This is a genomic window from Candidatus Binataceae bacterium, from assembly GCA_035294265.1.
Lineage (GTDB): Bacteria > Desulfobacterota > Binatia > Binatales > Binataceae > DATGLK01.
This window is the reverse complement of sequence record DATGLK010000104.1, coordinates 57,672-107,491: the sequence shown is the minus strand read 5'-3', so window position 1 is coordinate 107,491 and position 49,820 is coordinate 57,672. Positions and strand designations below refer to the sequence as shown.

Below are 49,820 nucleotides of genomic sequence, written 5' to 3'. Positions count from 1 at the left end.
GTTGCAGCGCAGCGGGGTGCCGGGATGCGTGCAGCGGGTGGGCTCGTTGCTGACTTTGTTCCTGGGCGTTCATCAGGTCGAAAACGCCGAGCAGGCACGCGCTGCCGCCACCCCCTTGTTCGCGCGCTTTTTCGCCGGCATGCTGGAGCGAGGGATCTTTTTGCCTCCATCCCAGTACGAGGCGTGGTTTATTTCGCTGGCTCATAGCGATGCCGATTTGGCCGAGACCATTGACGCCGCGCGGCAGGCGCTGGCCCAAGTTGCCGCCTAAGCCGCTAGCGTGAGTCTGGATGCGATCAAGCTCGCGCGCTACGCCTCGATCGGGGTGGAATTTACTTCGCCGATCATCGCCGGGGCGATCCTGGGCCATTATCTGGACGCCTACCTGCATACCGATCCGCTGTTTACGCTGATTCTTTTCCTGGCCGGGGTCTTTACCGGTTTTTACCGTTTGATCGTCGCCACTCGTGACTTGCATCGCAATTCCTAACCGCGCCGGCCACCGGCTACCCAGTCTTGGGGCAATCCAGCGCACCAACGCGATCATCGGACTGCTGGCGAGCGCGGCCTTGTTCTACCTGCGCAACCCGCTGGCGGCGCTGTCGTGCGCCCTGGCGGTCGCGGTCGTAATCGGCAATCTCTACTTCTTGGCCTGGCTGGTTCGGTCCATCCTGGAGGGTGCCGCCACGGGGGCGGCTGGCGGCTGGGGTGCGATTGCCTTACCCTTGAAATTGTTATTAATTGCCGGGCTGGTCTACCTGCTGTTGCATGGCGCCCACCTCGACGCCTTGGGCTTTGCTGCCGGCCTCCTGACCCAAATGGTGGCGGTGGGATTGGAAACCGCGCGGTGGCGGCGGCTTTGGCCGCGCCGGCTTCATCTGGAGTGATTGAGCTTGGGTAAGAGCGTGTCATTTTTGGATATTATCGGCGGCGGTCATCTGCCCCCGGTAATCGTGGGTACCTGGATCGTGATGGGCCTGCTGCTGGTATTCGGCTTGCTGGCGCGCGCGGCGTTAGCCGAAACCAGCGATCCGATCGTTCCCGACCAGGCCATCACCTTGCGCGGAGTGGCCGAAGTTATCGTGGAGTGGATCGACAACTTCGCCGCCGGGGTGCTTGAATTTCATGGCTATCGCAAGCTGGTGCCCTATCTGGGCAGCCTGTTCCTGTTCATCCTGGCCGCCAACTTCTTCGGCCTGATTCCGGGGATGGAGCCGCCTACCAGCTTTTCGGACCTGACTTTTGCCCTGGGCGCGATCAGCTTCGGGGTCTATCTCAGCCTGGGATTCAGAGAGCGCGGGGTGGGTTATCTGCGCAGCTTCCTGGGGCCGCTGCTGGCCCTGGCCCCACTGATGCTGCCGATCGAGCTGGCGGACAATCTCTTCCGCCCCTTCTCACTGGGGGTCCGGCTCTCGGCCAACATGATGGCCGACCACCAGGTGCTGAGCCTATTTACAGGCCTGACCAGGCTTATTGTTCCGGTGGCCTTTTACGCCCTGGGTTCGATCTTTTGCGTCATTCAGGCCCTTATCTTCATGGTCCTGACCATGAGCTACATCAAACTTGCGCTCAGTCACGAGCACTAGCGCACAGTAACCGGCGCCGCCTGCTACGAGCACCGGATGCAATCGCGGTGGCGAGGATAAGAGAAGGTGGGCATTTACGGCGTGGTTCGGCGGCCGGTCAATAAGGAGGAACGTGGAATGGTACGACGATTGGGAGTGATGCTGGGCACCGTGGCGGCTATGGTGCTGACCTCGCCGCTGCTGGCGATGGCGCAGCAGAGCGCGGCCGGCGGCAGCGCGGGCGGCGTGGCCTTGCGCGCCGGGCTGATTGCGATCGGCGCCAACATCGGCGTAGGCATCGCGGCCCTGGGCTGCGGCCTGGGTCAGGGCAAGTTGATGGGCTCGGCAATGGAATCCATCGGCCGCAATCCCAACAGCGCCGGGCAAATCTTTACCCCGATGATCATCGGCTTGGCTTTCATCGAATCGCTTACCCTGTATGCGCTGGTGGTGGCCTTTCTGCTGCAAGCCAAGATGTAGTTCCTGCCCGAGATATTGGCTCAAACGGAGCCGCGGTCGCGGCTCCGTTTTTTTTGGGGGCGCAGTTTAGTTCTAGTGGGGCGGCGGCTGGACCTGAACCCGCCTTTTAAGAGCAGCGCATTCGATGTGCTCGGGATTACGGCGGCGCGCCCTGAAAATGCCACAAGCCATCGGTGGCTGCTGCCCTCGCACCCGCCGCTGGTCGTCTCTCAGGGCCGACGCTTGGTGCCATTAAGCACGTCGAAGGGCGCGCGCTTGCGTGTGCGCTGCAACAGCACATAAAGCGCCCCGGTCCCGCCGTCAATGGGGCGGGCGGTAACAAAACCCAGCACATGCGCGGAGAGCGAGCCATGCGACAGCCATTCAACGCTGGCGTGCTTGAGCACGCCCTTGCCGCCGGGCGATCCTAGTCCCTTGCCATGCACCACCAGCACCGTGCGCCGTCCCTGCCGGATAGACTCGCGCAGGAACCGAGCCAACTCCTCGTGAGCATCGGACTGCGTCATGCCATGCATGTCGAGATAGGCTTCGAAGGCGAATTCACCTCGGCGCAGGCGCACGATCAGACGTGGGTCGAGGTCCATCCGGGCCCCTTCCACATACTCCTCGGTCTCGGTGATATCGAAAGCGCCCTGTCCGCTGACCAGATCGGACAGTTCGGCGAGAACCTCGGCTTCCTCACTGACGATCACCCGTTGGACCGCTGCCTTGTCTCCGGGAGGTACCGGCCGTGGACCACCTAGTGGTACTACTCCCGCCAGCGCATTGCTGAACAGTTCCTGGTCGCTTTCCAGCGGCACGACGGCCGGTGGTGGGGTAGGCATGGCTTGGGGTGGGGCGGGTGCGACACGCTGGGCCGCCAGCATCCCCTTAAGCCCCTTGAAGGGCGAGTCGAAGGCCGGCTTTGGCGTGGGGTCTGCGGCGCGATGATGAACTGAGCGCTTGCGCTTGCGCACGACTTCACTCCATCGCGATCATAACTGGGCCAGGGGCGAGCTACTTGACGCTTGCCGGCAAGTCCGGATTGCCTGCCAGCGCAGTGCCGTTGGCGCCCGCCGCCGCTGGTGAGTCCGCCGCGACATTAAGCAAGCCGCCAATATGGCGGCGAAGCTGAGTTTGGATTAGTTCGGGCCGCCGGCGCGCGTCCACGGTTACAAAACCGAATTCTTGAGCCATCGCGTTGAATTCACGAATCATGCGACGCTGATAGTTGCGGAAGGACTCGAACAAGTCCTTACCATAGCCCAGATGCATTCCCGACTCCCAGTAATTTATCCCCTTGCCCTCCAGGGCGCGGGGGATGAGGGTTTCGACATCGATCTTAAGATACAGGACCAGGTCCGGAATGAGCGCAAAGCCGAATAACGCGCGGCTCCACGCCGGGTCGGCTCCCATCGCTTTACTGCGGGCAAAGGCGGTGTACATGTAGCGGTCAGCCAGCACCACCCGTCCGGCCTCCAAGGCGGGAATGATTTCGTTCTCCAAGCGGTCGGCGAAGTCGGTGGCATACAGCAGGGCAAAGGTACTCATGTTGAGGCGATGGCCAGCCTTGGCCTGATTGATGGTGTCGAAAAGCAGTGCGGAGCGGGTCCAGCGCGTGCTCGTTACCCCATGTCCCTGCAGTTCAAGCCACGGAATCAGCCGTTCGATCTGGGTGGAACGGCCCACATTGTCGGTGCCCTCGATCGCAATCAGATGACCCTTAAGGTTCCCTAACTTTCGATAGGGCAGCCCTTGGCCGTAAAAGCGCACGTCTTTCATAAAGCTTGCGCGGGCGTACGTCGCGCAATACCTCCTCGACCAGGCTGCGCACCAGGATCTGCTGCGAAGAAATTTCCTGCTGCGCTTCGATCACGCGCAAACCGTACTCTTCCACCAACCCATCGTACTGAGCTAGCACCCGGCTCTGAAAGAGGCGAAAGCTTTGGGTCGCCTCACGGGCCAAGCCCAGATCCATCCCAGCCTCGTAATATTTGAGCTTTTGCCGGCTGCGCAAAATACGTGTCAAGGCCAATTCGATCGGTACGCGAAAGTACAACGCCAGATCGGGGCGCGGCGCCAGGGTATAGATCCGTCGCACCCAGTCCGGATCGACTCCGCGGGCCACGTCGCGAGCGAAGGCAGTGTAAATGTAGCGGTCGCAAAGCACCACCATCCCGCCTTGCAGCGGCGGCATGATCTGATAGCTCAGTCGATCGGCGAAGTCCGAGGCATGCAGCAGGCTGAAAGTGGTTGGGGTGAGCAGGTTCTTGCGCTTGGCCCGCCGAATCGCCTGGCGCACCAGGTCGGAGGAGTTCCATTGAGTGAAACAAACCCGGTAACCCTGGGCTGCAAGCCAGCGATGGAGCAAGGCGAGCTGCGTCGACTTACCCGAGCCGTCGATTCCCTCGACTACGATCAATTTGCCTGGATAGGGGTGAGGTGGCTTGTGTGGTTCCATCAATGCTCCCCAGTCCGTGGGCTCGCGGCGCGAAAGCGCAAAGGTTGAGCGAAAGTGCGGTCCCAGATTTCGGCCTTGCGTTGCGCCGCCCACAGCTCCAGTTCGGCATCGCGCCGCGCGGTGTCCAGGCTCACTTCCAGGGCCCCATTGCTGCGCGCCAGGTGCAGGTCCCGCACCACGCTATGGTGGCTCCGGTCTAGGCCGTCGGCGATCCGCAGCAGCGCGGCCAAGCCGATCGCCAGTTTTTGCGCTTCGCTGCTCAGCCCCGCCAGTTCCACGGCCGAACCTTTGGGTGGCGCCCCCTTGTGAAAGCGCGCCACCGCGGCGATGAGCTGAATTTCCGCCGGCTCGAACCCTCGCAGCTCCCCTTGAGTGATCAAGTAATGGGAATGGCGATGGTGCTTGGCATGGCTAACATAAAGCCCCACGTCGTGGAGTAGGGCGGCGTATTCTAGCAGTTCGCGCGCCGCTGCGCCCAAGCCGTGAACACCCCGCGTGAGGTCAAAGAGGATCAGAGCCAGGCGGGCGACCTGGCGGCTGTGGGCTTCTTCGACCTGGAAGCGGCGCGCCATCTCCAGCACGCTGCGTCGGCGCAAATCGGGCACCAACGCGGCGGCTTCCAAGTCGCGCTGATGGTGAGCCATGAAATCGAGCAGGATGCCTTCCCGCAGGGCCCATTCGCAGACCCGTAGCGCTTTCATCTTGAAGCCGTCCATCAGCACCCCCGCGACGATGGCACCGGCCACGATGGTATCCACCCGCCGCCGCTCCAGCCCGGGCATGCGGCTGCGCTCGCGCGCACTCTGCTTGGCCAGCAGTGCGCTTAAATCAGCCAGCGCCTGCCGCTTGAGCGTGTGATTGTGCAGTTGGGGTGGGACCTTGCCGCGGCGCAGCGCAGAAGCCATCGCGGTCAGGGTCAGCCAGGTGCCCGAGGTCCCAACCATCAGGGTTGGGCGCGGACGGCGGACGCGGGCGAAGGTGGGGGCGAGCAGCTCCCGCGCGTGCTCACGCAATGCAGCTATTTCGCTGGACTTGGGCGGGTCGCTCTTGATGAAGCGCTCGCTCAGGCGCACCACCCCCAGTTTGAGACTTTGCTGCCATTTGATCCGAGTCTCGTCGCCCTGGACGATTTCGATACTGCCGCCACCGATGTCCACTACCAGCGGCCGCTGACCGCGAAAATCGATTGCATGGCGGGCCGCACCAAAAATTAGCCGGGCCTCCTGGGAGCCGGTGATAACATCGATGTGCAGGCCCAGCTCCTCCCAGGCACGCAGCACGAAATCGCCGCCGTTGGCGGCTTCGCGCACCGCGCTGGTCGCAACCGCTAACACCGGATCCGCGCCCTGGCGGCGGGCCAGGCGCTGGAAGGTATTAAGCGTGCGAATGCCGAAATCAATAGTTTCAAGGGAAAGCCGGCCCTGGAGCAAGGTGCCACGCGCCAGGCCGACCATCTCTTTGGCGCGATCCAAAATCTTGAAGCTGCCGTCTTCGGCCAACTCGGCGACCACCACATGGATGGAATTGGAGCCGATATCGATGGCTGCGATGCGCATCTCCCACCATCCCCTGGATCTTCCGCCCCATCCCTTTCGCGCCGCTCGCAGAGCAAGGTCTGGCAGCCGTAAGTCTGAGCGTGCCGACGGCCGCGATCAAGTTGGCGCTGCCGCCTGTGCGGCCGGCTATTCACAGGGGTACTGTTACAACGTAATCATAGCGCGCGGAGTGTAACGAGGCACTTAGCGGGTGCGTCTTACCTCGGCAGAGCGATGCGCAAGGGTTGGTATATCGCGAGTGCAGCCGTAGCCGCAGCCATAGCCCTGGTGGGCGGGCTGATGCTCTACGCGCTGATCAATCTCAACGAAATCGTGCGCGATCATCAAGCTGCGCTGCTGGCGCGCGCCTCGCAACTCCTGGGGCGCCAGGTAACGGTCGTCTCCCTCAAAGCCAGCGTAGGTCTGGGAGCGAGCATTACCGTGGACGGTTTGCAGGTGGCCGGCGATCCCGCCTTCTCGCCCTTGCCCTTGGTTACCGTCCGCGAAGTGCAATGCGGGGTGCAACTGCTGCCGCTGTTGTCTGGTCGCCTGCATCTGTCACATCTTGCCTTGCTCGCTCCTCGGCTCAATCTGCAGCAAAAGAATGGCCGATTCAATTTCAGCACGCTGGGCCGCCCCAGTGACCCTCCCTGGGCCACCGCGTCAGCGAAACCAGCTTCACCGCCGGCCGCCCCAGCCGCTCAGTTGATGATAACTGGCAAACCGCGGCAGCTGCCTAACCCGATCAATCGCCTTCTGGCCGATCTGCGGGTGGCCAGCCTAACCATTGAAGATGGCACGCTCTCATACCAAGATGCCGGCGCACCCGCGATTAACATCACTCGGATTGCCCTCACCGCCGACCATTTGCGCCTGGATGCTCCGGTACCGGTTTCCGTGGTCATGGCGGTGTGGTCGGTCGAGCCCAACCTCAATGCGCACGGATGGGTCGGGCCGGTGGCGCGCGGCCACGTTCTGAATGCCAATGCCATTCCACTCAACTTGGCTCTACGCGTGGGTCCGCTGGCACTGGACCAATTGCGCCAAGTGCCAGCTATCGCGGACCGTGTCCCTGCGCAACTGACGCTGTCCGCCCCCCTGGGCGCCCAGCTTACCCTGCGCGGCACCCCGGCACGCCTGGCCTTTGAAATCACCACCGACTTGAGCGCGGCACGGTTGGGGTACACGAGTTTGTTTGCCAAGCCAGCAGGCTTGGCTTTACACCTAAGTGGCCGTGGCGTAGCTTCCCCGGCGGCGATCGAAGTGCAAAGCGCGACCGCGCGGATCGATAACCAGGAGGCCAGCTTAAGCAACTTGGTAATCGCCCCCGGGTCCTGGCATGGCGAGCTCGAACTGCAGCATTTCGCGCTCGCGCCGTTGGCAATGCTCATTGGTCCACTGCACGGCGATGTCATTGCGGGCACGGCGGATGCTCATCTTCGGGTTAGCTCCGGCGCGCCGGTCCCTGCTCTGGAGGGGAGCGTCGTCTTGAGCGGCGCGGGGGTTAGGCTTAGGGGTGGTACGTTCCCCGCCTTGAGCGCGGTGGATGCGCGCCTGGAGCTGCAAGGCCAGCGTGCCGTCTTGGAGCCGACGCGATTTAAAATCGGTTCCTCCCCCGCGCAATTGGCCGGGCAGGCCCAGAGCCTGTACCCGTTGCAGGCGCACTGGACGGCGAGCGCCAGCGATATCAAACTGGCGCAGTTCATCCCTTCCCGCGCTCCCGACGATCACATCGATCAGTTGAACCTGGAAGGCAGTCTGGAGGGCGCGGGCGCCACCATGCGAGCTATGGTTGATGCGCGCTCGGCGTCTGGGCTAGTTGCGCGGGTTCCCTATCGCCAGTTCACGGCCAGCGTCATGTACGCGGGCCAGACTCTAACCATTCAATCGCTCTCGCTGCAGGCCTATGGCGGCAGCGCGCAGGTGCAAGGTCAGCTTGTGGTCAAGCAGGTTCCCGCTTTGAGTGCCACCGCGCAAGTGCGCCAGATCGACCTTGCCCAACTGCTTGCCGCTCAGCACGATAAGGACGCTGGCGCCGTGCAGGGCACGCTTAGCGGCGAGGTCAAGCTTGCTGGTCAAGGGAGCAATTGGACCGCGCTTCAACCCACTCTGCGCGGTACCGGCCAAGGCAGCTTGGTGCACGGCAAGCTGCTGGGCATCAACCTAGTGGCCGGCGCGATGGAACAAATCAATCGCGTGCCGGGTATTGGCGGTCTGGTGACTGCCAGCTTGATCGCGCGCCATGCCGAGCTGTTCCACAGTCCCGACACCGACCTGGGTAACGCCCGGATGTCTTTCACGGTGGCCGGCATGCGGCTGGTGTCGCGCGACATTACGGCGCAAGCCCGTGACTACCGGCTGTCGGGTGCGGGTTGGTTCGGTTTCGACCGCCGGCTCGATCTGGAGATAGCGGTGCTGTTATCGACGGGATTATCGCGTGACTTGCAGGCGCAGAAGAAAAACGTGGTTTACCTGATGAATCCCCAGGGCGAGATCGAGGTGCCGATGACGGTCAGCGGACGGCTACCAAAGCCGGTGGTGCGGCCCGACCTGCAAGTGATGGTGGCGCGGGCGGCGCAGCAGGCCCTCAAGCGACACGGTCGAGCCCTGCTGGGAGGATTAGGTAAGCGGCTAAACAACTTGTTGGGGGGACTGCCCTGAAAGGACCCGTGCCACGGGTTAAGCCAGATGAGCGGCGCAGCATAACGCGCGGCTTGGTTTCGCTACGGCACCATCGGCATGAAACCTGGCATCGGCGCCATCGGCATCATCGGCGCCATTGGATAGCTCGGATACCCTGGGTAGCCATAGCCTGGATACATCCCCATCCCCATCCCGCCGGGTGAGATCATAACTCCGCTACCCATTCCCATACCGCCGAAGCTGCCCATGCCGCCGCCGATCGATAGCCCGCCCAGCAAGGGCGCCAGCATGCTGGTCCAGCCTCCCGGGCTCTGGCCTTGAGCCTGGTACTGCTGGACCGCGCCATTTGACGGAATCCCGCCGGGAATACCCGGTATCCCCAGATTGTTGCCCTCGGAGCCGCTAGCAGCCGGCGCTTGGGGTGGGGTCATTTCGGCTAGTTGCGGTCGCACCATGATGGAATTGTGGATGTCGTTGAAGTTCTGGCCGAGCAATTGGCGGGCCTTGTTTTGCGCGTCATCCTTGCCGAAGTCACTGGCCACGAAACCGTAGAGCAACACCTGTTGCGAACCGCCGCTGGTGCGTGAGACCTGCGCGCTGACCAAGGGCAGGCAATGATCATGGAAGTATTGGGTGAGTTTGGTACTCAGCTCCTGGTCGCTCAAATTCGCCGTGTTCAACGGCGCGGGCTTGACCTGCGCGCCGCAAGCTGAGGTGGGGGCAGCCGAGGTTTGGGTGCCGGTTAGGCTACCCAGCATCGGCGAGCCGTTCCAAGCATTCATGGGCGTTGAACACGCGGCCAGCGGTAGAGCCAGTAGGCTCAAAAGCAAGCAGGTCGGCACTTGCCAGGCGTGCGGTTTGTTTAAGCCGGATAAAACTTGCATGTGTGTGATCATCGAGCCGGCCTGGGAGCGGGCGCGAGCCATCAGGCGAGCCAATCGGTGCATCTATCATACTCTGCCTCGAGGGCAAGCTGAAGAGTTCGGTCCGCCTGCGAGCGTGGTTCTCGAAAGTTCCTCGCTGCCAGTCGCTATGCCGGGCCCCGCCGCGAAATCACAAGTTTATCGAAACAATCGTGGCGCCGGCGCCTCCTCCGTGCGGCGGTGCTTCATGAAATTCGGCACAATAGGGGGAAGCGCGCAAATATTCGTGGACCGCGCGGCGCAACGCCCCAGATCCCACGCCGTGAACCACGCGAACCTCTGTTTGATTGGTTAGATAGGCCTGATCCAAAAAGCTCTCCAGCCGTTGCAAGGCCTCGGGCGCGCGCAGTCCAATCAGATTGACCTCGGCGCTGGCCGGCGGCGCCGTGTTTACCAGCGTAAAAGTGGGAGTGTCGGGACGGGTGGCGCGTGCTGGGCGCAGACGCGAGGGCGCGACCTCGATGCGCATTCCACCGCGCGCAATCACGGCGCGCTCGGGCTCCAGGGTCAGCAGCTCGCCTCGGATGTCCGCGTCAACCAGTTCGACCTGATCGCCCACCTTAAGTGGCGCGCCGGAGAAGGTTTCGGAGACCAGCGTCTCGGGCCGCAGCAGAGCGGCGGCGGCCACGGCTTTGCGAATCGCCTGGCCCAACTCGCGACGGGGCTGATGGCTGCCCTTCAAACCATCCAGCACTCTTGCCCCCTCACGGCGAAAGTCTGCCACGATGCGCTCGAACTGGGCGCTGAGCTGGGTCCGTAGCTCACGCGCCCGCTGCTCTTCCTGCCGAGCACGATCGATCGCCAGCGCCGAGGCTTGTTGGCGTTGCTGTTCCCGTTGACGCATTTCCTGCAGCTCTGACTGGAGCGCTTGGCGTTGCCGATCCAGCCCCCGTATCGCCTCTTCCAGTTCGGCGCTGCCGATCGGTTGGGCTGCCCGCGCCCGTTCGATTAGCTCGGCCGGCAATCCTAAACGCTGGGCCACGGCCAAACCAAAGCTCTGGCCGATGGTGTGCTCTTTGAGGGTGAAGCGTGGGGTCAAGCTGCGCTCATCGAAATCCACCGCGCTGCTCTCCAGTTGATTGCTAGCGTAGGCGTAGAGCTTGACCGCGGTTGAATGGGTCGCGATCACGCACAGGCTGTGGCGAGCCAGCAGGTATTCGATCAAGCCGATGGTCAACGCACCACCCTCGGCTGGGTCGGTGCCGGCTCCGGGTTCATCCAGGATCACCAGCGCAGGGCTTACGAGCAAGCGCAGAATTTCAGCCAGATTGGCGATGTGGGCGGAGAAGGTGGAAAGGTCAGCCTCGATCGATTGCTCGTCACCGATATCGGCAAAGATGGCCGAAAAGACCATCAAGCGGGTTCCCGCGGAGGCTGGCACCAACAATCCACTCTGCGCCATCAGGCAAAGCAGGCCAGCGGTCTTCAAGGCTACCGTTTTGCCCCCGGTATTGGGACCCGAAATTACCATGCCACTGCGCTCGGGCGAGATTTTGAAGTTAATCGGCACCACCGTCCGCCCACTGGCCACCAGTAAAGGATGGCGGGCGTTGATCAGTTGCAGGCCGCGCTCGACGATCTCGGGTTCCACGCAACGCCAGCGCTCGGCAAAAATCGCCTGCGCATTGAGCACATCGAGCTCGACCAAGGCGCGGAAAGTCAGAGCCAATTCCGTACCGTAATTGCGCACCATCGCGGTAAGGTGGCCCAGAATCCGCCGTTCCTCGGCCTCCACGTCGCGCTCCAGCATGATCAGACGGTTGTTGAGTTCGACCGCCCACAGCGGCTCGACGAACAAGGTTTCGCCGGAGACCGAGCGGTCCTGCACGATTCCCTCCAGGCGCTCAGCGTAATTAGGGCGCAAGGGTAGAACAAAGCGCCGATTGCGCAGCGTCACCAAGTGGTCGGTCAGGAAGGGCGCCATCCCCGAGGAATCAAGCATTCGCCCCATGCGCGCTTCCAATTCCAGCCGTTCATCGCGCAAGCGCGTGCGCAGCCGCTTGAGTTCGCGGCTGGCGTCATCGAGCAGGCCGCCATCGTCGGCGAGCGCCCGCAGCAACGCATCGGCCAGTTCCTTGGGTGCCAGCAACGAACGCGCCAGCGCCGCCAGTGCGGGAAAACGTTCGCAGCGCGAGCGCATAAAAGTCTCCAGATGGCGGGCAGCGAGCACGAATTGGCGAATCTGGACCAGACTGACGCCATCCAGAGTCGCGCCCTGGCGCGCGGCGATCATCAAGAGTTCGTTCTGATCGACAAACTCGCCGATAGGGAGGGAGCCGGCATGAGCACGCAAGTCTACCAACTCGCGCGTGACGCCGAGCCGGCGCCGAACCTCGGCGACCTCGAAAGAGGGTCGCAGTTGATGCAGTCGCGCGCGCGCCGGCTCGGAGACCGCAAACTGCGCCAACAAGGCTCGCAGTTTGTCGAACTCCAGTGAGATCAGGTCGCGTTCACGCATCCTTAGGAGCCTGGCTTGTGCGAACCGCGATGCGGCGGGTCATGAGCAGCAATCTAGCGCAAGTTGCGAAGACGAGGCAGCTCCTGAATACCAGGGGTGCTTCAGCGCCCTGCTAAACCTCGGTGATGCCCAGGTGCTTGAGCAGCAAGCGTACGTTTACCTGCGTGCTCTGGGCCGCTGCGATCACTTGACGGCACATCTCGGCGTCGGCGGCTGGGGTGGGAAGATCGTGGCTGGGGTCGAAGAACAAAGGTTCACTGGGGTCGGGGTCACGTCCGAAGCGGCGGCGAAACAGGTTCATTCGCCAGCGCGCGACCTGAAGCAGTGCATAGGCGAAGCCGCCTTGGCGATGACAGCGGATAGCGCGAGGGTTCGCCGCCAGCCGCGTGCTCTGGTCGGTTACTGCCGATGGCGAGCGTCTAACTACTTTTCTCATCACGCCACCTTGTGCCAATTCCGTCTGCACCATTACGCAAAGCCCGGGCCAAGAGCAAGCGTGGGGCATTGTCAAGAGATGGCGATTTGGCGGTCCTTGATAGCTATTAAGTTGTAGCTGCAGCGCGCCGTTTCGGCCCGTTGGGGCGGCTGCGAAGCTGGCTGTCCGCCGTGGTTCGTTTCCGGCCAAATCCTGCTGGAGCCTACCGCTCCGATGCGGGGTTGGCATGGCTTTTCCCGCGCTGCGCAAGAAGCTATATATTTCAGGCTTAACCGGCAACGCGGTTATCCCTAAGGCAAGCGAGGTAGGCTCTTATGGCCTGGATCATTACCAGATTGTGCAGGGACTGTGTGGACACTAGCTGCGTCAGCGTTTGTCCTGTGGACTGCATTTACGAATATGTCGGCTCGGATCGCGAAAGCTTTCCGAATCAGCTTTATATCAACCCTGACGAATGTATCGAATGCGGCGCGTGCGAACCGGAATGTCCCTGGCAGGCAATCTATGGTGAGCTCGCGGTGCCTGAGGTTTTCCACGACGATATCCCACTCAATTACAAGGTTTCCGCCCAACCCGGCGACTTCAAGGTCAAAACCCGCGATTCCGACATCAAAGCGCCTACGCCCGAACAGGTCGAGGCGAACAAGCGCAAATGGGGTCTGGATCCCAACGCCTGAGCTTATCTTAAGCGCGCTCAATGGCGGCAGGCGGCGGCCATTGAGCCCCAGCCGGTGAAACCGGCATTGAAGATTCTCAAATCGCGCGCCGTATCGTTATCGACCTCGATAAAGGGGACCGGATCGCCATTACCTACCGCTACCGGATGGATGGGTAATGGCGGCCAGGTTCGCATCGTCGCGAAGTAGTGGTATTTCAACACGATCTGCCCGGGCTGGGCGTCCTTGACCACGATGCAATCGGTCTGCGCATGCACCGCGCGCGCCTGGCCCGCCAATAGGTAGCTGTGGACCCCGGCCACGCCGAAAAGCGCGTAAGGGGGTTCGGCCAACAGCGGTTGTACATTGGGCACCTGGCTCAGGAAATCTCTGGCGGCCTGCGACCACACGATTATGCGGCCGATATTGTAGAGCTCCAATTGATGGGCAAACTTGGCTGGATTCCAGTTCAACAGAGCCTTGCCAAAGGCAAACCCGGCGCCGAAATCGACATAGCTGAAGGTGGAAAACCCCTCGCTAGGCGAACCGCCAATCAGCTCCCGATCCTGGCGCAACGCCCATAACAAGCCCAAGTCGGCGCCGAAGTAAGGCAGCAACACCTCACCGTACTTTCCCTCCGCCCAGCCTGATTCGATCGCGATGCGGGCGTCGTCGTTGACGCTGGGGATCCAGCTTTCGATCTCCCGGGCGTGCACAGGCAGGGTGGTCGCGATCGGGCCGTGCACTCCGAGATCCAAGTTGCTCAGCTCCAGCGAGGCCAGGGCGAAAATCACGCCAGCGGCCGCCATCGCGCCGCGCAAAACGCGCCGACTCCCCGGCCGCCAACCGCTCAGCGCGCGCCAAGCTTGGCAAACTCCCAGCGCGGCCATCGGCGCGGCATAGAAGTAGAAGGAGATTTCCAGGCGCGCAGGTTCGATTTCATCAAGCGGTCCGACCACCGAGCCAAAGTAGGCAGCCCATGCCAGCAGAACGGTCGCGGCCAGCCAAACCAATACGAAAGGCCGAATCATGGGTGCTTTCAGGCAGCCATAGACCGCTGCCGCCAGTACCAGCAGGGGTGGGAAGGGTAGCCGAAAATTAACCATCAAGCGCAGGCTGGAAAGCAGCGTGCTGGGCGTCTGCCACCAGTTGGCGAAGGGCAAACCGATCGACCAGGTAAACAGCATCGGCAGCACCCAACCCAGGGCTACGATCAGGGCGAGTGCGAAGCAGCCGATAAGCTCGAGCCTTCGCCGGCCCGTCTGGGCGCCGGCCAGCGCGCCCAAGGCTGGCGGCACCAACAGGAGGCTGGCCAAAGGATGGAGATAGGTGAGCGCGCCGCAGCCCAGGCTCAAACCAAACAGGGGTTTCCTTTCTGCCTGGCCCAGCCAGCGATACATGTAGGCGCCCGCCAACACGCACAGACTGGAGGTGGATAAGAAGGCGAACATCCCCGAGCGCATCATCTGTATGCCAGGGATGCTGAACAGGCCCAGCACTCCCAGGCCGGCACTCAGAGCAACCGCGCTCCCGCCCAGACCAAATATTGAGGCGGCAAGCGCCATTGCAGGGGCGGCGGTGGCGAGCAGGGCCACAACCATCAGCTTGTAGAGATTCGCCGCCTGGCCAAAAGAAAGGGCACCGAGATGGAACCATCCCGCGACCCAGAACAGCAAGGCCGGGGCAAAGCCCATCGGCTCGCTACGGGTACCGGCCGGATAACCTGCCATCAGCGCTGGGCTGTAGCACCACAGGCGCAGATGGCGGCGGAGGGCCTGCGCGCCGATCAAGCCGCGGGCAAAATGCAGTGGATAGCTGTCGGTGTAAAATGGATGGGCGTTAAACCAGCCCGAGGGGGGGAAGAAGTTGCACAATCCCCACAGCTCCAACCCGCAGACCAACCCCACCAGCGCCCAGGTGGTCGCCCATGGCAGTTGGTCGCCAAGGACCGCGACGGGCAGCGCCTTAGGTTTCTCGCCCGCGGGTCCGACGCGTACAGCTTTGCGGCGACGGCTCAAGCGCGGCCCAACAATGTGGCGGCCGGATCCGAGGCTTGTGCTACCACGTCCGGCGCGAAGCTTCTTGCAGAGGCGCCACTTCCGCGTAGCCTGTACTGACCATGGCGCGGATCAGATGATGCGTTTCTGGCCACCCTTGAAGCCGCCTTGCTCGCCAAGCGGTTCCGCTGGGGAGGGGCGTGAGCGCCGCGGGGTGCGCTCGCTGGAGGCGTGCTCCAGATCGGTTGGAACAACCTCCACCATGCGCGCATAGCCGCTGCCCACCGAACGAGTGGTAATTAATGGATCGTCCTTGAGCGTCAAATGGATGATCCTACGGTCGCGCGGCGGCATCGGTTCCAGCGCCACGGTCTGATGCTCGCGTTTGGCACGCTCGCCCATGGTCAGTGCCATCCGCTCCAATTGCTGTCGGCGGCGCGCGCGATAGGCCGCGATATCCAGGATGATCGGCACTACAGGTTCGGCTACCCGGCGCGCCATCAGCCGGTTCATCAGGTATTCCAACGCGTCGAGGGTCTGCCCGTGACGGCCGATGAGGATGCCGGAGCCTTCGCTTTGGATCTCCAAGGCGATCCCTTCCGCGTCCTTGTCGGTGAGCACGATTTCCGCCTGCTCGCCCATCAGATCGAGCACGCTGCGCAACAAATGCTGGGCCTCGCGGGCCTGCTCCTCGAGGTTGGCCGGCGGGATGGCCGGCTGCTGCGCCGGCTCGGGCCCTGAGCCACGGGTCTGCGGCGCTGCTTTTACCTCTGCCGCTGCCTTCGGTGCGGGTGGCGAGGCGCTGCTGGCTGGTGGCAATGGGGCAGCGGTTCGCGAGGGGGTAGGGCGAGACTCCGGAGCCGGACGTGACGGCGGCGTCGCGCGCGGTGGTGGTGCGGGGCGAGGCGAGGCCACCGCGCTGCGCGCCGGATTGGCCGCGCGCCGGGTCAGCCGCACCCGGGCCCGCCGGGCACCTAGGCCCAGCAATCCCGCACGCGGGGTGCTCAATACTTCAATTACGACGTCGTCCTCACCCGCGCCGAGCTGATCCAGAGCCTGACGGATAGCCTCCTCGACGGTGGCGCCTTCGACTTCCACAAATTGGTTGGCAGTCATGCGTTTGCCGGTCCGAGTTGTTTGAACTCGCGGTTCAAAAAGTATTGCTGAATGATGCCCAGCACGTTGGAGGAAAAATAATACAGCGATAGTCCGGCGGGCAGATTTAAGAACATAACGGTAAACATCAGCGGCATCAGCATCATCATCTTCTGCTGATTGGGGTCCGCCGCCTTGGGTGCCAAGGCCTGCTGCAGCCAGGTGCTGGCACCCATCAGCAACACCAGGATGGGCAAGCCACCACAGGGCATGAAAGGCAGCTGCGGCATGCCCGGAATCACCAGGCATTCAGGCGCCGAGAGATCGCGGACCCAAGCGATGAAGGGCGCGTGACGCAATTCAATAGAATTGGCCAAAGCCTCATACAGCCCTAAAAAGATCGGCAGCTGGAGCAGCATCGGCGCGCATCCACCCAGGGGGTTGACGTGGTTGCGCTTGTACAAATCCATCATCTCGCGATTGAGCCGCTCTTTATCATCTTTCAATTTTTCGCGCAGCCGCTCGACCTGGGGCTGCAAGCGCTGCAAGCGCATCATCGAGCGCTGGCTTTTGATCGACAGCGGCAGGAATAACAGCCGGATCGCCACCGTCAACAATATGATGTCCACCCCGTAGTTGGGTGTGATGTGATGAAATAACTTAAGCGCGCGCAGGAAGGCAAGCGCCAACAGTCCGGCCCACCCGAAGTTGATTGCCCGGCGCAACTCGGGGTTGACCGCCTCCAGGGTGGTCAACTCCTTGGGCCCCATGTATACACGGGTCGCCAAGTCGACGCGGCCCGCCTGGGCCGGATAAAGGATAATCGCAGTGGCTTGATCGTGCCGCACCGCCATCGTGAGCGTGCCCGGTGCCTGCATCTGGGGCAAAAATACCGACAAAAAATAGAGCTGGCCGATCCCAGCGTAGGTTATCTGCCCCGACAGCGGCGCCACGCCCTTTGCCAGCGCCTTTTGCGGCTCGACCTTGGCCGAACCATTGACCAGGGCCTGAATCTCGGGGATGTCGAAATAATTCGTTCCCTTGCCCAGCGGCAGACTCATCGCCACACCCGCGGCGCTAATCGTGTTGGAGCCGCCCGCGGCACTCGCATTGAGGTCGAAGACGTAGCCGGCGGCGGTAAAAGTCAGCCGCTTCTCCAACTTTAGCCCGTCCGCCGTGCTGGCGGTCAGATCCAGGGTTGCGCTTTGTCCGGAATGCAACTTCAGCGAAGCCGGCGAATTGGTTTGATAAACCACGTCGCGGTCGTCCAATTGTCGCGCGCCTTCTTCCACCACCAGGCCCAGGGGCAATTCGCCGTCGGGCGCGGGAGTGACCAACTGCAGCAACGGGCTATGAGGAGCCGCGGTCTGATGAAAATGTTTGAGCTGCAAACTTTCCAGTCTTCCTCCGGCGGTGGTAAAGCGCGCGATGTAGTCCTCGGTTTCCACGCGGATGGTGTGCGCCGCAGCGGTCGCCTGCGAGCCCAGGGGCAACGGTTGTCCACTGCCAAGCTGGGGCGCCGCGACCAACGGTAGCGCTGGGCGCTGAGCAGGGGTTGGAACACTGCTGGCGGGCGCGTGGGGTGGTTGAGGTGGATAGAGACGGTCTAAAACCAATTCCTGATAGGCGAAAACCACCGCCAAAGAAAGAATGATCGCTATTAAGATTCGTGTGTCCAAAATGCTCCTGAAAGCCGGAAGGCCGATGGAGGGGGCACTGGGTCATAACCGCGGCCGCCTAGAGGATTACAACGCATCAGGCGCCAGCCGCTGAGAATAAGTCCGCGGGCAAAGCCGTGGGTGCGTAACGCCTGGGTCGCGTAGTGTGAGCAGGAGGGTTCGAAACGACAACCCCAACCGCATTGGCCTGCCAGCCATGGTGAAAGAATTCGTCGATAAACCGCAAGCAAGCCGACTGCCGCTGCCAGTCCCAACCGGCCCACTAACTGCCAGGGCCGCCTGACTCGCCCAACTCTGAGACATGCACGCAGACCCGGTTCAGCGAGCTTCAATTTTGCCCACCAGATTGATTAGAGCTGGGGATAATTCGGCGCACACCGCCGGCATAGCTAATTCATCGGCACCCGCGCGCGCGACTATTACCAATCCCGCCGCGGGCATTAGCAACTCGCGCAGGGTACGGCGAAAGCTCTCCCGCAGCCGGCGTTTGACCCGATTGCGAACCACAGCATTACCGATCTCGCGCGATACCGTTACCCCCAGGCGTGGGGCTGTTTGATCGGAAAACAGGGCCAGATAAATGGCAAAATGCGCCGTGCGCTGGCGCCAACCGGTACGTTGCACGCGAAGAAATTCGCTCCGCCGATGTAGCCGGTGAGCGGGTCGCAGCGCGGCCCCAAAGTCGGTCAGCCGGGTTGCTTGGCCGGAATGCTGACGGTCAGCCGATGGCGTCCCTTGTGTCGCCGCCGCCGGAGCACATTCTTGCCCCCGGGCGTGGCCATCCGGGCAAGAAAACCGTGCGTTCGCTTGCGCCGCCGATTGCTGGGTTGGTAAGTCCTTTTCATCTGTAAAAATCAAGTTCCTTAAAGCCGTCCACGCTCAGCCCGATGCCGCGCGGGTCTTTACCCAATCACGCAAACCACTGCCCCCTTGCTAGCCCGGCCCGCAGCACCGAACCGCCTTAACTGAGCTATGCAACCATACCGCGCGGATGGGAGCAAGGCGCAAAACCGCATAATCCGAAGCGCTGGCCCGCGCCGCGGGTTGAACCGAGCCCTGTCTGCGCACACCGCAGGTTGCGACTTGCCCACCCTCGAAGTTGGGGGACTATGCTTTTGCCATAAGCTCTCTTTCCGCTGCCAGCCAGTCTTCAAGATCCCGCCCATCTGTTCCGCCGCGCGCCAAGTACAGCTCATAGGCGCGGACCCTGATGGTCTCGGAGCTGGGTGCGTTTGCACGAGAGTTGTCGGCGCCGGCGATCTGGATGGGGATGGACCGCGAGGGTTCATTGGCGGGGGCGGTCGTTTCACCGATCGGCTCGAGGATTACTTTGCTTTTCTTGCTTGCCGCTTTAACCGTCGATTTGCGCGGAGCCTTGGGCTTTTTCGGCTCCTTTTCCTTGGGTGGCGTCAATGGCACTGCTCCCTTCAATTTGAGCAGGCCCATTGCCAGGCCTCTGACAACGGGCCCGCCCCCAAGATCATACCAATTTATTTATACAGATTTGCCGGGCATATTAAGAGATAAAGACGCTTTTTCAGGAACAGTGGGCCAGCATGCCAGGCCATTAGGACGCGCGATAGGCACGGGGCCCTGGCGCCGGAGGCCAGCTTGTACGAGGCTGATACCATAGTTGCACCCGCGACCGCACCTGGGATGGGAGCGGTCGCGATCGTGCGCCTGTCGGGACCTCAGGCCATGGCGATCGGACGTTGCCTGTGGCAGCCGCTTCGCCCCAAGCGGTGCGACTCTGGTCGGCTCTATCTAGGTGAGATTCGTGACCCCAAAACTGGTGCGCCCATCGATCGCGCGCTGGCGGTCTTCATGCCCGGGCCGGCCACTCTGACCGGCGAAGACATCTGCGAATTGCATTGCCACGGCGGTCCCTTCATCGTGCGCCGAATCGTCAGCTTGGCTTTGGCGCAGGGGGCGCGAATGGCCCAGCCCGGAGAATTCAGCCGACGCGCTTTCCTCAATGGCCGCCTGGACCTGACCGCGGCCGAAGCGGTTGCCGACCTGGTCGCCGCCCACAGTGACGCCGCCTTGGCCCAGGCGCTGGCTCAACTAAACGGTGCCCTGCGACAACGCATCGAGGGCTTGCGCTCTCAGCTCATCTCCATCCGGGCTCACCTGGAGGCTGAGATCGATTTCTCCGACGAGGAGCTGGCGCTGCCCTCGCGCCCCGCCTTGGCCCAGGCGATCGAGGCGCTGCGCGCCGACGTAGCCGAATTGCACGACAGTTTCGACCGCGGCCGATTGCTGCGCGACGGCGCGCGGGCCGCGATTATTGGCCGCCCCAACAGCGGCAAATCCAGCGTCCTCAACCTGCTTTTGGGGGTCGAGCGGGCGATCGTGACCGCGATTGCCGGCACCACCCGCGACCTCATCGAGGACAGCCTGAGCCTGGATCCTTACGCCCTGGTGATTATCGACACCGCCGGCCTGCGCCATGGCGCCGATGAGGTCGAGCGCATCGGCATCGAACGCGCTCGTACCCAGGCCCGCGACGCCGACCTGCTCATCGCCGTTTTTGATGCCTCCCAACCGCTGGGCGTCGAGGACGAGGAAGTGATCGATCTCTGCCGCGGTAGGCGCGGCATCGCGCTGCTCAACAAAGCGGACCTGCCCCCGGCGATCAACACCGACACCCTTGCCGCACATGGGCTTACGATCCCCGCCATGTCCATCTCGGCGCTGCGGGGCGAGGGTGCGGGTGAGCTGCGCACCCGGCTGCGAGACGCGGTGGCTGCACTCCAGGACGGCGGCGGCGCGCCCGGTCAGATCGCCATCTCGCGCCAGCGCCATCGCCAGGCGTTGGCCCACGCGCTGGACGCGCTGGCAGTCGCCCGCGACAACCTGCGCGCCGGGTTGCCGCCCGAGATCGTGGTCGTGGATCTGACTCAGGCCAGCGACGCCCTGGGGACTATCTGCGGCGAGGTCGGCAGCGAAGATGTGCTCGACGCGATCTTCCGCGAATTCTGCATCGGGAAGTAGGGGTTTGAGCCCCCTTACACGCGGTCGCGGTTGCTCTACAAACAGTAGCTATTAAGAACTATTAGTAGAGTATGCGGCACCGTGCATGCTGGCGAGGCACTGCCCGGTGCGCCATAATGCGCTTCAGCCATGAACTATGACGTGATTGTCGTGGGCGCCGGCCATGCCGGTATCGAGGCCGCCCTGGCCGCGGCCCGAATGGGCGCCAGGACCCTGATGCTGACCCTCAATCTGGACCACATCGGGCAGATGTCGTGCAATCCCGCCATCGGAGGCATTGGCAAGGGGCACCTGGTGCGCGAAATCGACGCTCTGGGCGGCGAGATGGCGCTGGCGATCGACGAGACGGGGATCCAGTTCCGCTTCCTCAATACGCGCAAGGGACCGGCGGTGCGGGCGCGCCGCGCCCAGGCCGACAAGGCAGGATACCGGGCGCGGATGAAGCGGGTGATGGAGGCCACGGCCAACCTTACCATCCGCCAGGCCAGCATCGAGAACCTGCTCGTGGAGGACGGCCGAGTGCGGGGCGTCCAGTCGCTGATCGGCGAAGAGTTTTACGCCCCGGCGGTGATTCTGACCACCGGCACTTTCCTCAAGGGGCTGGTCCACGTCGGGCTCAAGAATTATTCGGCCGGCCGGGCGGGCGATTTTGCCGCGATGGGGCTGAGCGAGCATCTGGCGGCGTTGGGTTTTAGGATCGGGCGGCTTAAGACCGGGACCTGCCCGCGCTTGGACGGCCGCACCATCGATTATTCGGCTCTAGAGATGCAACTTGGGGACGAGCCGCCGCCGCCGTTTTCTTTCCGCACCACCGCGATTACCCAAACCCAGCTTCCCTGCCATTTGACCTACACCAACGGCCGGACTCACGAGCTGATTCGGGGTGCCTTGGACCGCTCGCCGATGTACTCGGGGGTGATCCAGAGCCGTGGGCCGCGCTACTGCCCCTCGGTGGAAGATAAGGTAGTGCGTTTCGCCGATAAGGAACGCCATCAGATTTTCCTTGAACCTGAGGGGCGCGAGACGGTGGAGGTTTATCCCAACGGTTTGTCCACCAGTTTGCCCCTGGACGTGCAGATTGCGATGGTGCGTTCGATCAAGGGGCTGGAGCAGGCCGAAATCATGCGGCCAGGGTATGCAATCGAATACGACTTCAGCGACCCGACTCAACTCCACCTAAGCCTGGAGACCAAGTTGGTCAAAGGTTTGTTCTTTGCTGGCCAACTTAACGGGACTACGGGCTACGAAGAGGCGGCTGCGCAGGGGCTGATGGCGGGAATCAACGCGGTGCTAGCGGCTCGGGGCGAGCCGCCGCTTATCATCGCGCGCCATCAGGGTTATATCGGGGTACTTATCGACGACTTGGTGACGCGCGGCATCGGCGGCGAGCCCTATCGGATGTTCACCTCGCGGGCGGAATACCGCCTGTTGTTGCGCGAGGACAATGCCGACAGCCGGCTATCTCCGATCGGCGAGCGGTTGGGACTGCTGGGTGCATCGAGCGCTGCGCGCCGGGTGCTCAAGAGTGAGCGCGTGGCGGCGGAGCGGCTCCGCCTGGCGGCGCGGCTGGTGCCGAATAGTCCGGCGGTTCAGGAGCAGTTGGCTGCCGCGGGGTCATCGCCGATCCGCCAACCCGTGCGTGCCGAAGAGTTGCTGCGGCGGCCCGAGCTGTCCTACGCGGCAGTGCTCGCGATGGCAGATCTGGGGGAGGGTTTGAGCGGCGATGAGGCGGCCCAGTTGGAGATAGAGGTCAAGTACGAAGGGTATGTGCGGCGGCAGGCGGACGCGGTTGAGCGCTATCGTCGGCTGGAGGAGACCGGCATCCCGCCCGCGCTGGATTATGGGGCGGTGGCGGGCCTGTCCAGCGAGGTGCGGGAGCGGCTGAGCCGGATACGGCCCGAGTCTCTGGGTCAGGCGGCGCGGATGGCCGGGATCACACCGGCCGCGATCGCCGTGTTGGCGGTGTATCTCAAGGATCGCACGCGCAGCCGCGAACTGCGCGGCTCGCAGTGAGGCAGGCGCGTGGTTTCACGTGAAACCAAATGTTTCACGTGAAACTTGGCGCGCGAATCGTGGCGGACTCCTTCCATGCCAATTCTGCTGCTATCGGCGACGGCGTAGCGGCGATCCTCCGCGCGCAGCGCGCCACGCCATCTTTTGACGTCATTCTCGATGATCAATTCATCAGCCGCGCGTGCCGCTTTGCCGCCCTCTTGGCCCATTGGGGCAGCCGAGTCAATCTGACCGCCGCGCCCGACCGGTCGGCTGAAATCGCCTTTCATATCCTTGATAGCCTGGCTCCCTTGCTCGGCGAGCCCGGGGCCCTCCTGGCGCCGTCCTTCGGCGCTGGCCGCGCCGTGCTCGATATCGGCAGCGGCGCCGGCTTCCCAGGCCTGATTCTCGCCAGCCTGTGCCACGCCCGCTTCGTGCTGACCGAAGCTCGCCGCCGCCGCGCCAGTTTCCTCTCCGTTTGCGCCACCGAGCTCAAGCTTGCCAACGTCCAGGTCAACAATCAGCGTATGACGCCCCAAACCGTCCCCAGCGGTTTCGACGTCGCCCTGACCCGCGCCGTATCCGGCCCCGAGTTCTATCCCCTGGCCGCCCGCGCGCTCAAGCCTGGCGCCCTTGCCCTGATCTATTCAACTCCCGCCCAACGCCTCGACCTGGCCGCCGCTTGCCGCGCCGGTCTAGCCAGCTACCAGCGTTTTTCCTACCTGATTCCTCGTGCCGGGCGCGCGCAGGAGCGTGCCTTGGCCTGCTGGATGCGGGAGAAAACCTCGCCCGATTAAAGAGTTTTTGCGCCCGCCTGGACAAGCTTTTGCTTGTTGCACATCCTTGGCGCACAATAGGGACGCGATCGAGGAGTAGGACGGCGTGGTTGGGGCGAGGGGCTGACGTGGGGCTGGTAGTAGCGATTGCCAACCAAAAAGGTGGCGTTGGTAAGACCACTACGGCGATCAACTTGGCTGTGGCCTTGGCCAGCCGCAAGTTGCGCGTCCTCCTGATCGATCTCGACCCGCAGGGTAATGCCACCTCTGGCCTAGATTCCAAGCGCGACGCGGGCCGCGCAGGCCCCGCCCGTACCATCTACGAAGTTCTCATCGGCCGAGCCACGATCGCGGAAACTCAGCTTCCGATGCGCGAGTTTCTGTCGCTGGTACCCTCCAGTCCCGACTTGGTCGGAGCCGAAATCGAACTGGCCACGGCGCAGGGCCGCGAGCGCCGGCTGCGCGCCGCGCTGGAGCCGGTTCTCGATAAATATAACTATGTTTTAATTGATACCCCGCCCTCGCTGGGCTTGCTGACCCTAAACGGGCTGGTCGCGGCCGGCTCTGTGTTGGTGCCGATGCAATGCGAGTACTACGCCCTGGAAGGACTGAGCGCGTTGCTGGCGACCATCAAGCGAGTCAACGCGGCGCTCAATCCCCGGCTCAAGCTCGAGGGGCTGGTACTGACCATGTTTGACGCTCGCAACCGGCTTTGCCATGAGGTCGCCCGCGACGTTCGGGAGCATTTCCCCGGTCAGGTCTTTACCAGCGTGATTCCCCGCAACGTCAGGCTGTCGGAGAGTCCTAGCCACGGGCTGTCGGTATTGGAATACGACGACAAGTCCAGCGGCGCCCTGGGTTATCGCGATTTGGCCTGGGAAATGATGGAACGCGACGGGGTGACGCCACCGCCCCTGGATGAAACCAACGGTTCGGTATCGCGCTGGTGGAAGGCGGTCCGAGTCATAGGAGGACGAAAATGACGCGCAGACCACTGGGACGGGGCTTGGGCGCGCTGATCGAGGATTCGCTGGAAGGAGTTGTCGCGCCTGGCGCCGCCGGCGGATATCGCAAAGTATCGGTAGATTCGATCGCGCCCTCGCTCTTTCAGCCGCGACGCCAGTTCGATCCCGAGCGGATGGCGCAACTGGCCGAGGCGATTGCGGCACAGGGGGTTATCGAGCCGCTGATCGTGCGGCCAATTCAAAACGGCAACGGGGCCGAGCATTACGAGTTGGTAGCGGGCGAGCGGCGGCTGCGGGCGGCGCGTCAAGCCGGTTTGGCCGAGGTTCCGGTTGTGGTGCGCGAGCTCGATAACAAAGGGGCGTTGGAAGTCGCCCTGGTGGAGAATCTGGCCCGCGAAGATTTGAACGCGGTCGAGGAAGCGCGCGGTTTGCAGCGCTTGGCGCGGGAATTTTCGCTCAGCCACGAACAGATCGCCCAACGGATCGGCAAGAGCCGACCATACGTGAGCAACGCGATGCGGCTGCTTGAGCTGCCCGAGGCGATCCTGGCGCAGATCGAGCACGGCGAACTGAGTGTCGGCCAGGCACGCCCGCTGCTGGGTCTGGCATCGCCCGGCGAACAGCTTGCGGCGGCACGGCAGATCGCGGCGCACAAGCTTTCGGCGCGCGGGGCCGAGCAAATCGCCGCCGCCCGGCGCAAGCCGTCGGCCGCGACCGTCAACGTATCCAAGGCCGCCGATCCACATATGCAGGCCTTGATCGAGACCCTCCAGCGCGCGCTCAAGCGCAAGGTACGTGTGGATCGTCAGGGTAAGGGGCCGGGCCGGCTGGAAATTGAATTTTACAACGATGAGGATTTGACCGCGCTGGCCGCGACGCTCACCAACCAGCATCTGGGCGGCGCCTCCTGGCCCCAGCCCTGAGCGAGCGTGGTCAGCGAGCGGATGGCGGACCGGCAAGCTCGAAGCGGAAGATCGACAGGCGCGCCAGACGAGGCCGGCTGTAGTCACGCCATTTACCTGCCGGCACGTGAGTGGGCGTGACCTTGCGAAAGCGCAGGCGCTTGAAGAAGCGAGCGGCATGCTCCTCGCTGGTGCAAGCGAAGACATAGCGCAGCTTGCGTGCCCGCGCTTCCTTCAAGACTTCGCGGACCAATTCGGCCCCCACTCCCTCGCCCTGATAGCGGGTCAGGGTATAGAGCGCGGTAATCTCGCCCGCGCGCTCGCGATGGTAAGGTTCGGTCAGCAGCGAGCAGATCCCCGCCAAATTTTCGTCGCCCACCCGGTAGCCGAAGCAGGAGGGCAGGATGCGGGCGATTTGCTCGGCGCTGCGCGCCAGCAGCGCGCCTTCGCTCTGGCCGCGTTGGATGAGCGCCTCGGCCTCCTCGAAATCGTCGATCGAAAGCGGTTTGACCGAGCCATAGGCGGCCTGGGTCAGCAAGGTCCCGGTGCCCGAATAGCTGAACAGCTCGTCGTACACGGCACGCGGCGCGGTCAGGCCGATCGAGCCGACGCCGTCCTCCAGCGCGCGTTTGGCCGCGCGCAAGATGGTGCGGCGAATTTTCAGTCGCTGTTGGCGGATCAGCGTGTTGATGCGCCGGGCCTGGACGAAGGACACCCGATGGCCGCTTTTGTCGGTCAGGCCGCCGATCGGATCGAGCAGCAGCAGCTTGAAGACCCGCAACCGGCTGGCCAGTTCCTGGGCGAATACCGTTAGATCTTCGGGGTCGGCGCTGCGCGCGGCGCCCACCACGGCCCCGCCGGCGCGCAGACTCTGCCAGATTTGCGCCACGGTAGAGTCGGGAGGATAGGGACGCGAGCGCAAGCCGTGGGCGGGATCGAACACCGGGGGTGCATAGCGCGAGGCCAATTGACCCATCCGCCGGCGCAGCCGCGGCAGCATCGCCTCGCTGGCGATCACGATACAGCGGGTCTGGTTGCGTACCAGCACGCGTAGCGCGCTGATCAGCGAATCCAGATCGCGCAAGCGAGCCGGATCGGGCTGAATCAGCGCAAAAAGCAAGCTTTTGCCGTAAAACTCTTCGAGATAAAAGGCCTTTTCGTTAAGTGGCGCGGCTGCGGCCACGATCGTCTCGGTGCCCGTTATCTCAGTGCCGGGTTTGCTTTCGCTCAAGCTCGTGCCCGCTGGTTCGAGTTGCAAGCTGCCCGTGCGCCGTTTATCACGGGGTGCTCGATCGGGCAGCATCATGCCTGCGCTGCAGAGCCAAGGCGAGTGGATCGGATGACGCGCTTAGGCCTTGAAGTTGGCCGAGGAAGAGGACAGCGGCGCTACCTGGTTCATCAGGGCCGGCGGCAGCTTGGTGGTGGCAATCTGCTGAAGGTTGGTTTGCGCGAACACTTCCAGCAGCGCGTGTTGGCCCTGTTCCCAGACCCGGAACATGCGGCAGGCGGGCTGCAGGCTGCAGGTCGCGGTGTCCTCCAGGCAGACGTTGAGATTGATCGGCCCTTCCACCGCCTCGATGATGTCCTTGAAGGAGATGGTCTCGGCCGGACGGCCCAATTGATAACCGCCGCCGGGGCCGCGCTGGGAGCGGACCAGGCGGTTGCGCATCAGGTCCCGGATAACCTTTTCGAGAAAATACTTGGGGATATGCTCCTGCCGCGCAATCTCGTTGCCGTTGGCCACCCCCGTGCCTACGTCGGCCAGATGGATCATCGCGCGAAGCGCGTATTCAATTTTGCGCGGAATTTGCATCACGCTCATGGCTGAACTCCGGCGCTGGCCGTGGGCCAAGCCTGCGCGATGGACGGTTTGCGCGCGGCGGAACGCCGCGGCGCTGGGGCCACCAAGCGTTCAAGATACTTGGCGATTAGGTCGCTTTCCACATTGACCCGCGTGCCGACGCGTTTTTGCCCCAGCGTAGTCACTGCCAGGGTATGGGGAATTAAGGCGCAACTGAAACATTGCCCGCGCAGGGCGAAGACGGTCAGACTGACGCCGTCCAACGCGACCGAGCCTTTTTCGACCAGGTAGCGCGCCTGTGCCGGCGCAACCTCAAAGGTGAACAAACGCGAGGCGCCCTCGGGCACGATCGAAACCACGCGCCCCAGCCCGTCGACGTGGCCGCTGACCAGATGGCCATTAAGCAGGCTGGCCATGGTCAAACTGCGCTCCAGATTGACTCGCTCGCCAACCCTCAACGTTCCTAAAGTGGTACGACGCAAACTCTCGGCCGAGATATCCATGGCAATCGTCGCCACGTCCTTGGCCACAACGGTCAGACAGACGCCGTTAACTGCGATCGAATCACCGATACGCACCCGCGCCAGCGGCAGCCGGCTGCGGATGGTCACCCGCAATCCCTGGTCCAGCGGCCTCAGAGCCTTAACCACGCCTAAATCTTCGACGATACCGCTGAACACGAATCTTCCTGCGCGCCGTCCTTGGCCTCTGTAAGCCTGCGACCGCGCCTTGCCATTATAATCCCTGAGATAATAGCGCTTTAAGCGCCCGTCTCGCAAATCGCTAACCAGACGCGCTGGACCGGACACACGGCGCGCAGCTCAATCCATGACTGCCAAGCTCACCCTGGATAAACTGGGCCGGATTTTGCTGCCGAAGCCGGTGCGGGGCAAGCTGCAGCTTGCGGCCGGCGACCAATTGGAGCTCGAGAGTCTGGGCGATCAGATTACCCTGCGCCCCTTGCGTGGTTCTGCGGAGCTCAGGAAAAAACGCGGGTTGTGGGTCTTCCATTGCGGCGAACCCCGTCTCGGCTGCCGTTGTTCAGGAGACCATCGATCAGGTCCGAAGCGAGCGCGATCAAAGTAATCTAGGCAAAAACCGTCGACCGTCTCCAGTGTGACATCACGGCCGCCCGATGGTGTTCATGCCGGCGCTGGATTAAATTATGAAGGCGTGGAGAGCAACACCAAGGCGCTTCTGTTCGATTTCGGCAATACCTTGGCTTTTGTCGATTACCACGCCCTTGCGCAGGCCCTGGCCGACGAATGCCCCGGGGTGAGCGCGTTGGCCCTGGAGCGGGCCGAGTACGTCGGCCGACGGGCTCTTGATGAAGTCCTGCTGGCGGATAACACGCTCAGTCTGGAGCAAGCCTACCTGCTTTATTTCCACCGCTGGATGGAAGCCGCCGGGGTGGCGTCCAGTCGCCTCCAATGGTGCCAAGAGCGTTTCACCCAGTTGAACCAGGTCGAGACGATGTGGCGCGTGGTTCGGCCGGGAACCCGCGAGGCGCTGGCCGACTTTCGCCGCCAGGGCTTCAAGCTGGGGGTGATTTCCAACGCCGGCGGCACCATCGCGCGCGACGCTGAGCGCTACGGTCTGGCCGAGTTCTTCGACGTCATCATCGACTCTCACGTGGTGGGAGTCTCCAAACCCGATCCTCGGATCTTCCACCTTGCGCTAGACCATCTCGGCGTGCGTGCGAATGAGGCGCTATTTGCCGGCGACATGTATTCGATCGACGTGCTGGGTGCCCGTGCCGCCGGAATCGACGGCGTGCTGATTGACGCTCTCGGCCATTATTTGTGGATCGAGCATACCCGGATTCGCGGCGTCCACGAATTGCAACCCTGAATCAGGCGGCGAGTTGCAGCTTCGCGGGCACCCTGGCCGGCGCCCTTGACAAGCTGCGCCCCCATAGTTTCATAATTTTGGAACGATGAAGACGTCGGCCGCAGTCCAAACGTTGGCCGCTCTGGCCCAGAAAACCCGGCTCGAGGTCTTTCGCCTGCTCGTCCAGCGTGGTCCCGAAGGGCTGGCGGCCGGCGAGATTGGCGAACGCCTGGGGTTGCCGTCGCCGACCTTGTCGTTTCATTTGAACCAGCTGCGCTTCGCCGGGCTGGTTGGTTCGCGGCGCCAGAGCCGCTCGATCATCTACCACGCGAATTACAAGACGATGGGCGATTTGCTGGCGTACCTGACCCAGAACTGCTGCGGCGGACGTCCCGAACTCTGCGCCCCGCTCGCGGACACGCTTGAGCCGGTAGCCGGATGCAAGCCGGCGCAAGCCATCAAACCAAGGAGCCAACGGAGGGTATCGCGATGAAGCGCTTCCACGTGCACGTTCAGGTGGGCGATCTCGAAGCGTCGGTCCGATTCTATTCCGCCCTGTTTGGCCGGCCGCCGGCGGTCCTCAAGCCCGACTACGCGAAATGGATGCTCGAGGACCCGGGTCTCAATTTCGCGATAACCTCGGGAGCGGCGACTCCAAGCATTGATCACCTGGGATTCCAGGTCTCCTCCGATGACGAGTTGGAAGTCATCGCGCGCCGCCTTGACGCCGCCGGACAGGCGGTCGTCAAGCAGGAGAACGCGGCTTGCTGCTACGCGCGCGGCGATAAGGGATGGGTGAGCGATCCCAGTGGCCTTTCGTGGGAGACCTTTTATACTTTCGGCGAACACCCGGTGTACGGCAACGATCTTGCCCCGCGCGCGCAAGCCTCTGCCTGTGCGGCGTCGGAATCGTGCTGCGCCCCGGTGAAATCGTCAAGCGGCGGTTGCGGGCCGGTCGCGCGATGAAGGGGCTCTTGTTCCTGTGCGTGCAGAATTCCTCGCGCAGCCAGATGGCCGAAGGGCTCGCGCGGGCGATACTGGGCACCGCCGTGCGCGTGCAAAGCGCCGGTTCGCGGCCCGCGGGAGTGAATCCGCTCGCGGTTGCCGCGATGGCGGAGATCGGGATCGACATTTCCGCTCAGCGCTCGAAGCCGCTGGAAAGTATTGACGCCAAAACCGTCGATACCGTGATCACGCTGTGCGCCGAGGAAGTATGCCCGGTTTTTTCGAGCGGCGTGCGCCGACTGCATTGGCCGATCGCGGACCCCGCTGCGGCGGACGTATCGCTGAGCCAAGCGCGCCGGCTTGCGAACTTCCGCGCGGCGCGCGATCAGATCAAAGCGCGGATCGAAGCCCTGGCCGCCGATTTTCGCGATCCTCCAACTCCCGAAACGAGCCGGTGATGCCGATCTTAATGTTGGGGTGAGACTCAAGAATTGGGAGCAGGCGAATGAAGAGTAAGTCACCAACTACGGCCGGCTCCGTCGGGACTCTCGCGCAACCATCGAAGGCGCATCGGCTTTCCTTTCTCGACCGCTTTCTCACCCTGTGGATTTTTCTGGCGATGGGGTGCGGCGTCGCGCTGGGCTATTTCGTCCCGGACACCAAGGCGGTAATCGACCGGCTCGGTATCGGGACCACCTCGATTCCGATCGCGGCCGGGCTGATCCTGATGATGTATCCGCCGCTTGCCAAGGTGAACTACGACGAATTGGGCCAGGTCTTCCGCGACTGGAAAATCCTGGGGCTGTCGCTGGTACAGAACTGGATCGTCGGTCCGCTGTTGATGTTCGCGCTCGCGGTGCTCTTTTTGCGCGGCCATCCCGCATACATGGTCGGCTTGATCATGATCGGCCTGGCCCGTTGTATCGCGATGGTAATCGTCTGGAACGACCTGGCGGCCGGCGATGCCGAGTATTGCGCCGGCCTGGTGGCCTTCAATTCGATCTTCCAGGTGCTCTTTTATTCCGTGTACGCACTGATTTTTGTGACCTTGATTCCCCGTTGGCTGGGTCTGCAAGGCGGGATCGTGCACGTCACGATCGGTGAGATCGCCCAGAGCGTCGCAATCTACCTGGGCGTGCCGTTTGTCGGCGGACTGCTCACCTGGGTTGTGCTCACGCGGGCCCGGGGCAAGCGGTGGTACCGCGAGCATTTCCTTCCGAAGATCAGCCCACTTACCCTGCTCGCGTTGCTGTTCACGATCGTAGTGATGTTCTCCCTCAAGGGTGGCGCGATCGTGCAGCTTCCGCTGGATGTGTTACGGGTGGCGATCCCGCTGCTGTGCTACTTCGTCATCATGTTCGGCGTGTCCTTTGTGATGAGCTACGAAATCGGCGCCACTTACGCGCAATCGGCCACGCTTTCGTTCACCGCGGCGTCGAACAACTTCGAGTTGGCGATCGCGGTCGCGATCGCGACGTTTGGCCTCAACAGCGGCGAGGCCTTTGCCGCGGTGATCGGACCTCTGGTCGAGGTCCCGGTGTTGATCACGCTGGTGAACGTGGCGCTGTGGGCCCGCGGCAGATATTTTCCCCAGGCGGCGGCCAGTATCGCGACAGTTGAATGCAGCGCTGCCGGCGCCACGCCGCGACTCAGGGACCAGGGGACTTAGCGGCTTGGTCTGTGCCGACCTGCCCGTGGTCAGGCGGGTGACGGCCGCCACTCGGACGGTGGTGGGGTCAGCTTGCCCAACAATGCGGGTACGCGCGCGCCGGTAACGGAAGGAAAGTTTCCGGGCTGTCCGCTGAGCAACGCATATCCCAGTAAGGCGAAGGCGATTGCCTCCAGCGCCTCGCTGTCCACTCCCAGCGCCTCGGCCCGCATCACCGGGATGCCGGGCAATTGCTCCTCCAGCATTGCCACCAAAGTGGGATTGCGGGCGCCACCGCCGGTTACGATCACCTGGTCCACCGGTCCCAGGGGCATCACGAAGTGGCGGCAGGCCTGCGCGATCGAATGGGCGGTCAGCGCGGTGGCGGTGGCGATGGTATCCGCCGCGCTCAGCCGCAGCGCGCGGGCGCGGCGCAGGACGCGGTCGACGAACGGGGCGCCGAATTCCTCGCGTCCGGTGGATTTGGGTGGACGGCGGGCGAAAAAGCGATGGCGCAGCAATTCCTTGAGCAGCCGGGCATGGATGTGGCCTCGCGCCGCCATCCGTCCGTCCCGATCCATCTGCGCCCGCCCGCCACTGAGACGCACCATCAGGCCGTCGATCAGCATGTTGGCGGGCCCGGTATCGAAGGCAACCAGGCGCGGATCGCCAGGCTGCGCGCCCGGCGGCAGGTAGGTGGCATTGCCGATCCCGCCTAGATTTTCCACGACCCGGCCCAGCTTGGGATCGCCGAAGAGCAGACGATGGGCCAGCGGTGCCAGCGGCGCTCCTTCGCCGCCCAGGGCGATGTCCATCGGGCGGAAGTCGTCCACCACCGGGCGGCCGGTCAAGGCCGCGATCACCGCCGATTCCCCCATCTGCAGGGTCGAGGGGATTTGGCCGCGGCGCGTCCGGCGGGGCGGCAAATGGAAGAAGGTATGGCCGTGCGAGCCGATGAAGGCGACGCGCTCAAGCGGCATCCCAGCCTCGCGTGCCAACGCTACCGCGGCCTGGGCCAACGCTCGCCCCAGGCTGAAGTTGAGCGCCGACAACTCGCCGGCGCCAATAGCCGCTCCGCTCGAGGCGGCCAGCAGGCGGCGGCGCAGCCGCGGCTCGAAGCCATAGCTCTTGAAGGCGATCAAAGTGACCGGCGGCCGGCGCTCGAGGTCGATCTCGACCAGGGCGGCGTTGATGCCGTCGTGGGAGGTTCCCGACATCAGCCCGATTGCGATTTGCGGTCCCGGCGTCAGCTCAAGCATCATTATTATCGTCGTTCTCGGGTGGACGACGGGCACGCAGGTGCAAACTGCCCAGCGAGGCCAGGATCAGGCGCCATCCCGACGGGAATTCCAGGCTGCCGGTGTCGGCGTGGGCGTCGGGATGGATGATCACCTTGACCCCGTCGTGCCATTGCACCAGCAGGACCTGATGGCCGATCTGGCGTCCGGAGTTGGGATCGATCGCGAACTCGCCCAGCAGGGTACGGATGCGCAGATTGGCGAACGCCTCACGCATTCGATCCGGCTCCAGGCTGCCGCAGGCTTGGAGGGCAGCCAGAGCCAAGCAGCCGGCGGCGTAGGCTTGGGCTGCGGGATAATCGGGCTCTCCCGCCCCGGCCGCTCTCATTTCCCGCGCGAAAGCGCGCGGAGTGGACCCTAGTTGAGGTTCGATCTCCAGGCTCTCCTCCCATGGGCTGGGGCCGACGATACCTTCGGCGCGCGACCCCAGTTGAGTGTAAAACTCGGCTACGCCGGCCGCCACGCAGGCCAGCACAGGAATATTCAGACGGGCGCGAATCACGGCGTCGACCAGGGCGAGATCCTGGGCAAAATCGCCCGCGCTGACCAGGACGTTGATCCGCGCCCGCCGCAGATGGAGCAGCCAATCGATCAGGGCCTGGTCGCGCGGTGTGCGTACCTCCTGGTGGATTCGCAAGCGCACGCCGCGGCGCGCGTTGGCCCGCTCCTCGCAGGCCTGGGCCAGACCCGCGACCACGGCACGGCAAAAGGGCGTCGGCGCGGCGATCGCGGCGATGCGCTTGCGCCACAGCTTGAGTTGGCTGACCAGCCGGGCCAGGCCGACGAAATAGGTGCTGGCCGGGCTCGCCACGCCCACCAGCCGGCGGGCGTGGCGAGTGTACAAACTGTCGTCGGCGCCGCCATGATTGATCATCACCAAGCCTGCGGCTTCGCTAATCGGCAAAGCGACGCGGGTAAGATTGCTCGAATAGGGGCCGAGGATGACGTCGGCGCGGTTTTCAAAGCACAACGAGCGGTACTGCGCCGCGCATCGGCGCGCGTCGCTGCCATCGTCCAGGCAGCGCAGCGCGACTTGATAACGGTGGCCGCCCAGTTCCAGGCCCGGCTGATTTTGGGCCACGCAAAGCTGCAGCGCGTGCAACGCCTGGCGTCCCATCGCGGCGTACCGGCCGCTCAACGACAGGGTCAGGCCCAGAGTCAGCGTACGCTCCATTAAGTCGGTTCGCTTCCGCGCAAGGACTCAGTCAATCTGCGCGTATCCGGCGCGAATCACCGCTTGGCCGGCCGGGTTGTAGGCCTCGAAGTCGTATTGTGCGCCCTTGCCGCGCCAGATCCGGATTGTAATCGTTTGCCCGGGAATTACCGGACGGCTGAAACGCACCCGCAGGCGGCGCAGGCGGGCGGGATCGCCTTCGCACAGGCGATCGACCACCGCGCGCGAGCACAAGGCCATCGTGCACAAGCCGTGCAGAATCACGCCGGGCAGCCCGGCCATCCGCGCCACGGCTTCTTCAAGATGGATCGGGTTGAAGTCGCCCGAGGCTTCGGCGTAGCGGCGCGGCAGATCGAGCGCGACCGGATAGTTTTCCTCCACCAGCGGCGGCTCCGAATGGTCCACGCTATCGCTGGGGCGCGCCAGCGCCGCGCGTGCCCCGCGGGGGCCGCGAATGAAAACCGTGAAGCGGGTGTTTTGCACCAGCGCGCCGCTGGAATCGCGGGCCGGTAGTTCCACCGTCATCCGCTCGCCGCTGGGCGCCGGTTCGATGGTCTCGATCGTGGCCTGGCTGTAGATCAGCGCGCCCGGCCGCAGCGGAGCGAAAAACTCCACCTCATGCTCGCTGTGCACCAGCCGCAGCATATCGACCTGCAGGCTGGGATCGCCCATCACCTCGACCACCGAGGGCCAGATCACGGTGGCCCCAAAGATCGGTGGCGCAATCACCTGCGCCTCGGCGGCGGCCAGATAGCGCGGATTGAGATCGTCGCAGGCCCGCGCATAGCGCTCGATTGCTTCGCGGGTGACGCGGGTTTCGCGCACCGGGTACTGTTTGCCAAGGCAGGCGGGGTTGAGCGGCATAGCGATGCTCGTCGTGTTCGGTGATGGATTTCAGCGCGCCCGCGCCACCACCCGGTTACGCTGCATCCCCAGCCCCTCGATCTCGGCCTCCACCACGTCCCCGACCTTCAGGAAATGGCCGCTCTGCATGCCGATCCCGTTGGGCGTGCCGGTGGAAATCAGATCGCCTGGCTCCAGGGTGAACTGCGCCGCGACATGGGCGATCAGCTCTTGCGTAGTGAAAATCATTTCGCCACTGTTCGCGTCCTGGCGGGTTTCGCCGTTGACCTTGAGCGTCAAATGCAGGTTGTGACAATCGCCGACGAAGGCGCGCGGCACCAGCCACGGGCCCAGCGGGGCGAAGCTTTCGTGGCATTTGCTGCCGAACCAGTCCGGGCCCGGAATCGAAACCTTCTCGCCCGGTTTGCGGAAATCGCGCACGGTGACGTCGTTGGCCACCAGGTAGCCGGCCACGTTGTCCAAGGCGCGCTCGGGCGCGATGTCGCGAGTGCGCGTGCCCATGACCACGGCCAACTCGACCTCCCAATCGACCTGCTCGCAAGCGGCCGGTTTGACGATGTCGTCGTAGGGGCCGGTGATGCAATTGGAAGTCTTCTGGAACATCAAGGGACGGGAACCGCTGGCCAACTCCGCGCGGCTGGCGCGGCCGGGGCGCGGGTAATTAACCGCGGCATAGATCATGGTCGGCGGTTGCAGCGGGGCATGGAAATGGAGCCGCTCGGCGGTGCTGACCGCCTCCCGCCAGCGCTCATCTTCCAGCCCCTGGGAGAGCAGAAAGCTGACCAATTCCTGCAGCAGGTCGAAATTTGCTTCCCAATCCGCCAGCAGCTCGAGCATCCCGGCTACTTGCAGGCGCCGGCGCGCGCGGCCCGCGGCGCTGAAATGGACCAGCGCCGGATTAAGCGCGATCACGCTTTGGCCCAGGCCCAAGGCGACAAAGGGGGGGCTGCCCGCACTGGAAACGGTAGCCAACTTGAATTGCTCGCTCATCGCATCAACTCTCCCTTTGGCATGAAACTAGGCCGCGCAAATAGCTCGCGCAGCTTGTGCGCTTCGGTGATGTCTTGGCTGGCCCGGCTTTGGAAGAACGCAAAGCGCTCCACTTTTAGGATAGGCGCCACACTAGCTTAATTCCTCGCCGCCCAGGAAGACCGCCTTGAGTCGCAGTTGCCGGTCGAGGACCAGGAGATCGGCGCGCGTCCCCGGCGCGATCCGCCCGCGTTCCTCCAGCGCCAGCACACGGGCCGGGTTGGTCGCCGCCATCAGCGCGGCCTCGCCCACTCCGGCTCCCACCTTCTCGACCATGAAGCGCAGCCCGTCGAGCATCGTGATCAGGCTGCCGGCCAGCCGCGCTCCGATGCGATGGGCGCCGATGGCGGGCGGCGGCGCTGGTTCCAGCGATGCTGGCGCCACGCTGTCGCTGGTGAGCAGCAGACCGCCGGCGCCGCGCGCGCGATAGAGCAGGCGCACGATTTCAGGATGAAGATGGACCCCGTCGGCGATCAGCCCGGCAAACGCGCTACCGGGCGCCAGCGCGGCACCGACGATCCCGGGCTCGCGCTGATGCAGCGGACGCATCGCATTGAAGACATGGGTAAACATGCCGGCGCCGGCCGCCAGCGCGGCGCGGGTTTGCTCCAGGGTGGCATCGGAATGGCCCAGCGAGACCGCCACGCCGCGCCGGCGCAGCGCTTGGATCGCCGCTGGCGCGCCGGGCAATTCCGGCGCCATCGTAATGAGCCGTAAGCGCTCGAGCGCCGCGATTCGCTCCAGCGCCGGCCCGCGTGGTTCAAGCGCATGCTGGGGATGGACGCCGAGCCGGACCGGTGAGATGAAGGGCCCCTCCAGATGCAGACCCAGCAATTCGGCGCCCGGCGGCCGCTGGGATTGAATCGCTTCGGCCACCACGCGCTCGACTTGCGCCAACTCCTCCAGCGGCGCGGTAATCGCGGTCGGCAGAAAAGCGGTGGTTCCCGCCAACGCCAAGCGGCGCGCCAACTCGCCCAATGCCGAGGGGGTCGCGCGGGGCACGTCGATCCCGCCGCCGCCGTTGACTTGCAAATCGATCAGGCCGGGCAGGATATAGTCGCCGCCGGGCGCGCCCGAACTCAGGTCAACCTCGGTAATCGTTGAGCTGAAGACCAGCCTGCCCGGCGCCAGCGCGCCGTCGGGCAAGGCAACGAGACCAACTAGTGCGCGCACTGCCGCTTAGTTGGCGCCAAACCGCTCGGCCAAAAGTCGTGAGAAGCGAGGCAAATAGACCAGATCGAAGACCTGCTCCTTGCCCGGAAACATCGCCACCGCCGCGGCCTTGAGCGCTTCGACGTGCTCCCAGGCTTGCTCCAGGGTAAGGGAGGCGTCCTGCGCGATCAGGGCGGTGGTGAGGTCGGCCAGGATTCGCAGCCGGCGGATCAGGCGCGTCTCGTCAGCTATCATCCGGGTACGTTCATCAACTGACATAAGCCTTCTCCGGGCGGGCCCGCGGAGAGCCCGATCGTTGCCCGCATTATAGCATCGTGCGCCCAGAAGTGGCGCAGGGTTGGGTCAAAGGCGCGTCCCGCCAGCTTGTCTTGCTGCGAGCACAGTGCCAACCTTGGCGCTAATCGTGGCAGAGGCGCGACTCAGAAGCAGTTTCATTTATCTCGCCAACGCGGTGCGTGAGATGACCGCCTATTGGCGGCTTATCGCGCTGGGCTTGGCGCCGATCGCGTTGTTGGCCTCGCTCTGCCTGCTACCCGACGCGCTCAACTTGCAGCATTCCCTGGTGCGCGCCTTCGAGCCCGGCACCCGTTCGGTAAGCTATTTCGCGGTTCAGATGCCTTATCCGGCACGCAGCTCAGCGGCGCTTGCGCCGCTGTTTCCGTTGTGGATGACGCGCAGCCTTCATCTGCTGTTCTTAATCCTGACCGCAGGTGCCAACCTGGTTGCATTGTGCATCATCCGCGCGCTCAACGATGGGACCGGTAAGCAGGAGATATGGCCGGCGACCCGCGCCGTGTACCGCGAGGCGCTGCGTCTGGTGCCAGCATTTTACTGGGTTGCGCTGCTGCAAATCGTCGCGATGGCGGTGGGTGCGGTGATGCTGATCGTGCCTGCGGTGCTGGCCTTTATCTGGCTGTATTTTGCCCAGTATTCACTGGTGATCGACGGTTACCGCAGTTGGCCCGCGCTCTTGCATAGTCGCGAGTTGATGCGCGGGCGGTTTTTCGCAGTCGCGGTTCGCATCGTGGTCTTTCTGGCGGTTTGGTCGGGATACAATTCCTGGGCGGGTGCTGCTTTCGTGGGTATCAGCCTGCTGATCGGGCTGCTCGGCGCGTTGACCGGCTCGTTGTGGTCGGTGATCTGGTTGGCCGACCTGCTTTCGGTCAGCGTGGCTTTTTTGACCAGTTACTTTTTCCTGGCCGCCGGCTATCGGCTCTACCAGGATCTGAAGGCTACCGCCACGATTGCCATCCCGGTGCAAATCAATGGCGCCCAGCCTTCCACCGGCCCTTTGCGCCGCGCTTCTACCCCCGCCTTGGCCGGCTGACCGGCTTACTGATCCATCGCGCTGGCGGCGAAGACTTCCTCCAGCCGCATCAAGCGCGGCGTCAGCCCTTGCTCGTGGGAATATTGCGCCGCAGTCTCCAAGGTCTTGCGATTGGCGCGGATGCCGTGCTGGACCAGCGGAGTTTGCAACGCGGCGCGGCTTTCAGGCGTAAGCAGCCCGCAGGCCAGGTGGTACTCGACGTGCTCGAGCCGCTCGCGGTTGGCGATCGCGTTGGCCTGCTCGAAGGCTTTAAGCAAATTGAGGATCGCCCAGGGATATTTTTGCGCCAACTCGCGCTTAATCACCATCCCATGATTGATCGGCAGGATTCCGGTCTTGCGAAAATAGCGCGTTCCCTCGGCTATCGGATCGAACAGCGGGTGGATTTCCGGATGGCCTCGCAAGTCGGCGCGGGCGCGATCGACCAGGTTGTTGTCGACGATATAGCGCAGGGTGGCGTCCAGCTTGCCCGCCAGCAACATGGTGCCGATGTCTTCGTCGGCCGGGATTTGATGCACCACCACCCCTGGCGGTGGGGTAAAGCCGGTGGCGCCGCCGTGGCTGTGCTCGGGCGTGCGCTCCATCCAAAACTGCATCTCGCGCGGCTCGACTCCAAACTCGTGTTGCAATACCCCGCGCGTCCACAGCGCCGCCGTCATCTGATACTCCGGTACCCCCACCCGCTTGCCCTTGAGGTCCTGTGGCCGCTCGATGCCGGCATCGCGGCGCACCAGAATGCGGGTGTGAAAGAATTCGCGAGTGGTGAAGATTGGTAACCCGACCCAGCGCTCATCGCCACGGGCGATGGTCATCATCAGGGAAGAGAAGGACATCTCAGAGACGTCGAAATCGCCAAAGCGCAACTGGCGCCAAAACAGCTCGGAGGGATGGACCACGCTGGGGATTAAATCGATGCCGTCGGGCTGCACCCGGCCGTCGAGAATCGGCCAAGTTCGCGGATTGGAAGCCATCCCGATACTAAGCTGGATTTTCATCAGGTTCCTTTTCGCCGGCGTGGCGCTCCGCTCGGCCTGACGCCTCTATTATCTGCCGCGAGCATAGATCGGCCAGGCGGGTTGGTCAAAGCAGGTTCCAAGGAAAGCGCCAGATGCGCCATCAGGCTTGCGGCGCGACTGCGCTGGCCAGACGCGAGATGAGCCGCACCGCTACCCCCAAGGGAGCCAAGCCGAGGTTGGCCGTCGCTTTGAGCTCGGCCAAAGTGTGCTGGACCTGCTCCATCCGTTTGCGATCTCGGCCAGCCAGCCAGCGGCCAAGTTGCTCGGAGGATTCCACCAGCAGCGGTGGCTCAGCCAGCAGTTGCTGGGTTAGCCGCAAGCGTCCCCATTGCAACTCCAGGGCAAGATCTTGCGCCGCGCGCCGTTCCCATCGATCGTGAGGGCCGATAGCGGCTAGCGCCTCTTCGATGAGCGCGAAGTCGATCACCCCAGCCAGAGCGAAAAAGGCCTGCGCGGCGCGGCTCGCGGGAGTCGCGGTCTGCACGCTCAGCCCGATGATCTGGAGCAGGTGATCGGCGAAGTTTAGGCGGGCCAGAGGATGAGCGTCGCTCTCAGCCAGCCCGGCTGCGCGCAGATCGCGATAGTAGCGCTCGAAACGGGCGCGCTCGCCTCCGGTTAGCGCGCTTTCGAATTGCATGCCGACCTCGTTCCAGGCAGGCGCCAGTTGCGCCACGCGCTGTGCGATTGGCTGCTCGGAAGCGGCCGCGCCCAGCAGGGCGCGAGTGGCGCGGTCGGCGGCCTGTTCCAGCGAGAGCAAGGCCGCCACCTCGGCGCCGGGAATAAGCTGATTCATGCGCTGCTTGACGCGGTTGAGATGGGCGCGCAAGTCGAGCACGTCGCTGGCTATCAGCCAAGCCCTGATCGCGTCTTGCGCGCTGGTGTCGAAATCGCGCATCAGGCTGAATATGAAGATTGCGCCCATCAGATCGACCAGCTCATTGACCAGGGTGGTGGCGATAAGCTCGCGCCGCAGTTGATGTCGACCCACCTCGGCGCCGTAGTCGCGTACGATCGAGCCAGGAAAGTAGGGGACCAGGAAACGCGTGTTGAAATACGGGTCGTCGATGAACGCGGCCTGATGCAGCCGCTGGGCCAAGTCGATCTTGGTGTAAGCCACCAGCACGGCCAATTCCGGGCGGGTCAGGCCGACGAAGCGAGTTTGCCGTTCGTGCAGCGCTTCGTGGCTGGGAAGCGCCTCTTCGCGCCGGCGCAACAGGCCGCGGTGCTCGATCTCGTTGAGATGCTCGCGAAAGACGCTGGGCTGGCGGGCGCTGCGGACTTGTTCCAAGCTGAGCAAGAGAACTTGGTCGCGATTGTTGGCCAACACTTGCTCGCACACCTCGGCGGTGGCCGCGGTCAGGGCCTGGTTACGCTGGGCGAGATCCAGTGAACCCCGGAGCAGGGCGGGCGCGAACAGGATCTTCAGATTGACTTCGTGATCGGACAGATCGACGCCGGCCGAATTGTCGATCGCGTCGGTATTGATACGGCCGCCTGCCAGTGCGTATTCGACCCGAGCGCGTTGGGTAAAGCCGAGATTACCCCCCTCCACCACGATTTTGGTGCGTAGCTGATTGGCTGCTATCCGGCAGCCATCGTTGGCGTGATCGCCCACCTCGGCGTCGCTCTCATCGCTGGCGCGCAGGTAGGTCCCGATGCCGCCGTTGTAGAGCAGATCGACCGGCGCCCGCAAAATCGCCTTGATCAAGCTGTCGCTGTCCAGCTCGGACTCTTCGATACCCAACGCGGCGCGTACCTGGGGACTGAGCGCGATGACTTTTTGGCCGCGGCGAACGATCGCTCCACCCGGGCTGAGAAGAGCGGGGTTGTAGTCCGACCATTGCGAATGAGGCAGGGCGAACAGCCGCTGGCGCTCGGCAAAGCTGAGCCTGGGGTCGGGATCGGGGTCGAGGAAGATGTGACGATGGTTAAAGGCGGCCAGCAACTTCAGATTGGCCGATTGCAACATGCCATTGCCGAACACGTCGCCGGCCATGTCGCCGATTCCCACTACCGTGACCGGCGCGCCGCCGTCGGGGTCGCGGCCCAATTCGCGAAGATGGCGTTTGGCGGATTCCCAAGCCCCGCGCGCCGTGATGCCCAGTTTCTTGTGGTCGTAACCTTGGCTGCCGCCCGAGGCAAAAGCGTCGCCCAGCCAGAAGCCGCGTGCGATCGCCAGTTCGTTGGCGATGTCCGAAAACTCCGCTGTTCCCTTGTCAGCGGCTACCACCAGGTAGGGATCGTCGCCATCCAGAATGGCGCCGTCCGGGGGATGAATCACCCGGCCCTTGACCACATTGTCGGTCAGGTCGAGCATGCCGTTGATCAAGGTCTTGTATGCCGCGACCACCTGCTCGGGGCCCACGTTTCCCGCATGCTTGAGTACGAAGCCGCCCTTGGCGCCCACCGGCACGATAATCGCGTTTTTGACGGTCTGGGTCTTCATCAACTCCAGGATTTCGGTGCGAAAATCCTCCAGCCGGTCGCTGGCCCGAATTCCCCCGCGCGCCACCATGCCGGCGCGCAGATGACAGCCCTGCATGAGCGGACTGTCAACGTGGATCTCATAGAGCGGCGCGACATCGGGTAGATCGGGAAGGCGGTTGCTAGCAAGCTTGATTGCCAGGTATGGGACGGTGTCGGCGGCGGGGGTGACGAAATAATTGCTGCGCACGGTGGCTTCGACCAGGGCTAGCACGCGGCGCGCGCTGCGATCGTCGCTCAGGTTGTCGATCGCGCCCAAGCTGGAAAGATAATCCGCCTTGCACGCCTCGATTTGCGCGGCCGGCGTAGCGGCCCCGGGGCGTAGACGCAGGCTGAAGAACTCGATGAGACGCTTGGCTAGCGCCGGATGGGATAAAAAAATCCGCCGCAGCGCGGCCAGCGCGGGCGCCAGTTTCATTTGAAATGCCGCCGCCAGATACAGCCGTAACAACGCCACCTCGCGCCATTGCAGGCCGCCGCTCACGACCAGGGCATTGAGCGGGTCGTCCTCCAGCCAGCCGGCGCGCACCGCGCTCAGCGCGGCGCTCAATTCAGATGCGCGCTCGAGCCCAGCGGCGCTATCGTGTGCGCCAGTCTGCACCACGAATTGCAGCACGAACGCGCGCTCGCTCTGGGTGCCGGCGCGGGGAGCAAGCTGGTAGGCGGCTTCGGACAGGACGCGCAAGCCAAAATTTTGCAGCATCGGCATCAGGTCCGAGAGTGCGGGCTCTTCACCCAACTGGTAAAGACGCAGTTCCAGGGCCCCCGCTTGCTCAGTTGCGGATATCTCCACCGGTGGCTTGCCACCGGCCAGCAAAATCTCCAGTCGCTCGATATCGGTCAGGGCGCGGGCAGGGTCAGCGGCAGCCTGATAGGCCGGGGGAAAGGCGTGGTCGTAGCGAGCGGCTAGAAGGGCGGCGCGCGGGTCACCCCAGCGTTCGATCAATCCCTCTCGCAAGCGATCGCTCCAGGTTCGCGTTAGCCGACCGACGTCGTTTCGAATCTCGGACAAGACCGCAGCCGGCGGTGGTGGCGCGGCGAAGCAAAAGTGGAGCTGCGCCTCATAGCCCTCCTGTAGTTGAAGGTGGTAATAAATCAATTCCCCGCCCAAGCGCCGGCGCAGCGTTTCTTGAATTTCCACCCGCACCTGGGCGGAGAAACGCTCACGTGGCATCAGGACCATCACAATAACCATGCGGCGCGGCGCATCGGGCGCGATCGTAACCCGCACCGCGTCTTCCCCCGCGCCCTGACGCAAGGCGGTCAACTGCATACCCAACTCGTCCACCGAGGCGCGGAACAGCTCGGCCTTGGGCAAGCCGTTGAAAGCGGCGATCAGCTCCTTGTAATCGTGGGAGCCCGGCTGCAATTGCTCGCGTTGCAGCAACTGGCGCAGTTTGTCGCGCAGCAGGGGCACTTGGGCGGCCTCCTCGCTTGCCGCCTTGGTGGTGAACAGCCCCAGGAAGTGCTCGAAGCCGCTGACCGCGCCGTTGACGCCCCGGCGAATGAGAATTTCGTCCATCAGATCGGTGCGGTGCACGAACGCAGGTTGGCGGCTTTTGCCCACAATCACCCGAGGGCCAGTGAACAGCCACTCCCGCTCGTAATGCTCCAAGCCGCCCAACTCACGCACTGGAGCGCGCAAGATGCCCAGGGAGGCGTCGCGCTGTTCGTTTAATTGATGGTCGCGGTCCAGCTCGTAGTGACGGTAGCCCAGGAAAATCCAGCCCCCGCCTGCCATCCAACGCAAAAAATCGCGCACCTCGATCAATTCGCGGGCGCGCGCCAATTCCTCGCACAGTTGCAAGCAGCGCGCGCTCATCGGCGCGAAATCGGCAGTTGCAGCGGCCACCTCGCGCAGGCGCGGCGCCAGTGCGGCGAGTAGGCGGTTGGCCGCGACCTGATCCAACTTCTCTTCCAGCACGGCCGCGACATATGCCTCCCGGCTTTCGCGCACGCTGGCCAGTTCGAAACTTGCCAGCTTGCCCTCGCCGTCGCGGGCCACGCCGAAGACTGGATGGAGGAGCGCAAGTGGGGTGAGTGAAACCTCATGAAGATAGTTGCGAATGCTATCGACGATAAAGGCGCCGTCGCGCATCGCTACCTGCACCACGCTATGGAGTTGCCCGCCCAGCCTCTGCTCGCGCAGCGCCAGAGTGGGGTTATCGGTGCGACTCGCGAAGAAATCCAGCCCTGCTCGCGCCAGCTCCAGGGCTTCTTCGTCAAGCAGGCGGCGTGCTAACTCCGGTGGCATTCGCACGAACAGGCGTGCCGCGAATAGCTTGAGCACCCGCGCCTCGTCCCCCTGTACTTGTGCCTCGATCAAAGTCTCGATGGTTTCACTGCTCACTGGCGCTTTCCCCTGACCCCGCCTGCATGGCCACCATTTGGTCCGCTCCGTCGAATCTCGGAACGCTATGGGGTAGGATTATAAGTGCGTGAGCGGGTCCAAAACCATGCCTGCCGTCGTCGAGCGCCTTCGCCCGGCTCGGGTCGAAGTGGCGATCGAGGAGTTGAGCGGTCCTTTCGGCCTAGGGCGCTATCAGGGCCGAGTGCTGATGGTCCCGGGGACGGTGCCGGGCGATCTGATCGAGGCCGAGATCGAGCGCGATCGAGGTACTTACGCGCTCGCCACGCTACGGCGCGTGATCGAGCCGGCGCCGGCGCGCCGCTCTCCGCCCTGTCCTTTCCTTCCCCGATGCGGCGGCTGTGACTGGCAGCAAGTCGTATATCCGGCCCAGCTCGCGGCCAAGGGGCGGCTGCTCGCCCAGCAATTCGAGCGCGGATTGGGCCTGCGCTTGCAGACCAACGATCTGGTGCAACCCGCGCCGCGCGAATTCGGCTATCGGGCGCGGGTGCGGCTGCAAGTAAGTTCGGCGGGCCTGCTTGGATTCTACCGTACGGGCACCAACGATTTGGTCCCGATCGACCAATGCCTGCTAACCGTGCCCGAGCTCAATCTCGACGTCGCTAGAGCTGTGGTCGCGGCCTTGCCCGGATGTGAAGAGCTGGAACTGGTGGCTGCGGGAGTGGGTCCGGTCGCGGTGGCGATCCTTAATCGGCGCGCTCAGGAGCAGGACCAAACACGTGCGACCAGGGCGATCGCGCAAGCGGGGCTGGCGGGGCTGGTTGTGCGGGCGCGCGATCGGCGGATCGCGGTGGGCGAGGTCGAGACCAGCTTGGAATTGGAACCGGGCCTGGAATTGCGGCTGGCGGCCGATGCCTTCAGCCAGGTCAATCACCAAGCTAATCGTGCTTTGATCGCGGCGGTGCTCGAGCGCGTAGCGCAGGCGGATGCGCGCAAGGTGCTGGACCTTTATTGCGGCGCGGGCAATTTCAGCTTGCCACTGGCCCGGCGCGGGCTGGAGGTCTTGGGGGTGGATGCAGACGCACTGGCGATCGAGGCCGCCGAGCGCAACGCGCGCAGGTTGGCTCTGCCCGTCCGTTTCGTGGCGATGCGGGCGGCGGAACTAGCGCCGTTTTTGCTGCGCGCGGGCTATCGCCCGGACCTCGCGCTGCTCGATCCACCGCGCGGCGGTGCCCGTCCCCTGATGGCCTCGTTGGGGCGCTTGCGCCCACGCCAAGTGGTGTACGTATCATGCGACTGCGCCACCGTGGTGCGTGATTTGCGCTTGCTGTGCGAACAGGGCTATCGGCTGGAAAGTGTGCGCGGGTTCGACTTTTTTCCCAACACTCATCACCTGGAGGTGGTGGCGGTTGCGCTATTGACTTGACTCCAGAGCGGCTCATACTCTGAACCAGAGTTCCTGGGACACCTGGCCGCCGCAAATTAAGGCTAACAGATGGCCAAGCAAGAAAAATCTCCCCGCCCAAAAGTAACCATCATACCGGGCCGTGGGGTCGCCCAAACCATCAACTACCTGCTCGAAGATCGTGATGATCTGGAATGGATTATCGCGGTTGGCCGAACCAAAAACGGCGAGCTGTTCTTTTATGACACTGGCGGGGATATTGTCGAAGATCTTGGCACGCTGGAATATCTCAAGTCCCGCATCGTACGGGCCCATTTCGGCGATGAATACGAATAGCCCTGATCGTGCCTGCTGAGCGGGCTTAAATTCCCGGCTCCGGCGCGCCCGCCGGCGGGCATGCGTAAATCTGTCCGGCCTCCGTCTCCAAAGGAATGCGAAATAACGTCTTTCCACACGTGTCCCCGGGCCCACTTACGCACAGGCCCGAGGCCGGCAAGTAAAGCGCACCGTGGGTTTGGCAGATCAGATAGCGACGATCTGGGGTAAAAAACTGGTTATCCACCCAATCCAACGGCAGCGGTACGTGTCGGCATCGATTGACGTAAGCGTAAAATTCGCCCCCTAGGTTGATCAGGAAGCATTCCTCTTCGATCCCGGCGATCGTCAAAAGGAACTTCCGCGACGCGCCCGGCGGCAGCTCCGCGCTCGCCGCGATTCTGAAGCGCGGGCGCCGAGGTCGGCCAGCTTTCTTGCTCGTGGCTGCCACAGCTCTTAACCTGTCTATACGGAGTCCGCCGATCAATGGACAAGCCACGAATTCGCGCGGTGGAGGCCTTCCCAATCGAGCATGAGGGGCAACGGCTGATTTGCCTACGCGATCCCCTGGGTCTGGCTCCGCAACCATTGGCGATGGGTGCGGCCGCCTACTTCCTGCTCAGTCTGATGGATGGAACGCGCTCCGCCGGTGAGATCGGCCAAGCCTTTGCGCACCAATTCGGGTATGCTCTGCCGCCCGCGCAACTCGACGCCTTTATCGAGACTCTTGACCAGGGTTTTTTTCTCGACAATTCACGCTTCGCCCGTCGTCGGCGTGCGGTTGGTCAGGAATTTGCCGGGCTGGCCCAGCGACCTGCCGCTCATGCCGGGCTTTGCTACCCGGCCCAGCCGAGCGAGTTGCGCAAGGAGCTGATGAGCTTTTTCGAACCGCCACAAGGTCCGGGTTGGGCCGAAATCGCGAGTAAGCCCAGTTTACCCAATCTGGCCGGGCTGATCGCGCCGCACATCGATCCGCGCCGCGGCAGGTCGGCCTACGCCCGCGCTTATCATCAGATGATGGTGCGCCAACCACCTCAACTGGTGATTATCCTGGGCACTTCCCACTACGGCAGCGGCCCGGAGCTGTTCACGGCCACCACCAAAGACTATGCCACCCCGCTGGGTAATCTCACCACCGATCGAGCTTTTTTGGCGCGGCTGGCCGGGCGCTATCGCGCGGGCGATCTCTTCGCCGACGAGCTGCTTCATCGCAACGAGCATTCGATCGAATTTCAGACCCTCTTTCTTGCCCTCACGTTGGGCTTGGAGGACTACCAGATCGTGCCTATCCTGGTGAGCTCCTTCCATGAACTTGTACGGGACCGTCGAATGCCGAACGCCGATCCCAGGGTTGGCGCTTTTCTCGACGCGCTGGGCGAAGAATTGGCCGCCGACGGCCGGCGGGTCTGCATTATTGCCGGAGTGGATTTCGCGCATGTGGGCAAAAAGTTCGGCGACGCGCAGGCGGCTGATGACGACATGATCGCATGGCTGCGCGAAGAAGATCGGCGCCTGATTGAGACTATCGAACAGGGTGACGGCGCGGCTTTCTTTCGCGATATTCTATGCGACGGCGACCGGCGCAGGATCTGTGGTCTATCCCCCATTTACACCCAGCTTGAACTGCTGCGCGGCCGGCGCGGCCGTCTGCTAGCCTACGACGTTGCTCTGGAGCCGCCCACTGAATCGGCGGTTTCCTACGCCGCGTTGGCGATCGACTAGTATGTTGAGTTGCGAGTGATGGCGTCGGTCGCCTAACTCAATTTGCGACGATCCCTGCATACCGAATTTGTATAAACCCAGCGCTAACCACGCTAGTGGTGCTCGCGAGTTCTCTGACTGAAGCACGAATGACGAAAAGCCGTTGCCTCTTCGGCTGAGTCCCGAGAGCGCGTCTGGCAAGCATCATTGTGGTTCGTGTCACAGGGGACCTCAGGGCTGAAAAGGGCGCCATCCCCTTCCGCGGCCCTATTCTCGCCCCCCAAGTCCGGAACCCCGGGTGCTCGCGCTTGAGTGTCTTCCCCTAGCTTCGCGGATTTTGACTTCCTGCCCTGCAAAGGCCGCTCAATTCATTGGGTGGCAAAACTTACTTCATCGGCTTGTAACATCCCGTGGCTATAAATCCTGGCAAGTTCGCCGGCGGTCGGCGCGCTGTAGCGCAGACAACCCGAGCTTTCGCGGCAACCGAACCGAACTGGAGGTATGAAAGATGAAAAACCCGCATTTGGCGATACTGCTTCCGGTGGGGCTGCTTTTTATTGGCGTGGCCTGTGCTACCGGCGCGGCGGCGCAAGGGCCGTCATTAAAATCCGATCCGCCATCCCAAGCGGCCAAAGCCGATCCCCCTCCCGACGTGACCAACTGCGCCATCGTCACGGTCTCGACCCCGATGCTCTACGCCTGCAAGGGGAAAGTTTACACCGCTTACCAGCTCCAGCAGCTCCGGGAAGCCGCGCAAGCCGCCCATAAACAATAAGTCAATCTAGGAGAGAAGGCAGCGTGTGCCCGCCCCGCCGGCGGGACTCAAAGGGCAACATATGATACCGACTAGACCAAAAAGCGATTTGAGCTTCAAACTGATCGAGCTCTTGCCGGTCATCTGGATCCTGGCACTAGCCCTATTGGTTCAACCCCGCCCGCTCTTTGCCCAGATCGCGGCCTCCTCGGCAGCGGCGGGAAGCACCGGCAGCTTGACCTTATGGACCGACCCCCGGACCAGTCAGGTTTTCACCCGTCCGGGGCCGGGCCGCGTGCCGCTGAATCTGGGCGTGATAGCCGCCCCGGTTCAGCATTCGCTGGAAAATCAGATCCAGAAGCAGCAAGTAGCGACCACCAAGCTGACCCAGCAGGTAACGCAGCAGCAGGTGCAAACCGACGCGGTGGTTCATCAGGTCAATACGATGCGGCCGGCCTGGCAAAACTACGTCGACAGTTTCCAGAACAAGGTATCTATTGGTGGCCAATTCTGGTTTGCCTACCAATATTTTACTCACACCGGATGGGGCCCGCAGTATTTGACCCAGGAAAACTGGCCTGGGCCCGGCAATAACGGGTTCAACTCCTTTTTCATGCATCGGGGTTATATCAACCTGTTTTTCTATCCCACCAAGGACTGGACGCTGCGGCTTACGCCCAACATCTATACCATGATCGGCAATACTTCGGCCCAGGCCTACGGACGCAGCTCGGCGATGCCCAACGCCAATGTCGGCAACCTGGGCTATCGGATTAAATACGGCTACGTGCAGTGGAATACCCCGTTTTTGAACCTCGGCATGGACAGCATCAAAAACGACAAGATCATTGTTGGAGTCCAACCTCAGCCAATCACGGCATGGGAAGAAGATCTTTACGGCTACCGATTCGTCAATCTAACGACCTGGAACATGAGTCTGTCATCGACCTTCCCCGGTATCAGCGTGCAGGGGCCGATTACGTTTGGACCAGAGCACCTGCAATATGCCGATTACAATGTCGGGGTCTTCGACAACGCCAGTTTTCACGCTATTGAAGCCACGGATACCAAAGACGTGATGGCACGGCTGTCGATCTATCCTTTCGGTGCCAAATGGCGCTTTGACGGTCTGGGTTTCACCAGCTTTTACGATTTCGGTTATGGCAACACTACGCCAGATGCCGCCGATTTGCCGACTGCCCTTAAGGGTCC

Annotated in this window: 48 protein-coding genes (1 of these 48 only partly in view); 23 read left to right on the top strand and 25 right to left on the bottom strand. The window is 63.2% G+C overall.

Annotated elements, in window-relative coordinates; genetic code table 11:
• The 5 genes from VKV28_16970 to atpE form a co-directional block, all read left to right on the top strand.
• Positions 1 to 271, top strand: a 271-nt coding sequence (locus tag VKV28_16970) for a hypothetical protein (GenBank protein HLH78495.1), incomplete at its 5' end; no start/stop codon positions are given.
• Between the two features lie 9 nt (positions 272 to 280).
• Positions 281 to 490 carry an AtpZ/AtpI family protein gene (locus VKV28_16965; GenBank protein HLH78494.1) on the top strand — a complete coding sequence of 70 codons (210 nt, stop codon included), beginning with the start codon at positions 281 to 283 and terminating at the stop codon, positions 488 to 490.
• The gene (locus VKV28_16960) at positions 468 to 887 is read left to right on the top strand and encodes a hypothetical protein (protein HLH78493.1); all 420 of its coding nucleotides are present in this window, start codon (positions 468 to 470) and stop codon (positions 885 to 887) included. Before VKV28_16965 ends, VKV28_16960 begins: the two co-directional genes overlap by 23 nt.
• Before the next feature lie 18 nt (positions 888 to 905).
• Positions 906 to 1,586, top strand: coding sequence for a F0F1 ATP synthase subunit A (atpB, locus tag VKV28_16955; protein ID HLH78492.1), 681 nt, complete (start codon positions 906 to 908; stop codon positions 1,584 to 1,586).
• Between the two features lie 117 nt (positions 1,587 to 1,703).
• Positions 1,704 to 2,045: an ATP synthase F0 subunit C gene (gene atpE / locus VKV28_16950; protein HLH78491.1), complete on the top strand. Its 342-nt coding sequence runs from the start codon at positions 1,704 to 1,706 to the stop codon at positions 2,043 to 2,045.
• Between the two features lie 209 nt (positions 2,046 to 2,254).
• Here atpE and VKV28_16945 read toward each other — a convergent pair whose 3' ends face one another.
• The 4 genes from VKV28_16945 to VKV28_16930 are packed head-to-tail and all read right to left on the bottom strand — an operon-like array spanning position 2,255 to position 6,041.
• Entirely contained in the window at positions 2,255 to 3,001 is a 747-nt protein-coding gene (locus tag VKV28_16945; protein ID HLH78490.1) for a Smr/MutS family protein, read from the bottom strand.
• Between the two features lie 40 nt (positions 3,002 to 3,041).
• Complete coding sequence (locus VKV28_16940) at positions 3,042 to 3,806, bottom strand: hypothetical protein (GenBank protein HLH78489.1); 765 nt, start codon at positions 3,804 to 3,806, stop codon at positions 3,042 to 3,044.
• Positions 3,748 to 4,485 carry a dTMP kinase gene (tmk, locus tag VKV28_16935; protein HLH78488.1) on the bottom strand — a complete coding sequence of 246 codons (738 nt, stop codon included), beginning with the start codon at positions 4,483 to 4,485 and terminating at the stop codon, positions 3,748 to 3,750. The genes VKV28_16940 and tmk overlap by 59 nt, the downstream gene beginning before the upstream one ends.
• Entirely contained in the window at positions 4,485 to 6,041 is a 1,557-nt protein-coding gene (locus VKV28_16930) for a Ppx/GppA phosphatase family protein (GenBank protein ID HLH78487.1), read from the bottom strand. The genes tmk and VKV28_16930 overlap by 1 nt, the downstream gene beginning before the upstream one ends.
• Positions 6,042 to 6,254: 213 nt before the next feature.
• On the opposite strand from VKV28_16930, the gene VKV28_16925 reads away from it, so the two are divergent.
• On the top strand, positions 6,255 to 8,681 hold the full coding sequence (locus VKV28_16925; GenBank protein ID HLH78486.1) for an AsmA-like C-terminal region-containing protein: 2,427 nt from the start codon (positions 6,255 to 6,257) through the stop codon (positions 8,679 to 8,681).
• A 62-nt stretch (positions 8,682 to 8,743) separates the two neighbouring features.
• Here the strand turns inward: VKV28_16925 and VKV28_16920 are convergent, their stop codons facing one another.
• From VKV28_16920 to VKV28_16910, 3 genes are all read right to left on the bottom strand, one after another.
• On the bottom strand, positions 8,744 to 9,421 hold the full coding sequence (locus tag VKV28_16920) for a hypothetical protein (protein HLH78485.1): 678 nt from the start codon (positions 9,419 to 9,421) through the stop codon (positions 8,744 to 8,746).
• Between the two features lie 295 nt (positions 9,422 to 9,716).
• A complete protein-coding gene (locus tag VKV28_16915; protein HLH78484.1) occupies positions 9,717 to 12,044 on the bottom strand; it encodes an endonuclease MutS2 in 2,328 nt (775 codons plus the stop codon).
• Positions 12,045 to 12,156: 112 nt separating this feature from the next.
• Positions 12,157 to 12,480, bottom strand: a complete 324-nt coding sequence (locus VKV28_16910) for a hypothetical protein (protein HLH78483.1) — start codon at positions 12,478 to 12,480, stop codon at positions 12,157 to 12,159.
• Positions 12,481 to 12,794: 314 nt separating this feature from the next.
• On the opposite strand from VKV28_16910, the gene VKV28_16905 reads away from it, so the two are divergent.
• Entirely contained in the window at positions 12,795 to 13,157 is a 363-nt protein-coding gene (locus VKV28_16905) for a ferredoxin family protein (GenBank protein HLH78482.1), read from the top strand.
• A 17-nt stretch (positions 13,158 to 13,174) separates the two neighbouring features.
• On the opposite strand, the gene VKV28_16900 is transcribed toward VKV28_16905, so the two are convergent.
• From VKV28_16900 to VKV28_16875, 6 genes are all read right to left on the bottom strand, one after another.
• A complete protein-coding gene (locus VKV28_16900) occupies positions 13,175 to 15,154 on the bottom strand; it encodes a hypothetical protein (protein ID HLH78481.1) in 1,980 nt (659 codons plus the stop codon).
• Between the two features lie 111 nt (positions 15,155 to 15,265).
• On the bottom strand, positions 15,266 to 16,249 hold the full coding sequence (jag, locus tag VKV28_16895; protein ID HLH78480.1) for an RNA-binding cell elongation regulator Jag/EloR: 984 nt from the start codon (positions 16,247 to 16,249) through the stop codon (positions 15,266 to 15,268).
• The gene (yidC, locus tag VKV28_16890; protein ID HLH78479.1) at positions 16,246 to 17,907 is read right to left on the bottom strand and encodes a membrane protein insertase YidC; all 1,662 of its coding nucleotides are present in this window, start codon (positions 17,905 to 17,907) and stop codon (positions 16,246 to 16,248) included. The genes jag and yidC overlap by 4 nt, the downstream gene beginning before the upstream one ends.
• 318 nt (positions 17,908 to 18,225) lie before the next feature.
• Positions 18,226 to 18,576: a ribonuclease P protein component gene (gene rnpA, locus VKV28_16885; GenBank protein ID HLH78478.1), complete on the bottom strand. Its 351-nt coding sequence runs from the start codon at positions 18,574 to 18,576 to the stop codon at positions 18,226 to 18,228.
• 17 nt (positions 18,577 to 18,593) lie between these two features.
• A complete protein-coding gene (rpmH, locus tag VKV28_16880) occupies positions 18,594 to 18,752 on the bottom strand; it encodes a 50S ribosomal protein L34 (GenBank protein HLH78477.1) in 159 nt (52 codons plus the stop codon).
• A gap of 262 nt (positions 18,753 to 19,014) precedes the next feature.
• Entirely contained in the window at positions 19,015 to 19,353 is a 339-nt protein-coding gene (locus VKV28_16875; GenBank protein HLH78476.1) for a DUF2934 domain-containing protein, read from the bottom strand.
• Positions 19,354 to 19,518: 165 nt separating this feature from the next.
• Here VKV28_16875 and mnmE point away from each other — a divergent pair, with 165 nt between their 5' ends.
• The 5 genes from mnmE (at position 19,519) to VKV28_16850 (ending at position 25,557) form a co-directional block, all read left to right on the top strand.
• The gene (mnmE, locus tag VKV28_16870) at positions 19,519 to 20,901 is read left to right on the top strand and encodes a tRNA uridine-5-carboxymethylaminomethyl(34) synthesis GTPase MnmE (GenBank protein HLH78475.1); all 1,383 of its coding nucleotides are present in this window, start codon (positions 19,519 to 19,521) and stop codon (positions 20,899 to 20,901) included.
• A 129-nt stretch (positions 20,902 to 21,030) separates the two neighbouring features.
• Positions 21,031 to 22,914: a tRNA uridine-5-carboxymethylaminomethyl(34) synthesis enzyme MnmG gene (gene mnmG / locus VKV28_16865; GenBank protein HLH78474.1), complete on the top strand. Its 1,884-nt coding sequence runs from the start codon at positions 21,031 to 21,033 to the stop codon at positions 22,912 to 22,914.
• 29 nt (positions 22,915 to 22,943) lie between these two features.
• Positions 22,944 to 23,690, top strand: a complete 747-nt coding sequence (locus tag VKV28_16860; protein HLH78473.1) for an RsmG family class I SAM-dependent methyltransferase — start codon at positions 22,944 to 22,946, stop codon at positions 23,688 to 23,690.
• Between the two features lie 107 nt (positions 23,691 to 23,797).
• Positions 23,798 to 24,652: an AAA family ATPase gene (locus tag VKV28_16855; GenBank protein ID HLH78472.1), complete on the top strand. Its 855-nt coding sequence runs from the start codon at positions 23,798 to 23,800 to the stop codon at positions 24,650 to 24,652.
• Complete coding sequence (locus VKV28_16850) at positions 24,649 to 25,557, top strand: ParB/RepB/Spo0J family partition protein (protein HLH78471.1); 909 nt, start codon at positions 24,649 to 24,651, stop codon at positions 25,555 to 25,557. The genes VKV28_16855 and VKV28_16850 overlap by 4 nt, the downstream gene beginning before the upstream one ends.
• Positions 25,558 to 25,567: 10 nt before the next feature.
• Here the strand turns inward: VKV28_16850 and VKV28_16845 are convergent, their stop codons facing one another.
• The 3 genes from VKV28_16845 to VKV28_16835 form a co-directional block, all read right to left on the bottom strand.
• Positions 25,568 to 26,767, bottom strand: a complete 1,200-nt coding sequence (locus VKV28_16845; protein HLH78470.1) for a GNAT family N-acetyltransferase — start codon at positions 26,765 to 26,767, stop codon at positions 25,568 to 25,570.
• 117 nt (positions 26,768 to 26,884) lie between these two features.
• Positions 26,885 to 27,358 (bottom strand): Rrf2 family transcriptional regulator, encoded by a 474-nt coding sequence (locus VKV28_16840; GenBank protein HLH78469.1) that lies wholly within the window; start codon positions 27,356 to 27,358, stop codon positions 26,885 to 26,887.
• The gene (locus tag VKV28_16835) at positions 27,355 to 28,017 is read right to left on the bottom strand and encodes a riboflavin synthase (GenBank protein ID HLH78468.1); all 663 of its coding nucleotides are present in this window, start codon (positions 28,015 to 28,017) and stop codon (positions 27,355 to 27,357) included. The genes VKV28_16840 and VKV28_16835 overlap by 4 nt, the downstream gene beginning before the upstream one ends.
• A 493-nt stretch (positions 28,018 to 28,510) precedes the next feature.
• On the opposite strand from VKV28_16835, the gene VKV28_16830 reads away from it, so the two are divergent.
• The 5 genes from VKV28_16830 (at position 28,511) to arsB (ending at position 31,781) form a co-directional block, all read left to right on the top strand.
• The gene (locus VKV28_16830) at positions 28,511 to 29,188 is read left to right on the top strand and encodes an HAD family hydrolase (GenBank protein ID HLH78467.1); all 678 of its coding nucleotides are present in this window, start codon (positions 28,511 to 28,513) and stop codon (positions 29,186 to 29,188) included.
• Positions 29,189 to 29,300: 112 nt separating this feature from the next.
• The gene (locus VKV28_16825; GenBank protein HLH78466.1) at positions 29,301 to 29,660 is read left to right on the top strand and encodes a metalloregulator ArsR/SmtB family transcription factor; all 360 of its coding nucleotides are present in this window, start codon (positions 29,301 to 29,303) and stop codon (positions 29,658 to 29,660) included.
• Positions 29,657 to 30,133, top strand: a complete 477-nt coding sequence (locus VKV28_16820) for an ArsI/CadI family heavy metal resistance metalloenzyme (GenBank protein ID HLH78465.1) — start codon at positions 29,657 to 29,659, stop codon at positions 30,131 to 30,133. The genes VKV28_16825 and VKV28_16820 overlap by 4 nt, the downstream gene beginning before the upstream one ends.
• On the top strand, positions 30,130 to 30,570 hold the full coding sequence (locus VKV28_16815; GenBank protein ID HLH78464.1) for an arsenate reductase ArsC: 441 nt from the start codon (positions 30,130 to 30,132) through the stop codon (positions 30,568 to 30,570). The genes VKV28_16820 and VKV28_16815 overlap by 4 nt, the downstream gene beginning before the upstream one ends.
• Before the next feature lie 47 nt (positions 30,571 to 30,617).
• Positions 30,618 to 31,781, top strand: coding sequence for an ACR3 family arsenite efflux transporter (arsB, locus tag VKV28_16810; GenBank protein ID HLH78463.1), 1,164 nt, complete (start codon positions 30,618 to 30,620; stop codon positions 31,779 to 31,781).
• A gap of 29 nt (positions 31,782 to 31,810) precedes the next feature.
• Here the strand turns inward: arsB and VKV28_16805 are convergent, their stop codons facing one another.
• The 6 genes from VKV28_16805 to VKV28_16780 all read right to left on the bottom strand — a co-directional run bounded on the left by VKV28_16805 (position 31,811) and on the right by VKV28_16780 (position 37,556).
• Positions 31,811 to 33,022, bottom strand: coding sequence for an anhydro-N-acetylmuramic acid kinase (locus tag VKV28_16805; GenBank protein HLH78462.1), 1,212 nt, complete (start codon positions 33,020 to 33,022; stop codon positions 31,811 to 31,813).
• A complete protein-coding gene (locus tag VKV28_16800) occupies positions 33,012 to 34,232 on the bottom strand; it encodes an ABC transporter substrate-binding protein (protein HLH78461.1) in 1,221 nt (406 codons plus the stop codon). The genes VKV28_16805 and VKV28_16800 overlap by 11 nt, the downstream gene beginning before the upstream one ends.
• 27 nt (positions 34,233 to 34,259) lie before the next feature.
• Positions 34,260 to 35,096, bottom strand: coding sequence for a MaoC/PaaZ C-terminal domain-containing protein (locus VKV28_16795; GenBank protein HLH78460.1), 837 nt, complete (start codon positions 35,094 to 35,096; stop codon positions 34,260 to 34,262).
• Between the two features lie 30 nt (positions 35,097 to 35,126).
• A complete protein-coding gene (locus VKV28_16790; protein HLH78459.1) occupies positions 35,127 to 36,086 on the bottom strand; it encodes a fumarylacetoacetate hydrolase family protein in 960 nt (319 codons plus the stop codon).
• A 132-nt stretch (positions 36,087 to 36,218) separates the two neighbouring features.
• On the bottom strand, positions 36,219 to 37,298 hold the full coding sequence (gene nagA, locus VKV28_16785) for an N-acetylglucosamine-6-phosphate deacetylase (GenBank protein HLH78458.1): 1,080 nt from the start codon (positions 37,296 to 37,298) through the stop codon (positions 36,219 to 36,221).
• A 6-nt stretch (positions 37,299 to 37,304) separates the two neighbouring features.
• A complete protein-coding gene (locus tag VKV28_16780) occupies positions 37,305 to 37,556 on the bottom strand; it encodes a hypothetical protein (GenBank protein ID HLH78457.1) in 252 nt (83 codons plus the stop codon).
• A gap of 145 nt (positions 37,557 to 37,701) precedes the next feature.
• Here VKV28_16780 and VKV28_16775 point away from each other — a divergent pair, with 145 nt between their 5' ends.
• On the top strand, positions 37,702 to 38,625 hold the full coding sequence (locus VKV28_16775; protein HLH78456.1) for a hypothetical protein: 924 nt from the start codon (positions 37,702 to 37,704) through the stop codon (positions 38,623 to 38,625).
• A gap of 5 nt (positions 38,626 to 38,630) precedes the next feature.
• Here VKV28_16775 and VKV28_16770 read toward each other — a convergent pair whose 3' ends face one another.
• Both VKV28_16770 and VKV28_16765 read right to left on the bottom strand, forming a co-directional pair.
• A complete protein-coding gene (locus VKV28_16770) occupies positions 38,631 to 39,620 on the bottom strand; it encodes an ABC transporter substrate-binding protein (GenBank protein HLH78455.1) in 990 nt (329 codons plus the stop codon).
• A gap of 121 nt (positions 39,621 to 39,741) precedes the next feature.
• The gene (locus VKV28_16765) at positions 39,742 to 44,475 is read right to left on the bottom strand and encodes an NAD-glutamate dehydrogenase domain-containing protein (GenBank protein ID HLH78454.1); all 4,734 of its coding nucleotides are present in this window, start codon (positions 44,473 to 44,475) and stop codon (positions 39,742 to 39,744) included.
• Positions 44,476 to 44,563: 88 nt separating this feature from the next.
• On the opposite strand from VKV28_16765, the gene VKV28_16760 reads away from it, so the two are divergent.
• Positions 44,564 to 45,859, top strand: a complete 1,296-nt coding sequence (locus VKV28_16760; GenBank protein ID HLH78453.1) for a class I SAM-dependent RNA methyltransferase — start codon at positions 44,564 to 44,566, stop codon at positions 45,857 to 45,859.
• Between the two features lie 69 nt (positions 45,860 to 45,928).
• Positions 45,929 to 46,174: a hypothetical protein gene (locus VKV28_16755; GenBank protein HLH78452.1), complete on the top strand. Its 246-nt coding sequence runs from the start codon at positions 45,929 to 45,931 to the stop codon at positions 46,172 to 46,174.
• A 25-nt stretch (positions 46,175 to 46,199) separates the two neighbouring features.
• Here VKV28_16755 and VKV28_16750 read toward each other — a convergent pair whose 3' ends face one another.
• Positions 46,200 to 46,742, bottom strand: a complete 543-nt coding sequence (locus VKV28_16750; GenBank protein ID HLH78451.1) for a Rieske 2Fe-2S domain-containing protein — start codon at positions 46,740 to 46,742, stop codon at positions 46,200 to 46,202.
• Between VKV28_16750 and amrB the strand changes: the two genes are divergently transcribed.
• From amrB to VKV28_16735, 3 genes are all read left to right on the top strand, one after another.
• Positions 46,640 to 47,875, top strand: coding sequence for an AmmeMemoRadiSam system protein B (amrB, locus tag VKV28_16745; GenBank protein ID HLH78450.1), 1,236 nt, complete (start codon positions 46,640 to 46,642; stop codon positions 47,873 to 47,875). The two genes, VKV28_16750 and amrB, sit on opposite strands and share 103 nt — an antisense overlap.
• Before the next feature lie 487 nt (positions 47,876 to 48,362).
• The gene (locus VKV28_16740) at positions 48,363 to 48,629 is read left to right on the top strand and encodes a hypothetical protein (protein ID HLH78449.1); all 267 of its coding nucleotides are present in this window, start codon (positions 48,363 to 48,365) and stop codon (positions 48,627 to 48,629) included.
• A gap of 61 nt (positions 48,630 to 48,690) precedes the next feature.
• Positions 48,691 to 49,820: the 5' portion of a hypothetical protein gene (locus VKV28_16735; GenBank protein HLH78448.1), read on the top strand. 571 nt of this gene lie beyond the right edge of the window; only the first 1,130 of its 1,701 coding nucleotides appear in the window; the start codon lies at positions 48,691 to 48,693; its stop codon lies off the right edge, out of view.

Bases quoted from the DNA above. Each gene is read 5' to 3' on its own strand.
- atpE (HLH78491.1), top strand. From the start codon at position 1,704: ATGGTACGACGATTGGGAGTGATGCTGGGCACCGTGGCGGCTATGGTG.
- VKV28_16940 (HLH78489.1), bottom strand. From the start codon at position 3,806: ATGAAAGACGTGCGCTTTTACGGCCAAGGGCTGCCCTATCGAAAGTTA.
- tmk (HLH78488.1), bottom strand. From the start codon at position 4,485: ATGGAACCACACAAGCCACCTCACCCCTATCCAGGCAAATTGATCGTA.
- VKV28_16930 (HLH78487.1), bottom strand. From the start codon at position 6,041: ATGCGCATCGCAGCCATCGATATCGGCTCCAATTCCATCCATGTGGTG.
- VKV28_16925 (HLH78486.1), top strand. From the start codon at position 6,255: ATGCGCAAGGGTTGGTATATCGCGAGTGCAGCCGTAGCCGCAGCCATA.
- VKV28_16920 (HLH78485.1), bottom strand. From the start codon at position 9,421: ATGCTGGGTAGCCTAACCGGCACCCAAACCTCGGCTGCCCCCACCTCA.
- VKV28_16915 (HLH78484.1), bottom strand. From the start codon at position 12,044: ATGCGTGAACGCGACCTGATCTCACTGGAGTTCGACAAACTGCGAGCC.
- VKV28_16910 (HLH78483.1), bottom strand. From the start codon at position 12,480: ATGAGAAAAGTAGTTAGACGCTCGCCATCGGCAGTAACCGACCAGAGC.
- VKV28_16905 (HLH78482.1), top strand. From the start codon at position 12,795: ATGGCCTGGATCATTACCAGATTGTGCAGGGACTGTGTGGACACTAGC.
- jag (HLH78480.1), bottom strand. From the start codon at position 16,249: ATGACTGCCAACCAATTTGTGGAAGTCGAAGGCGCCACCGTCGAGGAG.
- rpmH (HLH78477.1), bottom strand. From the start codon at position 18,752: ATGAAAAGGACTTACCAACCCAGCAATCGGCGGCGCAAGCGAACGCAC.
- VKV28_16875 (HLH78476.1), bottom strand. From the start codon at position 19,353: ATGGGCCTGCTCAAATTGAAGGGAGCAGTGCCATTGACGCCACCCAAG.
- mnmG (HLH78474.1), top strand. From the start codon at position 21,031: ATGAACTATGACGTGATTGTCGTGGGCGCCGGCCATGCCGGTATCGAG.
- VKV28_16860 (HLH78473.1), top strand. From the start codon at position 22,944: ATGTTTCACGTGAAACTTGGCGCGCGAATCGTGGCGGACTCCTTCCAT.
- VKV28_16850 (HLH78471.1), top strand. From the start codon at position 24,649: ATGACGCGCAGACCACTGGGACGGGGCTTGGGCGCGCTGATCGAGGAT.
- VKV28_16840 (HLH78469.1), bottom strand. From the start codon at position 27,358: ATGAGCGTGATGCAAATTCCGCGCAAAATTGAATACGCGCTTCGCGCG.
- VKV28_16820 (HLH78465.1), top strand. From the start codon at position 29,657: ATGAAGCGCTTCCACGTGCACGTTCAGGTGGGCGATCTCGAAGCGTCG.
- VKV28_16815 (HLH78464.1), top strand. From the start codon at position 30,130: ATGAAGGGGCTCTTGTTCCTGTGCGTGCAGAATTCCTCGCGCAGCCAG.
- arsB (HLH78463.1), top strand. From the start codon at position 30,618: ATGAAGAGTAAGTCACCAACTACGGCCGGCTCCGTCGGGACTCTCGCG.
- VKV28_16805 (HLH78462.1), bottom strand. From the start codon at position 33,022: ATGATGCTTGAGCTGACGCCGGGACCGCAAATCGCAATCGGGCTGATG.
- VKV28_16800 (HLH78461.1), bottom strand. From the start codon at position 34,232: ATGGAGCGTACGCTGACTCTGGGCCTGACCCTGTCGTTGAGCGGCCGG.
- VKV28_16795 (HLH78460.1), bottom strand. From the start codon at position 35,096: ATGCCGCTCAACCCCGCCTGCCTTGGCAAACAGTACCCGGTGCGCGAA.
- VKV28_16790 (HLH78459.1), bottom strand. From the start codon at position 36,086: ATGAGCGAGCAATTCAAGTTGGCTACCGTTTCCAGTGCGGGCAGCCCC.
- VKV28_16780 (HLH78457.1), bottom strand. From the start codon at position 37,556: ATGTCAGTTGATGAACGTACCCGGATGATAGCTGACGAGACGCGCCTG.
- VKV28_16770 (HLH78455.1), bottom strand. From the start codon at position 39,620: ATGAAAATCCAGCTTAGTATCGGGATGGCTTCCAATCCGCGAACTTGG.
- VKV28_16755 (HLH78452.1), top strand. From the start codon at position 45,929: ATGGCCAAGCAAGAAAAATCTCCCCGCCCAAAAGTAACCATCATACCG.
- amrB (HLH78450.1), top strand. From the start codon at position 46,640: ATGGACAAGCCACGAATTCGCGCGGTGGAGGCCTTCCCAATCGAGCAT.
- VKV28_16750 (HLH78451.1), bottom strand. From the start codon at position 46,742: ATGGTTGCGGAGCCAGACCCAGGGGATCGCGTAGGCAAATCAGCCGTT.
- VKV28_16740 (HLH78449.1), top strand. From the start codon at position 48,363: ATGAAAAACCCGCATTTGGCGATACTGCTTCCGGTGGGGCTGCTTTTT.